The organism is Sulfurovum zhangzhouensis, from assembly GCF_030347965.1.
Lineage (GTDB): Bacteria > Campylobacterota > Campylobacteria > Campylobacterales > Sulfurovaceae > Sulfurovum > Sulfurovum zhangzhouensis.
This window is the reverse complement of record NZ_JAQIBD010000003.1, coordinates 230,687-277,734: the sequence shown is the minus strand read 5'-3', so window position 1 is coordinate 277,734 and position 47,048 is coordinate 230,687. Positions and strand designations below refer to the sequence as shown.

General features: G+C 37.8%; 54 protein-coding genes (1 of these 54 cut by a window edge). 36 read left to right on the top strand and 18 right to left on the bottom strand.

Annotated features, from left to right (window positions below):
* Nucleotides 1-290: 290 nt before the first annotated feature.
* Both PGH07_RS09680 and PGH07_RS09675 read left to right on the top strand, forming a co-directional pair.
* Nucleotides 291-1,838 (top strand): DUF3373 family protein, encoded by a 1,548-nt coding sequence (locus PGH07_RS09680; protein WP_289414261.1) that lies wholly within the window; start codon nucleotides 291-293, stop codon nucleotides 1,836-1,838.
* Between the two features lie 159 nt (nucleotides 1,839-1,997).
* Complete coding sequence (locus PGH07_RS09675; protein WP_289414259.1) at nucleotides 1,998-2,936, top strand: DUF302 domain-containing protein; 939 nt, start codon at nucleotides 1,998-2,000, stop codon at nucleotides 2,934-2,936.
* 82 nt (nucleotides 2,937-3,018) lie between these two features.
* Here PGH07_RS09675 and PGH07_RS09670 read toward each other — a convergent pair whose 3' ends face one another.
* A complete protein-coding gene (locus PGH07_RS09670; protein WP_289414258.1) occupies nucleotides 3,019-3,465 on the bottom strand; it encodes an MOSC domain-containing protein in 447 nt (148 codons plus the stop codon).
* 336 nt (nucleotides 3,466-3,801) lie between these two features.
* Here PGH07_RS09670 and soxC point away from each other — a divergent pair, with 336 nt between their 5' ends.
* The 4 genes from soxC to soxZ all read left to right on the top strand — a co-directional run bounded on the left by soxC (nucleotide 3,802) and on the right by soxZ (nucleotide 7,139).
* Nucleotides 3,802-5,121 carry a sulfite dehydrogenase gene (gene soxC, locus PGH07_RS09665; protein WP_289414257.1) on the top strand — a complete coding sequence of 440 codons (1,320 nt, stop codon included), beginning with the start codon at nucleotides 3,802-3,804 and terminating at the stop codon, nucleotides 5,119-5,121.
* Nucleotides 5,102-6,235, top strand: a complete 1,134-nt coding sequence (locus tag PGH07_RS09660; RefSeq protein WP_289414256.1) for a c-type cytochrome — start codon at nucleotides 5,102-5,104, stop codon at nucleotides 6,233-6,235. Before soxC ends, PGH07_RS09660 begins: the two co-directional genes overlap by 20 nt.
* 92 nt (nucleotides 6,236-6,327) lie before the next feature.
* Nucleotides 6,328-6,768, top strand: a complete 441-nt coding sequence (locus PGH07_RS09655; protein WP_289414254.1) for a thiosulfate oxidation carrier protein SoxY — start codon at nucleotides 6,328-6,330, stop codon at nucleotides 6,766-6,768.
* 53 nt (nucleotides 6,769-6,821) lie between these two features.
* Complete coding sequence (soxZ, locus tag PGH07_RS09650) at nucleotides 6,822-7,139, top strand: thiosulfate oxidation carrier complex protein SoxZ (protein ID WP_289414253.1); 318 nt, start codon at nucleotides 6,822-6,824, stop codon at nucleotides 7,137-7,139.
* A gap of 76 nt (nucleotides 7,140-7,215) precedes the next feature.
* On the opposite strand, the gene PGH07_RS09645 is transcribed toward soxZ, so the two are convergent.
* From PGH07_RS09645 to rpsT, 3 genes are all read right to left on the bottom strand, one after another.
* Nucleotides 7,216-7,680, bottom strand: coding sequence for a hypothetical protein (locus PGH07_RS09645; protein ID WP_289414252.1), 465 nt, complete (start codon nucleotides 7,678-7,680; stop codon nucleotides 7,216-7,218).
* 80 nt (nucleotides 7,681-7,760) lie between these two features.
* Complete coding sequence (prfA, locus tag PGH07_RS09640) at nucleotides 7,761-8,828, bottom strand: peptide chain release factor 1 (RefSeq protein WP_289414251.1); 1,068 nt, start codon at nucleotides 8,826-8,828, stop codon at nucleotides 7,761-7,763.
* A 75-nt stretch (nucleotides 8,829-8,903) separates the two neighbouring features.
* Nucleotides 8,904-9,170 carry a 30S ribosomal protein S20 gene (gene rpsT, locus PGH07_RS09635; RefSeq protein WP_289414249.1) on the bottom strand — a complete coding sequence of 89 codons (267 nt, stop codon included), beginning with the start codon at nucleotides 9,168-9,170 and terminating at the stop codon, nucleotides 8,904-8,906.
* A 138-nt stretch (nucleotides 9,171-9,308) separates the two neighbouring features.
* Here rpsT and glmM point away from each other — a divergent pair, with 138 nt between their 5' ends.
* The 3 genes from glmM to PGH07_RS09620 are packed head-to-tail and all read left to right on the top strand — an operon-like array spanning nucleotide 9,309 to nucleotide 12,030.
* Nucleotides 9,309-10,646 carry a phosphoglucosamine mutase gene (glmM, locus tag PGH07_RS09630; RefSeq protein WP_289414248.1) on the top strand — a complete coding sequence of 446 codons (1,338 nt, stop codon included), beginning with the start codon at nucleotides 9,309-9,311 and terminating at the stop codon, nucleotides 10,644-10,646.
* Nucleotides 10,646-11,095 (top strand): signal peptidase II, encoded by a 450-nt coding sequence (lspA, locus tag PGH07_RS09625; protein WP_289414247.1) that lies wholly within the window; start codon nucleotides 10,646-10,648, stop codon nucleotides 11,093-11,095. The genes glmM and lspA overlap by 1 nt, the downstream gene beginning before the upstream one ends.
* Nucleotides 11,092-12,030, top strand: coding sequence for an esterase-like activity of phytase family protein (locus PGH07_RS09620; RefSeq protein WP_289414246.1), 939 nt, complete (start codon nucleotides 11,092-11,094; stop codon nucleotides 12,028-12,030). Before lspA ends, PGH07_RS09620 begins: the two co-directional genes overlap by 4 nt.
* Before the next feature lies 1 nt (nucleotide 12,031).
* Here PGH07_RS09620 and PGH07_RS09615 read toward each other — a convergent pair whose 3' ends face one another.
* Entirely contained in the window at nucleotides 12,032-12,808 is a 777-nt protein-coding gene (locus PGH07_RS09615; RefSeq protein ID WP_289414245.1) for an inositol monophosphatase family protein, read from the bottom strand.
* Between the two features lie 44 nt (nucleotides 12,809-12,852).
* On the opposite strand from PGH07_RS09615, the gene PGH07_RS09610 reads away from it, so the two are divergent.
* On the top strand, nucleotides 12,853-13,650 hold the full coding sequence (locus PGH07_RS09610) for a paraquat-inducible protein A (RefSeq protein WP_289414244.1): 798 nt from the start codon (nucleotides 12,853-12,855) through the stop codon (nucleotides 13,648-13,650).
* A gap of 23 nt (nucleotides 13,651-13,673) precedes the next feature.
* On the opposite strand, the gene PGH07_RS09605 is transcribed toward PGH07_RS09610, so the two are convergent.
* Nucleotides 13,674-13,943, bottom strand: coding sequence for an HP0495 family protein (locus tag PGH07_RS09605; RefSeq protein ID WP_289414243.1), 270 nt, complete (start codon nucleotides 13,941-13,943; stop codon nucleotides 13,674-13,676).
* Nucleotides 13,944-14,024: 81 nt separating this feature from the next.
* On the bottom strand, nucleotides 14,025-14,495 hold the full coding sequence (gene moaC / locus PGH07_RS09600) for a cyclic pyranopterin monophosphate synthase MoaC (protein ID WP_289414242.1): 471 nt from the start codon (nucleotides 14,493-14,495) through the stop codon (nucleotides 14,025-14,027).
* A gap of 169 nt (nucleotides 14,496-14,664) precedes the next feature.
* Between moaC and PGH07_RS09595 the strand changes: the two genes are divergently transcribed.
* The 11 genes from PGH07_RS09595 (at nucleotide 14,665) to PGH07_RS09545 (ending at nucleotide 22,018) form a co-directional block, all read left to right on the top strand.
* Nucleotides 14,665-15,333, top strand: coding sequence for a recombinase family protein (locus PGH07_RS09595; protein WP_289414241.1), 669 nt, complete (start codon nucleotides 14,665-14,667; stop codon nucleotides 15,331-15,333).
* Nucleotides 15,334-16,776 carry a cytochrome c oxidase accessory protein CcoG gene (gene ccoG, locus PGH07_RS09590; protein ID WP_289414240.1) on the top strand — a complete coding sequence of 481 codons (1,443 nt, stop codon included), beginning with the start codon at nucleotides 15,334-15,336 and terminating at the stop codon, nucleotides 16,774-16,776. It begins immediately after the preceding gene.
* Between the two features lie 10 nt (nucleotides 16,777-16,786).
* Nucleotides 16,787-16,981 carry a hypothetical protein gene (locus PGH07_RS09585; RefSeq protein WP_289414239.1) on the top strand — a complete coding sequence of 65 codons (195 nt, stop codon included), beginning with the start codon at nucleotides 16,787-16,789 and terminating at the stop codon, nucleotides 16,979-16,981.
* 25 nt (nucleotides 16,982-17,006) lie between these two features.
* Nucleotides 17,007-18,188, top strand: a complete 1,182-nt coding sequence (locus PGH07_RS09580) for an NAD(P)/FAD-dependent oxidoreductase (protein WP_289414238.1) — start codon at nucleotides 17,007-17,009, stop codon at nucleotides 18,186-18,188.
* Nucleotides 18,189-18,349: 161 nt separating this feature from the next.
* Nucleotides 18,350-18,742: a DUF6858 family protein gene (locus tag PGH07_RS09575; RefSeq protein WP_289414236.1), complete on the top strand. Its 393-nt coding sequence runs from the start codon at nucleotides 18,350-18,352 to the stop codon at nucleotides 18,740-18,742.
* Entirely contained in the window at nucleotides 18,729-19,145 is a 417-nt protein-coding gene (locus tag PGH07_RS09570) for a hypothetical protein (protein WP_289414234.1), read from the top strand. The genes PGH07_RS09575 and PGH07_RS09570 overlap by 14 nt, the downstream gene beginning before the upstream one ends.
* A gap of 83 nt (nucleotides 19,146-19,228) precedes the next feature.
* On the top strand, nucleotides 19,229-19,744 hold the full coding sequence (gene tpx, locus PGH07_RS09565; RefSeq protein ID WP_289414233.1) for a thiol peroxidase: 516 nt from the start codon (nucleotides 19,229-19,231) through the stop codon (nucleotides 19,742-19,744).
* 128 nt (nucleotides 19,745-19,872) lie between these two features.
* The gene (locus PGH07_RS09560) at nucleotides 19,873-20,445 is read left to right on the top strand and encodes a L,D-transpeptidase family protein (protein ID WP_289414232.1); all 573 of its coding nucleotides are present in this window, start codon (nucleotides 19,873-19,875) and stop codon (nucleotides 20,443-20,445) included.
* A gap of 100 nt (nucleotides 20,446-20,545) precedes the next feature.
* Nucleotides 20,546-20,842, top strand: a complete 297-nt coding sequence (locus PGH07_RS09555; RefSeq protein WP_289414231.1) for a hypothetical protein — start codon at nucleotides 20,546-20,548, stop codon at nucleotides 20,840-20,842.
* Between the two features lie 3 nt (nucleotides 20,843-20,845).
* A complete protein-coding gene (locus PGH07_RS09550) occupies nucleotides 20,846-21,442 on the top strand; it encodes a L,D-transpeptidase family protein (RefSeq protein WP_289414230.1) in 597 nt (198 codons plus the stop codon).
* Nucleotides 21,443-21,514: 72 nt separating this feature from the next.
* The gene (locus PGH07_RS09545; RefSeq protein WP_289414229.1) at nucleotides 21,515-22,018 is read left to right on the top strand and encodes an Lcl C-terminal domain-containing protein; all 504 of its coding nucleotides are present in this window, start codon (nucleotides 21,515-21,517) and stop codon (nucleotides 22,016-22,018) included.
* Here PGH07_RS09545 and PGH07_RS09540 read toward each other — a convergent pair.
* Both PGH07_RS09540 and PGH07_RS09535 read right to left on the bottom strand, forming a co-directional pair.
* Nucleotides 22,015-22,791: a UDP-N-acetylmuramate dehydrogenase gene (locus tag PGH07_RS09540; protein ID WP_289414228.1), complete on the bottom strand. Its 777-nt coding sequence runs from the start codon at nucleotides 22,789-22,791 to the stop codon at nucleotides 22,015-22,017. The two genes, PGH07_RS09545 and PGH07_RS09540, sit on opposite strands and share 4 nt — an antisense overlap.
* Nucleotides 22,792-23,655 (bottom strand): menaquinone biosynthesis family protein, encoded by an 864-nt coding sequence (locus PGH07_RS09535; RefSeq protein ID WP_289414226.1) that lies wholly within the window; start codon nucleotides 23,653-23,655, stop codon nucleotides 22,792-22,794. It abuts the gene before it with no gap.
* 222 nt (nucleotides 23,656-23,877) lie between these two features.
* On the opposite strand from PGH07_RS09535, the gene recA reads away from it, so the two are divergent.
* The 3 genes from recA (at nucleotide 23,878) to PGH07_RS09520 (ending at nucleotide 27,095) form a co-directional block, all read left to right on the top strand.
* Nucleotides 23,878-24,912, top strand: a complete 1,035-nt coding sequence (gene recA / locus PGH07_RS09530; RefSeq protein ID WP_289414265.1) for a recombinase RecA — start codon at nucleotides 23,878-23,880, stop codon at nucleotides 24,910-24,912.
* A 165-nt stretch (nucleotides 24,913-25,077) separates the two neighbouring features.
* Entirely contained in the window at nucleotides 25,078-25,932 is an 855-nt protein-coding gene (locus tag PGH07_RS09525; protein WP_434481307.1) for a biotin synthase, read from the top strand.
* Nucleotides 25,933-25,949: 17 nt separating this feature from the next.
* Nucleotides 25,950-27,095, top strand: coding sequence for a cation:proton antiporter (locus tag PGH07_RS09520; protein WP_289414224.1), 1,146 nt, complete (start codon nucleotides 25,950-25,952; stop codon nucleotides 27,093-27,095).
* 36 nt (nucleotides 27,096-27,131) lie between these two features.
* On the opposite strand, the gene PGH07_RS09515 is transcribed toward PGH07_RS09520, so the two are convergent.
* The 9 genes from PGH07_RS09515 to PGH07_RS09475 form a co-directional block, all read right to left on the bottom strand.
* Nucleotides 27,132-27,959 carry a hypothetical protein gene (locus PGH07_RS09515; RefSeq protein ID WP_289414223.1) on the bottom strand — a complete coding sequence of 276 codons (828 nt, stop codon included), beginning with the start codon at nucleotides 27,957-27,959 and terminating at the stop codon, nucleotides 27,132-27,134.
* 14 nt (nucleotides 27,960-27,973) lie between these two features.
* Nucleotides 27,974-28,243, bottom strand: coding sequence for a hypothetical protein (locus PGH07_RS09510; protein ID WP_289414222.1), 270 nt, complete (start codon nucleotides 28,241-28,243; stop codon nucleotides 27,974-27,976).
* A complete protein-coding gene (eno, locus tag PGH07_RS09505) occupies nucleotides 28,233-29,507 on the bottom strand; it encodes a phosphopyruvate hydratase (protein WP_289414220.1) in 1,275 nt (424 codons plus the stop codon). Before eno ends, PGH07_RS09510 begins: the two co-directional genes overlap by 11 nt.
* 166 nt (nucleotides 29,508-29,673) lie before the next feature.
* Nucleotides 29,674-31,605 carry a transglutaminase TgpA family protein gene (locus PGH07_RS09500; RefSeq protein ID WP_289414219.1) on the bottom strand — a complete coding sequence of 644 codons (1,932 nt, stop codon included), beginning with the start codon at nucleotides 31,603-31,605 and terminating at the stop codon, nucleotides 29,674-29,676.
* On the bottom strand, nucleotides 31,574-32,443 hold the full coding sequence (locus PGH07_RS09495) for a DUF58 domain-containing protein (RefSeq protein ID WP_289414218.1): 870 nt from the start codon (nucleotides 32,441-32,443) through the stop codon (nucleotides 31,574-31,576). The genes PGH07_RS09500 and PGH07_RS09495 overlap by 32 nt, the downstream gene beginning before the upstream one ends.
* The gene (locus PGH07_RS09490; RefSeq protein WP_289414217.1) at nucleotides 32,409-33,326 is read right to left on the bottom strand and encodes an AAA family ATPase; all 918 of its coding nucleotides are present in this window, start codon (nucleotides 33,324-33,326) and stop codon (nucleotides 32,409-32,411) included. Before PGH07_RS09490 ends, PGH07_RS09495 begins: the two co-directional genes overlap by 35 nt.
* Nucleotides 33,326-35,533: a type I DNA topoisomerase gene (topA, locus tag PGH07_RS09485; protein ID WP_289414215.1), complete on the bottom strand. Its 2,208-nt coding sequence runs from the start codon at nucleotides 35,531-35,533 to the stop codon at nucleotides 33,326-33,328. Before topA ends, PGH07_RS09490 begins: the two co-directional genes overlap by 1 nt.
* Nucleotides 35,534-35,670: 137 nt before the next feature.
* On the bottom strand, nucleotides 35,671-36,237 hold the full coding sequence (dcd, locus tag PGH07_RS09480) for a dCTP deaminase (protein WP_289414214.1): 567 nt from the start codon (nucleotides 36,235-36,237) through the stop codon (nucleotides 35,671-35,673).
* 8 nt (nucleotides 36,238-36,245) lie between these two features.
* Nucleotides 36,246-37,058, bottom strand: a complete 813-nt coding sequence (locus PGH07_RS09475; protein WP_289414213.1) for a peptidylprolyl isomerase — start codon at nucleotides 37,056-37,058, stop codon at nucleotides 36,246-36,248.
* Between the two features lie 131 nt (nucleotides 37,059-37,189).
* Between PGH07_RS09475 and PGH07_RS09470 the strand changes: the two genes are divergently transcribed.
* The 12 genes in view from PGH07_RS09470 to PGH07_RS09415 are tightly spaced (at most 30 nt apart) and all read left to right on the top strand, a layout consistent with a single transcriptional unit that may run on beyond the window.
* Nucleotides 37,190-37,531, top strand: a complete 342-nt coding sequence (locus PGH07_RS09470; protein ID WP_289414212.1) for a MarR family EPS-associated transcriptional regulator — start codon at nucleotides 37,190-37,192, stop codon at nucleotides 37,529-37,531.
* 3 nt (nucleotides 37,532-37,534) lie between these two features.
* Nucleotides 37,535-38,854: a flippase gene (locus tag PGH07_RS09465; RefSeq protein ID WP_289414211.1), complete on the top strand. Its 1,320-nt coding sequence runs from the start codon at nucleotides 37,535-37,537 to the stop codon at nucleotides 38,852-38,854.
* Nucleotides 38,844-39,749: a glycosyltransferase family 8 protein gene (locus PGH07_RS09460; RefSeq protein WP_289414209.1), complete on the top strand. Its 906-nt coding sequence runs from the start codon at nucleotides 38,844-38,846 to the stop codon at nucleotides 39,747-39,749. The genes PGH07_RS09465 and PGH07_RS09460 overlap by 11 nt, the downstream gene beginning before the upstream one ends.
* A 26-nt stretch (nucleotides 39,750-39,775) precedes the next feature.
* Nucleotides 39,776-40,651: a glucose-1-phosphate thymidylyltransferase RfbA gene (rfbA, locus tag PGH07_RS09455; RefSeq protein WP_289414208.1), complete on the top strand. Its 876-nt coding sequence runs from the start codon at nucleotides 39,776-39,778 to the stop codon at nucleotides 40,649-40,651.
* Nucleotides 40,644-41,672: a dTDP-glucose 4,6-dehydratase gene (rfbB, locus tag PGH07_RS09450; RefSeq protein WP_289414207.1), complete on the top strand. Its 1,029-nt coding sequence runs from the start codon at nucleotides 40,644-40,646 to the stop codon at nucleotides 41,670-41,672. The genes rfbA and rfbB overlap by 8 nt, the downstream gene beginning before the upstream one ends.
* 10 nt (nucleotides 41,673-41,682) lie before the next feature.
* Nucleotides 41,683-42,390: a Rossmann-fold NAD(P)-binding domain-containing protein gene (locus PGH07_RS09445; RefSeq protein WP_289414206.1), complete on the top strand. Its 708-nt coding sequence runs from the start codon at nucleotides 41,683-41,685 to the stop codon at nucleotides 42,388-42,390.
* 30 nt (nucleotides 42,391-42,420) lie between these two features.
* Nucleotides 42,421-43,071 (top strand): hypothetical protein, encoded by a 651-nt coding sequence (locus PGH07_RS09440; protein WP_289414205.1) that lies wholly within the window; start codon nucleotides 42,421-42,423, stop codon nucleotides 43,069-43,071.
* Nucleotides 43,072-43,986: a glycosyltransferase gene (locus tag PGH07_RS09435; RefSeq protein ID WP_289414204.1), complete on the top strand. Its 915-nt coding sequence runs from the start codon at nucleotides 43,072-43,074 to the stop codon at nucleotides 43,984-43,986.
* An 8-nt stretch (nucleotides 43,987-43,994) separates the two neighbouring features.
* Nucleotides 43,995-44,651 (top strand): CatB-related O-acetyltransferase, encoded by a 657-nt coding sequence (locus tag PGH07_RS09430; RefSeq protein WP_289414203.1) that lies wholly within the window; start codon nucleotides 43,995-43,997, stop codon nucleotides 44,649-44,651.
* 17 nt (nucleotides 44,652-44,668) lie between these two features.
* Entirely contained in the window at nucleotides 44,669-45,619 is a 951-nt protein-coding gene (locus PGH07_RS09425) for a glycosyltransferase family 2 protein (RefSeq protein ID WP_289414202.1), read from the top strand.
* On the top strand, nucleotides 45,616-46,440 hold the full coding sequence (locus PGH07_RS09420; RefSeq protein ID WP_289414201.1) for a glycosyltransferase family A protein: 825 nt from the start codon (nucleotides 45,616-45,618) through the stop codon (nucleotides 46,438-46,440). Before PGH07_RS09425 ends, PGH07_RS09420 begins: the two co-directional genes overlap by 4 nt.
* Nucleotides 46,433-47,048 carry the 5' portion of a glycosyltransferase family 2 protein gene (locus PGH07_RS09415; protein WP_289414200.1) on the top strand. Its footprint extends 137 nt past the window's final position, so 616 of the gene's 753 nt are visible here — the first part of the coding sequence; the start codon lies at nucleotides 46,433-46,435; its stop codon lies beyond the right edge, outside the window. Before PGH07_RS09420 ends, PGH07_RS09415 begins: the two co-directional genes overlap by 8 nt.

The following is a 47,048-nucleotide window of genomic DNA, read 5'->3' as shown; positions in this document are numbered from 1 at the left end:
TCCCCTTTTTCCTTGTACCCCGGGCTCTTCGTTTACTTTATGATGAACATATAATTAGGTGTATGGTTAAGTAACATATTTCTAGTTATGTTTCTTCTTATAGAAATAGCGTTATTAGGTAGTTAAGAGCCTATTTTGCCTACTAATTTTAGTTATAAAATATAATATTTATAACCTGATATTAATTTATATAATTTTTCAAAAAAAGTTTATTTTTTTAAGTCTATCCTTAGTCAGTCTGTCATAAGATATGGGCACATGTTTTGGACAAATATAACTAAGGAGTAAACATGAAAAAAATTTTAACGGCTTCTCTTGTTACTGCAATGGCATTGACAAGCGTTAACGCTAGTTCAATCAATGACAAAATCAATGATCTTGAGACTGAATTGGCAAAACTAAAAAAAGATCTTAAAAAACAAAATAAAAAGATCAATGAAGTAAAAGCTCACGATGCTGGCGATAACATCAAATGGGGAGTTGATGTAAGAACTTCAATCGATAATATCAACTATGACATGGCTGATGGAAGAGAAGAAGGTAAAAATGACCTTATGGCTTTGAGACTTTGGCTAAATATGGAGTATGCTGCAGATAGCAAGAATATCTTCAAAGGTCAACTTTCTATGAATAAAGCATTTGGTGCTGACATGGGTGCAACTGGTAATCCTTTAACTTCTCCATTTGGTATGCGTGGTACAGGTATGGATACATTTGACTGGGTTACAAATGAAGCATTGAGCAACGGTACATTGAAAGTAAGACAAGCATACTGGCTTTACCTTGGTGATGATGCATTTGGTACAGGTATGCCATGGACTTTCTCGGTAGGTAGAAGACCATCAACAAATGGTTTCCTAGCTAACCTAAGTCAAGATGATCCAGCTCTTTCACCACTTGGACACGTAATTAACGTTGAATTTGATGGTCTAAGTTCAAAACTTGACCTTTCAGGAGTAACTGGTGTACCAGGTATGAGCTTCAAGCTATGTATGGGACAAGGTTCTACAAATGCAGCTCCATTGTTCAGTAGAATGGATGGTGCAGCATATGCTAATGATGATGCTGCTCTTGATGATGTAGCATTGGCAGGATTCATTTTTGAACCATATAATGATGGTCAATACATCGTTAAAACTACAGCATATAAAGCATTTGATGTACCAGGTTTTGCAGCAGGTACAATGGTATGGAACCCAACTTATATGACGTATATGCCAGATCCATCATCAATGAGCTTTGTAAACACAGGTGATATGCTAGGTGCGGCTATTTCTGGTCTAATTGATGGTATTACTGATGATGGTTATTTCTCAGGTGTAAAAGTATTCGGTTCATTTGCTTGGTCTAAATCTGAGCCAGGTGTTGGAAATGACAGATACTTTGATGGTGGTCCATATGATGGTATGACTATCCCAGTTGAGAGCATGTTAGGTAGTATGGATAAAGAAAGTGGTACATCTTACTGGTTCGGTACATATCTACCGGTTCTTGATGGTAAACTTGGTCTAGAGTATAACCACGGAAGTAAATACTGGAAGCCATTTACACAAGGTGAAGATACTATGATCGGTTCTAAACTTGCTGCACGTGGTGATGCATATGAAGTTAACTATACATACCAATTGACTGAAGCACTAAGTGCACAACTTAGATATGTTGCAATTGATTATGATTATACAGGAAGCGCAGGATTCTACGGTGATGGTGGATATTCTATGAAAATCGATGATCTAAAAGCAGCTGCAGCAATGGGTGATCCAACAGCGCAAGCAATGGTTCCTGGTATTGTTGACAAAGCACAAGACATTAGATTCTACATCAGATATAGATACTAATTTTTATCAAACAAAGGGAGTCTCTTCCCTTTGTTATACCTAACTCGACTCTTTTTTTCACAATTCTTCTACATTTATCTTTTATATTTATATTTATAGAAAATTGTTCTATGTATTAAAAAAATTGAGTTATAATTAGCAAAAATGAAAAGGAACACAATGAAACTAATGGCAAAATTTTTTGCTGTCGTAATGCTATTGACAGCAGGTTTGATGGCTGCAGATGCAGCAAAACATGATGTGAGAGTTTTTGTATCAGATAATGCTGACAAGAAGATCACTCCAGCAACAATTGAAGAAGCGTTTAAAGGAGCAGGATTTATTATCGCTGCAAACAACAATATGAATGCACCATTTATGAGAGACTTTAACGAGACTTCATTTGATGTATATAACCTAGCAGTTGTCTATAGAAAAGATACAGCATTGGCGTTGGCAGAGCAGTATCCTGAAATCGGACTCTTTACTCCAATGAGTATGTCTATCTATACAAAAAAAGGTGATAACACTATCTCAGTATCTTCTATCGCTCCACATGCAATGGCAAGAATTATGGGTGTTCCTGAAGACAATGAACACATTATCGCTTATGGTAAAAAAGTAGAAGAAGCACTTAAAGCGGCTATGCCAAACGGTAAGTTTATCACACTTCCTTATGAAATGAAAAATGAAAAACATGATTTCATTACACGTGTAGCATTCGAACAAGACGGTGATGACTGGGAAGAGTCAAAAGATAACTATCAAATGGGATTTGAAGGTGAGCTAGCACCACACGGATTCGTTATGGCTGGATTTACTGACCTTAACTATGATTTTGAAGAGAATGACAAAGAGTGGTTCTACTTCTATGATGTTTACTCAATCTGTAAGATTGCCGTGATCTACGAAGTAGCAAAACTTCATCCAGAGGCTGGTGCATTTGCTCCATGTTCAGCATATATGTATCAAAAGAGAGGGGAGAAAACAATCCATGTTGCATTCCCAAATGTTCATAAGTGGATTGATGCATTGAATATCACTGACAAACCATCAATTGATGTATTGCTTGATGCTCAATCAAGATTCGAAAAGATCTTAGCTACTATCAAGAAATAATTCTATTTCGTTGGCCCGGGTTAATCCGGGCCAGTCTTAACACTCTCTATTCCTTCTTTATTATCAGAAAAAATAACGTTACTTAAGATCCCAAAAGAAAGATCTCATCTTTCTCTTTTATCCATCCCTGCTTTACTACTTTAACAAAAATCCCTCTATCGTTTTTCAGAAGTTTTGGTACTCTTGGATCAATAGCTGAGAGGTGACCACACATCGTGCAGTCCTGACTAATCTCAACAATAGCACTACCTATTTGTAATTGTGAACCTACCGGAAGTTTGTATGGATTGTAATTAATGAGTAGATTCTCCCCCAATGCACTATATTCAATTTCTATACCCTCTCGTTCGACTAGCATGTAGCTATCCAATGACGTCACTAATATAGAACGATCAATATCTTTGTCATAATGTTTATCAAGTAAAATACCTTTTTCATCTACTTGAAGTTCATTTCTTGCTATAGGTTCTTTACTATCAAATGTTGATATAAATAACGCGATCACTTTTCCTACTTTGGTTGATTGCATGATTATCCTAATTATTGAAAAGTATTGTAAATGTATTTTAACATAATTGATGAATTTAATTGTGACAATTATTAATAAATTATAAGTAATCATAAAGTAAAATATCACGCGTTAACATAATAGTGATATATTATAATGATTAAAACGGTGTATTTTATTGATTAAAAATTATAATTGTCAAGAATTTGTAGAAAATTGTGTGATATATGTGTATATAGGTAATTCTTTATAAAATTTCTTGACATTTTAATTTAATTTCTAATACAATCGGTGGCAATAGTGATTCTATTATATAAACTAAAAAACGAGTACTGTTAACTACTATAAGGAGGTTATATGACTAAGATAAGTAATGCTTCTCAAACTGAAATCCAGTCAGAGAGAAGAGACTTTTTTAGGAAGACTGCGGCGTATTCTGTAAGTGCACTTGCAGCGGCAAGTGTCATGGCGCCGGTAAAAATTAACGCATCTAATACAAAAGATGATCCAGCGATCGTCGAAGAGAAACCATGGGGTACAACATTTGGTTATCCTGTAACTCACAACCTGTATGGACAACCATCTCCATATGAGCATAATGTTACAAGAAGAAATACAGAGCTTCTTTCATCAGGAAACTGGTATGCATCAATCGCAATGTGTCCGATTCATGAGCTCAATGGTATTATCACACCAAACGGACTATTCTTTAGCCGTAGCCATGGTGGTACAGCAGAGATCGATCCAAACGAACACCGTTTGATGATCCATGGACTTGTTGATAAGCCACTAGTACTTACTATGAACGAACTAAAAAGATACCCAAGTGTAAGTAGAATTCACTTTATTGAGTGTCCGGCAAACGGTGGTCCAGAGTGGAGAAATCCACAGTTCCCATCGACTCAATTTGCAAAAGGTATGATGAGTTGTGCTGAATGGACTGGTGTATACATCAAAGATATTCTTAAAGATCTTGGATTGAAGCCAAATGCAAGATGGATGTTGGCTGAAGGTGCAGACAACTCTCACATGGGTAGAACTGTACCAATTGATAAAGTACTTGATGATGCTATGGTTGTTTGGGCTCAGAATGGTGAAGCACTACGTCCTGAGCAAGGTTATCCAATCAGACTACTTGTTCCAGGTTGGGAAGGTAACCTTTGTGTAAAATGGCTATGCAGACTTGAGTTTGCTGATGAGCCGTTCTATGCTAAAGAAGAGACAGCAAAATATACAGCATTGAAACCAAGTGGAAAAGCTATCCAACATTTCTATGCTAATGAAGTTAACTCTATCATCACTTCTCCATGTCCAGAATATGATTGGAAAGATCTTAAAAAAGGTGATCTAGTTGAAATTCAAGGTCTAGCATGGAGTGGTCACGGTACTGTCGAAGGTGTAGATATCACATTTGATGGTGGTAAGAACTGGGTAGAAGCAAGTCTTAAAGGTCTTGTATTGCCAAAAGCATGGACAAGATTCAGTTTTATGTATAAATATGAAGGTAAACCATTACTTCTTGGAAGCCGTGCAAGAGATGATGCTGGTCATATTCAACCAAGCGTTAAGCAGGAAAGAGCAGTTATGGGAATTGAGTCTGTGTATCATAGAAATGCTACACATATCTGGGAAGTTACAGCGAAAGGAGAGGTGAACAATGTTCAAGTCTTATCATAAATTATTACTATCAGCAGCACTAGTTGTATCTGCAGCTACTTCTGCTGCAGTAGCGGGAGATAAAACAACTTCTCGCACATATGCAAACGGTAAGAAAGTAATTGACGGTGGTGCTACTTATCCTGTAGTAAACGGGAAAACTTCTTCTTACTATGTAAATGAGAAAGCAGGTAAAGGCGGATTTGCATTCGGTAGAAAACCTACTGAGAATGAAATCAAAGCATGGAATATCGATGTAATGCCTGATGGAACAGGCCTTCCTGAAGGTAGCGGTTCTGTAGAAGATGGTGATGCATTGTATGAAGAGAAATGTGCATCATGTCACTTTGACTTTGGTGCAGGTGGTGCAGGATATCCGGCACTTGCAAAAGGGAACGCATACGAAGGTGTAAAATCTCTCAAGAATCAAAGAACAAGCGCTGCAGTAGATGCACCTAACCGTGTATTCGGATCTTACTGGCCAAAAGCAAGTACACTATGGTGGTATGTAAAAACAGGTATGCCTCACCCAGCACCGATGAGTTTGACTAATGATGAAGTATATGCGATTGTTGCGTATATCATCTCTATCAATGAGTTGACAATCGACGGTGAAGAGCTTGATGATGAGTATGTACTTGACAGAGAGAAGTTCTTGAAGCTTAAAATGCCAAACGAAGATGGGTTTGAGCCTAAGATCGACGGTAAAGACGGACTAGAGAATGTAAGAGCTTACTTCAATGATTTCAGTAACTACGGTAACGGCACAAGATGTATGAAAAACTGTTTTGACGGTGAACCGGTAATTGCTAGAATTCAAGGTGCAGGAATCAGTGCTTATTCTCCAGAACTTTCTACTGAAAGATCTATGCCTGCTAAAAAAGAAGGTGAAGCAGAAATGCCTGGTAAAAAAGAGTATGAAGCAAGCTGTGCAGTTTGTCATGCTACAGATGCAATGGGTGCGCCAATGGTAGGTGATAAGAAAGCTTGGGAGGCTGTTACAAGCAAAGGTATGGATAAAGTATACCACAATGCACTCAACGGTCTTAATGCAATGCCTCCAAGAGGTGGTACATCATTACCAGATGATAAGATCAAAGAGATCGTAGACTATATGGTAAGTCAAGGAAAGTAATAGTGCTTTACACTATTACTTCACGATTAAATAGTAATATTATCTAAGATGCTAGCCCATTTTGGCTTGCAGAATGAATGAAAGGAATTCAAATGGAAAGAAGAAAATTTTTAGGTTTAGGTTTGACAGCTGCAGCTGTACTACCAGTGGCACTTAGTGCAAAAGATTTTAGACAAGAGAAGCCAGATGTATGGACTGCACACAAAGTGGAGCCTGCAATTGAAGCACTTTACGGTAAAATCACACCAATAGAAGAGGGTATCAAAATTCAACTACCAAAAGTTGCATCAAACGGTGGTGCAGTGCCAGTAAAATTCAAGTCTGATATCCCAGCAAAAACTGTAGCATTGTTCCAGGATGCGAACCCTGAATCTGCAGTAGCGGTATTTGATGAGCCTTCAGTTATTGATTTTTACATAAATATCAAGATGAAAGCTAGTGGTACTATCACTGTAGTTGTAGAGGGTAAAGATGGTAAGTTCTACATTGGTAAACAGTCACTAGAAGTTGCACTTGGTGGATGTGAAGGTTAATCTTCATCCAATAGTATAGATAGTTAGAGCAGAAATAGAATAAAGGATAACCTATGGCAAATATGAAAATTAAAGCAGCAGCAAAAGGTAGTGTTGTAAAATCAAAAGTAATGATTAAACACGATATGCTTACATACGATCAAGCAAAAGCAAAAGGTAAAGAAGCAAACTTCATTACACACATTACTGCAAAAGCAGGTGGTAAAGTAGTACTTGATATGTCTTCAAGTCAGTTTCTTTCAAAGAACCCACTGATCCAATTCGCATTCAGTGCTGAAGGATTGAAGGCTGGTGACAAGCTTGAGATGACTTGGACTGATCTTTCTGGACAAACTGTTACTGAAGATAAAGAGATCAAAGGTCTTAAGTAATTTTATTCTCACTGACCATTTTGGTCAGGAGAGATTATAGATATGACAGAATTACAATACTGTAGTTGTTTTATGTCTATATAATCTGAGTAATATCAAACCAGTGTATTACTTCTCTTTTTAAAGTGCTTTCTCTTCGCTTTTGAAAGTGATCTTCGATATCGAACCCTTCCTTGCCGTAACCTTCTTTATATTCATCAATAAGGGTAGCATAAACGCTTTCTTTCATGGCACTAATCTCATAAGTGATCTTTTCGTATGTCTTATTATCATGAATCACTTTTTCTCTATGGCGTTCATTTACATTAATACTACCGTATCTTTGATTTTCCGGTAGTGCCATATTCATTTCGCCATAGGCACGCATGGAGGCAAAGGTGTGTTCAAACTGGGTAAGAGGAATGTCCCGGAGATCATTGACAACAGTAGCTTCTTCTAGGGTGTATCCCCATCCCCCTGAGATAGGAAAATCCATATCAAAGGCAGACTTTATGATCTCTTTGAGGTTATGTTCATGTGTGAGTTTTTCAAAATTTTTCATAGCATTACTTTCGTATTAATTTATGATATTATAGAAAGAAATGGTTTAAAGGATAAAGAAAGAAAGAAAAAGAGGTGGACTTACAGTCCTGCCTCTTTGATAGCCTCGACTTGAGCATGTGCGATCAGTGGATCGATAATGAGATTAAGTTTACCGTTATTCATTACATCATCAAGTGCATAAATCGTAAGACCGATACGGTGGTCTGTGATTCTGTTTTGTGGATAGTTATATGTTCTGATCTTTTCAGAACGATCACCAGATCCGACCTGTAGTTTACGCTGAGAAGATGTTTCATCAAGCTGTTTTTGAAGTTCCGCTTCATAAACTCTTGCTTTGAGGATCTTCATTGCTTTGTCTCTATTTTTATGCTGAGATTTCTCATCCTGGATTGCAACAACAATACCGGTAGGAATATGCGTAAGACGTACAGCAGAGTCCGTAGTGTTGACTGACTGTCCACCACATCCGCTAGATCGGTAAACATCCATTTTGATCTCATTCGGTTTGATATCAACTTCGACATCATCAACCTCAGGAATTACTGCTACGGTAATAGCAGATGTATGAACACGTCCTTGTGTTTCTGTATCCGGAACACGTTGTACACGGTGTGTACCTGCTTCATACTTTAGTTTGGAGTATACACCGTCACCTTTGATCATTGCGATCAATTCTTTGTATCCTCCGGCAGTACCGTCACTAGAACTTACAATTTCTACTTTCCAGCCTACAATTTCAGCGTAGCGTGTGTACATTCTAAATACATCTGCAACAAAAAGGGCACTCTCATCCCCACCTGCTCCTGCGCGGAGTTCTAGATAGATATTCTTATCGTCGTTCTTGTCTCTTGGGATCATAAGAACCTTGATCTCTTCTTCTAGCCTAGGAAGCATTGGCTCAAGCTCTGAAAGTTCTTCTTTTGCAAGATCTCCAAGTTCAGGATCGTAAATAAGTTCTTTGTTCTCTTCGATTGAGTCAGCAGTCTGTATATAGAGTTTGGCTTTCTCGACTAGTTCATTTAGCCCGGCCTGCTCTTTACTTAGCTCAGTCATTCTGTTGATATCACTTGCGATGTCAGGTGAGCTTAACTGTTGAGATATCTCTTTATGTCTGTCAATAAATGGTTGAAGTTTTTCTTTGAACATTGGGTGTTCTTTGTGTTGGAATTGTCAGATTTCCCAGAGGGAAAATCTGATATAATAGAAAGAGTGAAGCGTAAATTATGCTTCGATAGCGTTTACCATCTTGTGAAGACGGCTTACTTTTCTTGCAGCAGTAGTTTTCTTGATGAAACCTTTGCTTACCATTGAGTGGATTTGCTTGTTTGCAATTTTAAGTGCATCTGTTGCAGCTGCTTTGTCTGAAGCATCTACAGCGCTTTCCACTGCTTTAGTGATGTTTTTAATTCTTGTTCTATAGTATCTGTTTCTTTCTGCTCTTTTTGCAGTTTGAATGATACGTTTTTGTGCTGATTTATGGTGTGCCATAACTATCCTTCTTATAAATATTGTGCGAATATTATCATGTTAAACTTAAAATAATATTAAAGTGAACAATTGTTCATTACTTAATTGTTTATGCTATTTGGGTAAAATATGTCAAAATTTCTCTAGGAAGGATAAACCTTGACACTATTTGGTACTGATGGGGTTCGCGGAAAAGCAGGAAAAAAAGTAACGGCTGAGGCATCTATGCGCCTGGCAATGGCTACGGGAATATATTTTAAACAATTTGCTAAAACTAACAAAATATTGGTTGGTAAAGATACAAGACGTAGTGGTTATATGATTGAAAATGCTATCGTATCCGGTCTCACTGCAGTTGGTTTTGATGTGATTCAGATAGGGCCTATGCCTACTCCGGCTATTGCATTCTTGACTGAGAACATGCGTTGTGATGCGGGGATCATGATTTCTGCTAGTCATAACCCGTACTATGATAACGGTATCAAATTCTTTGATTGTGACGGTAATAAGCTAAACCGTGATAAAGAAGAACAGATTGAAAAGATCTATGAAGATAGTGCATTGATCGCTGCATCTCAGGCTACAGAAAAGATGATCGGAAAGTCAAAACGTATTGATGATGTAATCGGTCGTTATATCGTACATATCAAGAACTCTTTTCCTAATCATCTCACTCTGGCCGGTAAGCGTATCGTTATTGACTGTGCAAATGGTGCAGGTTATGTGGTTGGACCAACGATACTGCAGGAACTGGGAGCAGATGTAGTAGTGATCGGGGATAAACCAAACGGCTTCAATATCAATGAAAGCTGTGGCGCAATGCATCCGGAGGTACTGGCAAAAGCAGTACTGGAGTACCGTGCAGATATAGGTATTGCACTGGATGGTGATGCCGATAGGTTGGTCGTAGTGGATGAAAAAGGTGATATTGTTGATGGTGATAAACTTATGGCAGTACTTGCTACACACCTAAATAGACAAGGAGAGCTAAGAGGTGGCGGTATGGTAGCAACAGTGATGAGCAATAAGGGATTGGATGAATATCTTCAGTCACAAGATCTCACTCTTTACCGTTCAGCAGTAGGGGATAAACATGTCGTAGAAATGATGATGGAAAAGGGTATGAACTTCGGAGGAGAACAGAGCGGGCATATTATCTTCTCTGATTATGCGAAAACAGGCGATGGGCTTTCCAGCGCACTGCAGGCTTTGGCATATTTGGTGAGTGAAAACAAAAAGGCCAGTGAGGCATTCAATCCGTATGAATCTTATCCTCAAATGTTAGTAAACCTGCTAGTGGATGAAAAGAGAGACTTTAATGAGATTGAGGGGTTAGCAGAACTTCAAGAGAAAGTAGAGAAATTAGGTATGCGTCATCTCTTTAGATATTCAGGTACTGAAAACAAAATACGTCTATTGCTTGAAGGAAAAGATGAAAAAGTGCTTGAAGAGATGATGGAAGGGTGTGTAGCCTTTTTCAAAAGGGCACTAGCATAATGCGTGGTATTTTTATATTTTTATTGGCTGCAATAGGTACATTTCTCATCGATCAGAGTATCAAATCAATCTTTATAGAGGGGTATTACCGTGAAGGTTCCTGTATCGATCTGGCATTGCACTATAACAAGGGTGTAGCATTTTCATTATTTGCCTTTCTTGGTCCTTATCTTAAGTGGATACAAGTAGTATTGATTATGGGGATAATTGCTTTTGTGATTAAAGAAGGATACATGAAGCGCTATGCTTTTCCTGTCGGTCTAGTCATTGGCGGTGCGATAGGAAACCTATATGACCGTTTTGTACATGATGGTGTGGTAGATTATGTTGCCTGGCACTGCGGATTTGAGTTTGCTGTGTTTAACTATGCAGATGTAGCTATCGATATAGGTATCGTCTGGATGCTGGTGATGATCTATTTCTTCCCTAAAAAATCAAGAATTAAATGAAACTGATTTTAATTTTATTTGCCTTTTTCTCTGTTCTTTATGCAGAGATACGTTCTGTTGACATTACCCCCCGTTTTAAAAGCGATCAATATTCGGGAATAAAGATACTTGATCAAAAGTATCTTTCCTATAAGCAGATTGGGGGATATGGATTTTCTGAACTCTCAGATCTTACCTATGATCCAAAAGAGAAAAAACTTTTTATGATCAGTGATGAGGGAAGACTCTTTACTTTTCATGCAATGTTTTCTGATAAGATCGATGTTTTAAAGCCAATCAGTGCAACACTTATCACCAAAGAGAATGGAAAGAAGTTTAAAAAATGGAGAAGAGACAGTGAGGGTATTTGTTTGGGGGCAAAGGGAGGACTGTTGATCTCTTTTGAAGGGAAACCAAGACTTGGACTTTTTAGGGAGGATGGTCAACGCATTAAGACATATACCCTGCCAAAACCACTGAGAAATGCTGAAAACTATAGAAGTCAAAACAAATCACTTGAAGCATTGGCCCGTCATCCTTGGTATGGGGCATTAATGGTTGCAGAGTGGCCATTAAAAAAAGATCACAAGAAGTACCAGACAATCTATTCCCTTAGCGGAAAACAATGGCACTTTACTGCAGAACCGGAAGCTCGCAGTTCAACCACTGCTATAGAGGTGATGGATGATGGAAATATACTGGTACTGGAACGGTCGTTTACGGATTATCTAGATCCGTTTGTTATAACACTGAAAAAGGTTTATTTGGAGGGGTGTACGCAAAATAGCATGTGTAAAAGCAAGGTACTTGTCAAAATGAACTCCCATAAAGGATGGGATGTTGATAATTTTGAAGGGCTTGCACATGTAGGCAATAACCGTTTTGTGATGATAAGTGATGACAATGACAACTTTTTTCAGCGTACGCTTTTAATCTACTTTGAGGTAACAGAGTAGTTTATATTTTTTCAAGCTTTGCTAAAAGTTGTGTATGTACTTTCCCATTGCTTGCAACAATGCTTTTGTCATCAAAATCATATGTTTTATTATCTACATTACTGATCTGTCCACCTGCTTCCTGTACGATCAGGATACCGGCTGCTACATCCCATGGTTTTAGATCGATCTCATAGAAGGCTTCTACTTTTCCCTGAGCAAGATAGCAAAGATCAATCGCTGCTGCACCAAGTCTACGTATATCCTGGATATGCGGCAGCAGGTTGGTCATACAGTTGATCACCCAGTGGTACTCTACGCCTGCATTGACCTTGGCATAAGGGAATCCTGTAGCAACCAGTGCATTTTGAAGTGTATCTTGTGTGCTCACTTCAAGCCGTTGACCGTTACAGAAGGCACCTTCTCCTTTTACTGCCCAGAAAAGTTCGTCCAAAATGGGGTTATGGACCACAGCCAGTGTCGGTTCTCCATTTTCCCAGACGCCTAGTGAAATAGCAAGGTGTGGAATTCCATGAATGAAATTGGTTGTACCGTCAATAGGATCAATGTAGATCACTTTGTCATAATGGTAACTTCCATGGTGACTTTCCTCTCCTACAAGGGTATGGTCGGGGAATGCTTTTTTGAGCCGATTTATAATAAATGTTTCGGTTTTGACGTCAAATTCCGTGACAAGATCGACGATTCCTTTATGAGAAACTTCTTTATGGGAATAATATCCCTCTTTGACGATCTTACCTGCATCCAGTGCTATCTGTTTTAATGTATCTATATTCATAGTATCGATTATAGTATAATCTCTCTATGAAGAAAAAGATAATAATGCTGATATTGTCCCTAATGGTCATAATCATGGGATATTTTGGATTACAGGCTTACTCACAGGCAAAAAAGTATGAACAAAGTACGCAAAAGCTAATCATGGACAAAGATGTTTCAAAACAAGCTGAGTACCAGGCAAAAGAATGGGTGGAGAAGTTCAGTCTGGGATATTATGCAAATGAGAAACGTCTTGTACGGGAAGAGATCATTAAAGCGCAAAAAGTACACTGTTCGGAGGCAAAGCGCTATACCCTGTATGCAATGTGTATACTTATAGTAATCATGATGAGCTTTTTTGTGATAGGATTGAGGCTTTTCACTTTTTTCGGCGGTTTGTCAGCATTGGTCGTACTGTATTTTGGTCTTTTTACCCCTCTCCTGACGGTTACGATTCATAAAGAGCTCGAGTATATCGGTGATGTAGTGCTCTCTTTTGAGTCCAAAAGTCTTTTGGGCTCTGTCGTGAAGCTATGGGAGGGGGGAGATATTATTGTTGCTCTGGTGATCCTGCTCTTTTCAGTCCTCATACCACTGATCAAGACCCTCTCTTTAATGTTTGTGGCCGTGGTAATGGAGAGCAGGTTTGCACACGGTATCGTGAAGTTTTTTAAACTGATCGGTAAGTGGTCCATGCTTGATGTATTTGTGGTGGCCGTTTTGTTGGTTTATCTTACGGGTAACGGTTCGGATGTCAGTCATGCTGAGGTGCAGGTAGGACTTTATTTCTTTTTAGCCTATGTGATTGTCTCTATGCTGGTAAGTTTGAGTGCAGATAAGATGCTAGAAAAAGTAAATTAGTTTGTAAAAGAGAGATGGTGATCTTAGATCACCATCTGTACATCTTTATGTTCTTGAAAATACTTAAAGATTCGGTCACGCTCCTCTTGGCTATCAACAATACATGAAGCGTTGTATGTCGTGAATTTACCTGTTTTTGAGGTATTGCCCAATGAGCAGAGATGTTCTTTCTCTCCCATTACCTCTTTGATACAGGCCAATAATGCTTCTTTATCGCGTCCAATGATCTTAAACCCCCATTGGGTTGGGTATTCGATCTGTGGTTTTTCTTTGGTATTACCGTCTAAAATCACTGTCTATCCTTTTCTTCTAGATGAAGAGCAAAGCCCTTCACTAATTCATCTCACTAAAGCTTTGCCTTTGGCAAAAAAGAGTTAGCGATGGAAGTCGCCACTCTTGCCTCCTGATTTTTCTTCAAGCTGTATATTCCTGATCACCATGCCCTTATCAATCGCTTTGAGCATATCATAGATTGTTAGCAATCCTATACTGACCCCCGTCAGGGCTTCCATCTCCACTCCGGTCTGGCCTTTGAGCTTAGCTGCCACTGTGAGTTTGAATCCTGGCAGTTCAGGTAACTCCTCGATATCAGTTTTTACTGATGTAAGCATCAAAGGATGACACATAGGGATAAGATTGCTGGTCTGCTTTGCTCCCTGTATTGCAGCAATTACTGCAGTTTGTAAGACAGGCCCTTTTTTTGCTGTATTGGCAATGACGGCATCATACGCTTGCGGCGTTACTTCAATGATACCTGAAGCTACGGCGATACGTGTGGTATCCTCTTTGTCTGAGACATCTACCATTTTAGGTTTGTTTTGTTCATCTAAGTGTGTAAGATTCACGCTGTTCCTTTGAAATGTTTCCAAATGATTATCAAGATATTTTAACATAATTTTACAGGTAAGAAAAAATAACTGACGAAAAAAAGACATAATTGACGCTTTTTATATAAATACTATTGACTTTATACATCAAAAAGAGTAAGATGGTAAAAATGAGAAAGGAAATAGAATGGTATACGGCTATATAAGACAGCTTCATGGATTAAGCAGCCTGTCAGAGCAGCAGCGTGATATTCTCTCTTTTTCATTGGCTAATGATATTAAAATCGACAAAGAGGTAGTAGAGTATTCAAACAGACCGCTGAGAATAGAGGAGAGAAAAGAGTTTGAGGAGTTTTTACGCTCTTTAAGCAAAGGAGACAGTATTGTGGTCTCAACGCTTTCTGCATTCAGTCAGCGTGCTGAAGAGTTGATCAAATTGATTAACTGTTCACTTAGCAAAGAAGTTACATTGTATGTTGCTTCTCCAAAGAGGGTTATCACTAAAAGAACACAAATTCTTGATATATTTCCTCTGCTAAATGATATTAGAGAAGCTGAAGCATCCAAGAGTACCCAGCTAGGGCGCCCGAAAGGAAGCAGATCTTCTTCAAAGTTTGATAAATTTAAAGCACAGATCCTTGATCTCCTCAAAGAGGGGATGAGCGTAAGTGCAATCTCACGAGAGCTTGGGCTAAGTCGGAGTTCTCTTAAAGATTATATCGAGTCAAGAAATCTGAAAGAGTTGGTCGAAGGGTCTTGGTTGGAGGTCAATCTTCCAGGTGAGATAAAAGAGAGTGAGGATAGGGTTCTGATCTGTCCTTTTGAAAAAGATAAAATAACAAAAGAGGTAATGTAGATGGAAGCAACAGCTGAAAATACACCAGAAAAGGTGAATAAGAAAGATTATTTGAAGGGATGGGTGTCCTATAGAATAAAACGATATTGGTTTTATCTGGGGGCTACAATTATATCGATCATTACACCATGGATCACAATAAATGGCAATCATATCTTTTTGCTGAGCTTTGACCACAAGAAGCTTCACTTAGCAGGTGTTGTATTTGATATGCAAGAACTTTACTTGATGCCGTTTTTATTGATGTTATTGTTCCTTGGAATTTTTGCTGTGACTGCTGTCGGTGGTAGAGCATGGTGTGGGTGGGCATGTCCGCAAACAATCTTTAGGGTTATTTATAGAGATTTTATAGAGACTAAACTGCTAGGACTCCGTAAGCGTATCAGCAACAAACAAAAAGAGCCTGATATGAGTAAATTTGAGAACAAGATCAAAAAAGTAGTAGCTATACTGTTATGGTCTGCACTTGCATTGTTGGCTGCGGCAGACTTCATGTGGTACTTTGTTCCTCCGGAAGATTTCTTTGCTTATCTGGAAAACCCTATGGAACACATGGTATTAGTTAGCTTTGTGCTCGGTGTGGCTGCTTTCTTGGTCGTGGATGTTGTTTTCCTTAAAGAGGATTTCTGTGTATATATTTGTCCATACAGCCGTGTACAGTCGGTGCTTTATGATGATGATACGATCATGGCTGTGTATGATCCTAAGCGTGGTGGAGAGATCTATCAAGGACACGGTAATGATCGAAATAAAATGTATACAAAACAAAAAGACCTTCTTGCTGTGGAACCAGGAGCAGAGTGTACAACCTGTGAGAGCTGTGTAACAGTATGTCCTACACATATCGATATTCGTAAAGGACTTCAGCTTGAGTGTATTAACTGTCTAGAGTGTGTGGATGCGTGTACTGAAGTTATGGCTGCATTCAACAGACCATCGCTTGTACGTTGGTCAAGTGAAAAAGAGGCAGTAAAATATGAAGGTAAGACCAAGTACTTTAGAGGAAAAGTGATCGCATACTTTACTGTTCTGACTATAGTACTTATCGCACTATTTGCAATGGGAAGTAAAAAAGAACATATGCTTCTTAATATCAACAAAAGTACAAGACTTTATAAAACTATGCCTGGCGGAGTAGTGCAGAATGACTATCTTTTCTTGTTCCAGAATACAGATAGCAAACCGCATACATATACTTTTGAAGTGACAAATAATGATAAGATCGAGATCGTTCGTCCGAAAGATCCTATCAAAATAGGTCCTGGATTTAAATCAAAAGAGGTTGTAATCCTTGAAACAAAAGAGCCTTTGGCGCAAAGTCATGATAAGGATATTTCTATTCCTGTGAAGATCAAGGCCTATGCAATTGATGATAAAGAGAAAATTGTGATCGAAAGAAATCTGATCTTTACTTATCCTAGACTTGAAGCACTAAAAAAGTAAGAGGGTTCTTATGCAGTTTGAACCCTCGCTGGAGAGTTTGGAAGATTATAGAGGGAAAGAACGGATAGAAAAAAGATTAACAGTCTGGTTGGTTATCCTCTCCGGTCTGTTGTTAGGTGCTATTTACAGCATTATTACGCTTAACAATGTTTCACCTGGAGAGACAGTAGAGAAACATGATACAAGCGGTATATCAAAGTATTAACATTAGAGCAAGAAGGAAGTAAGAGATGTCAACTACAAAGAGAGTTTTAGTTCTAGGCGGGGGATTTGCCGGTGTAGAGGCAGCAATCTTTCTTAGAAGAAACGAAATGGAAGTAACTTTAGTAAGTGACAGAGACTATTTCTATATCTATCCGACATCGATCTGGATTCCTACCGGAGAGGTGACCAGAGAAGATGTTTCTATCCCCCTTGATAAGTTGGCCGTAGTACATGGCTTTCAACTCATCATTGACCCTGTGAGTAAGATAGAAGCCACACAAAAAAGAGTCACACTTGAGAGTGGTCGTGTGATGGAGGGATATGACTATCTTGTTGTTGCAATAGGTCAAAGCAAGATCGCTATACCAGGTATGGGAGAACATTCGCTATCTATTTGCGGTGCGCCTGAAGAAGCAACTGCATTGTATGGGAAACTAGACAAGTTGATCGTTCAGGGTAAAGGCAAGATCGCAATGGGCTTTGGTGGAAATCCTAAGGACAGTTCTGCTGTACGCGGTGGTCCTGCATTTGAAGTACTTTTTAATGTAGATACTTATCTAAAGCGTAAAGGTATACGTGATAACTTCGAACTGACATTCTTCGCACCTATGGAGAAACCGGGCCAAAAGATGGGACCAAAAGCATTGGATATGATGGACAAGATGTTCACAATGACCCATATCAAAAAGAAAATAGGCTCCAAGATTGTTTGTTTTGAAGCAGATGGTATTAGATTTGAAGATGGTACAAAGCTTGAGTCGGATCTAACGATGTTTATCTCAGCGGGTAAAGGGCATCCTATTATTGAGGCTTCTGATCTTCCTTTAAGCGAATCAGGTTTTGTTTTGACAAACGAATATAATGAAGTAGAAGGATTTGAGGGTGTTTATGCCATTGGAGATTCAGCAAACCTGATGGGTCCTGAGTGGAGAGCAAAGCAGGGACATGTGGCAGAAGTAATGGCGAGGAATACTGCTTATAACATTTTTCAACACTCTCAACAAATTGACTCCAGAGAGAGTTATATAGAGCATCTCAATATCCTTTGTGTAATGGATACCGGTAACGGTGCAGCCTTTGTCTACAGATGTGAGAAGGGAAGTAAAATGATCCCGATGCCAATTGTCGGTCACTGGATGAAAAAAGGATGGGGTTGGTACTGTAAAATGTCCAAACTAGGCAAAATTCCAAGAATCCCTGGAATGTAAGTCACGTAAAAAATCGTGAATAGTTTCACGATTTTAGTGACGAAACCGTAGCGGTGGAGCGAAGCGACCCGCGAAGGCAAGACCCACTTATGCATCTAAAGTATTTCAACCTCAATAGACCACTACAGATACAATAAAAAATAATAAAATCGAGGAATTCAATGAAACAGATCACTGTCATGGGAAAATACCCCGTATATACAATCAAAATAGAGAAGAGTGAAACAAGCTATCAAAGTGTAGATGAGGTTTTTACATATCTTAAAAAACAGGTCGATGCACATCCAATTGCTACCTATATCGGTCAATTTGATCATTATGGGCATACTGCTTCTCTTCAAGCAGGGGAGATCTCCGAAGATATCAAAGATGCGAAAAATTTTATCTGTTGTTTTGGCAAAGTATTGCCAAAGCCTGAAGTCTTGGCGGTAAGACCTCGTTCTATCGGTGTAGCAGAGATGAAAGATTCTTTTGTGGTTAGCTTTCTTGAAGCACCTAACCCAGATGCAAATGCGACAATGGAACAATGGGTGAAGGGTATTGCAAATCTATAAACCATTCATTTCATTACTTTTTGTTACTTTTTTACTCACAGGATGTGAAGAGCGTTCTACTGTTTATACAAGTTTTTGTGATCATGGAAAGGCTTTTTCTCTCTCATGTCTACGTTATCCAATGGTAGATTCTCAAGATAAAACAGTCCTGGAAAAAGCTCTTGGACTTAAAGAAGATCCCGCCTGTCCTTATTCTCTGAAACTCACAAAATATAAAATAAGTCAATGTAATAACCCAGTGGTAAAGAGTACAGGAAGCGATTTTGAAGGGTATGTACGCTTGGAGATAATAAAAGGGTTCACATGCTATTATAAGGTACAAAGTGATTATAAATTAGATAGGGATAGGGCGTTCAAAAGAGTGTTGAAACAGGCCAAAATAGACTTAATAGAAAAAAAATAAAAAAATTATTTTTTAATTAAGACTATTTTTATCCCATTTAAGGAATAATGCTTCTACAAAACAAATTAAAAAAGGAATAATTAATGGCAACAGTAACTTTTAAAAATGATATCGTATGTAACCTTGGTGGTACAGAAGTAAACGTAGGTGATACAGCACCGGTAGTAACAGTAACAAACTGTAACCCAATGCTTCAAGATGAAACAGTAGGTGGAGAAGGAAAAGTTCAACTAGTAATCGCTGTACCTTCACTTGACACTGGTGTATGTGATGCTGAAACTAGAAGATTTAACCAAGAGGCTGCTGGTCTTGAGGGTGTAGAAGTAATCACTGTATCTATGGACCTTCCATTTGCAGCAGCTAGATGGTGTGGTGCAGCTGGAATCGAAAACATTAAAGTATGTTCAGACTTCAGAAACAAAGATTTCGGTAACGCTTATGGTGTTCTTCTTGCAGACGGTCCTCTTGCAGGTGTACTTGCAAGAGTTATCTTTGTAGTTGGTAAAGATGGAAAAGTAGCTTATAAACAAGTAGTTCCAGAAATTACTCAAGAGCCAAACTACGAAGAAGCACTTGCAGCAGCTAAGGCAGCTCTATAATCTTTACAGATAACCCTCTTCGAAGGGTTATCTACCTCTTATCTCTCTCCTATTTATTATCAAGTTAGTCTACTTTGTGCTAAAATACTGAAAATTCTAAGTAATATTCTATGAAGGATAGAATCTCAGTGCAATATTTTTTATATTTAATGCTTTTGCCCCTATCACTGTTTGTTTTCACAGGATGTGCCGATCCAGATCTTAAAAAAGATGAGTATAACCTGCAGGAGTGCAGAGAAGAGTTGTTAGAGGCAACAGACTTTAAAAATGAAGGAAGTATAGACCATATCATTGTAGAAAAAGCACAAAGAAAAATGTATCTTTATAAAGGCAAAGAGGTCAAGGGTGTACTTCCTGTATCATTAGGGAAAAATCCTGTAGGGCAGAAGCAGAGGCAAGGAGACAACCGTACGCCTGAAGGTGAATTCTTTATACATAGAAAGCTTTGTTCTCCTAAGTATTATCGTTCACTCTGTATCTCTTATCCAAGACCTGAAGATATTGCAAGTGCTAGGAAAAGAGGTGTAAATCCCGGTGGAGATATTACCATCCATGCACAACCTAAATGGAATGCAGATGGAAAACAAGATGCTTATACCTTGAGTCAGAACTGGACACAGGGCTGTGTTGCTGTTACAAACAGTGAGATGAAAGAACTATGGTATGCCGTGCGTGAAGGCGTGCCGGTAACTATACGGTAGGAGGTCAGAGATCGCACGGTATACACAAAAACAGATTGACAAATACCAGAGACAAAAATATATCGGTGAGTTGGAAAAAATTGCTAAGAATCTTTTTCGTATGTTTAGAGATGAAAGCAGTACCGCACAATCCTTTATATCCAAGTTTCAAGTATTAAAAGAAAAATTGGATGAAAGAGAGCACACTCATCTTGATTCTGAATATCACAGAGAACTAAAAGCCTATATCAACAGACTATTTCAACAAACCTGTCAAAATGAGAGTTTTGGAGATAAAGAATTTGTTGATATTCGCGAGGCAGAGATGAGTAATCTTAACCGTTTACAAAAAATGAAAAATAGTGTGTCTTATAAAAAAGACAAACATAAATCAAAACATCATGAAGATTGGGAGTAAATAATGCAGATCAAATTAAAAGTTTTGCTTTTCGCATCAATATCATTGCTATGGATCAATGGGTGTAACAAAGAACCTGTAGCTTATGGAAAGGTAGATAAAACACCATATGAAACAAAAGAGTGCTTGCGTGAGCTCTCTTGTGGTGAAGAGATAGATAAGTCTTTATTGGCAGATAAGATCGTGGTGTATAAAAATAAACATCTCATGCATCTTTATCGTAATGGAAAGTTAGTTGAGGAGTTCCGTATTTCACTGGGGAAAAACGGTACAAAAGGGGATAAGATTGAGAAGGGGGACTACCGAACCCCAATTGGCAACTACACCATTGTAAGAAAAAAATGTGACAATAGGCTTTATAAATCATTGATGATATCCTATCCGAATGCAAAGGATATGGCGGAAGCCAAAAAAAGAGGAGTTGAGCCTGGCGGCTACATTACGATTCATGGCCAGCCAAAGTGGAATGCCGATGGAAGAGGTGATGAATATACTTTAGCATATGATTGGACAGAAGGGTGTATCGCAGTTACGAACAGGGCGATGGATATCTTATGGAAATCGATCCAAAACGGAGCAAAGATAGAGATTTATTCATAATAGGATAATTTTAGCTTAAATTGAGTAATGATATATTATGATATTGAATAATATTGGTAGAAAGGAGAAAATATGAGAAGGATTTTTATATCATCAGCTTTGCTTTCAGCTGCTTTACTTATGGCAGGAGGAAAAATTACACCAGAGGATATTCCTGAACTAGTACCTGCAGTAGAAGCTCCAACAAGTGATTGTTCTAAAAATACTGTTTATACAGATACAGAAACTCATTTGATGTGGCAGGATGAAGCTTATACAGATGCAGAAGACGGTGCATTTAAGAATAATGGAATTATAGGAAAAGCAGGAAATTTTCAACATGCAGCCGGTTACTGTGATGGCCTTTTTTATGCAGGGCACTCAGATTGGAGACTACCAACTTCAGATGAGCTGATGGAATTACATAGAAAGCCAGGACAAGTATTTACCAACTTCAGAGGTGAAGACTTCTGGACATCGACACCTGCAGAAATGGGAAAATATTATGTTGTGTATCCTGCAGATGCATATCGTTATGAGAAAAAAGCTAATGAAAGCAACTATATTAGATGTGTACGTTGTATAAAGGAAAATTAAAGAATTTTCACCTCTTCTATTAAGGTGATACCAAATACTTTTTTTACTTCTTCTTTTGCAAGCCTGATAAGGTAAATGGCATCTTCGAAGGTGCCGTTGCCTAGATTAACCAGAAAGTTTGCATGCATGGAGCTCCATTGCATATTCCCTTTTTTCATCCCTTTTAATCCGACAGCTTCAATAAGTCGGCCAGCATAATCACCATCGGGATTTTTAAATACAGAACCGGCGCTTGGTTGGGGAGGCTGGTTGGTTCGTAAGGAAAGAAGGGTATCTAAAAGTATTTGACTAAATCCTTCTTTGATCTCAAACCTCGCTTCTGTAGCAATACCGTTAAGTTTTGCATAGCGGTATCCATGTTCGATATCTTTGGCATCGATCCAATTTCCGTTTATTTTGACTGAGTGAAGTATATTAAATATTTCATACTCTTTGACTCCGGCATTCATCGCCAGCATCCCACCAAGTGTCCCAGGCAGTTTTGCACAGAACTCAAAGCCGGCAATATTATGTTTTCTGGCATAGGAAACAATACGTCCTGTAGGGGTAGCTGCCCCGATAGTTAGTAAATTATCCTCTTGTGTGATGGTGGCAAAATCCTTGCTAAGCATCATTAGAGGAGGAGGAGTCGGTGAGACAAGAAGGTTATTTGCCCCACCGATGAGATATCGGTCATGAGGAATCTTATCGCCTTTTTCCAATACCAGAACATCTGTTGGTTGTCCTACTTTGATACTGGAGTATTTTGAAAAATCTATAACCTTGGTGTACACTTAACTATTCCGAAGTGTTTCGTATTCTCTTGGGATGAGATAGTCTTCTGTTTTGATCGGGAACTCCCATAGCCCATGTTTGTAGCCGATTTCAAAAAGCTTATCAAGTGCTTTGATTTGTAATTTACTTAGCTCAATCGATTCATCAGAAGCATACATATCGAGGTATTTTTCAAGCATTTTATCTGAGATTCGTACCAGGGCATCTTTTTCAAGCCTGGCACAAAGCTCCTTTTTGCGCAAATTGGCTACTTTAACTCCATCAATGAGAATATTTTCTATCTCTATTGCCCGGTTAAGCGGGAGGCTTCTGCGTATTGCCATACCTCCAAGGGGCAAAGGTAACCCCTCGCCTGCAAGTTCTCCCCAAATATCCCACACTTCCTTTTCTACTTCCAGGCTCTCATCAAAATCAAGGATTGACTCGTGGATCAAAACACCTGCATCGACCGTACCGTTGACGACGGCCTCTTCGATCTCGAGAAAGTTCATGTAAACTGGACGTGCTTGTGGATAGTAGATACGAAAGAGCATAGCATTCGTCGTATATTTTCCAGATAGGGCGACCTTAAAATTACGTTTGAGTTTTTTATCTTTACGACGTATCAATTTAGGCCCATACCCCTCTCCAAAACTTACTGCAGTACGAAGCAAGGCATAGTCATCTTTGATCAGAGGGTACATACCAAAACTGATCGCACTGACATCATAAGTACCTCTCAATGCTTCTTCATTAAGTGTTTCAATATCCAATCCGATATTTTCAAATTGATAATCTTTGGTATCCACCCAGCCAAAATTGATTGCATAGTACATAAAGATATCATCGGCATCAGGTGAATGGGCTAGTTGGATAGGATTCATCAGGTTAAACTCGCTTAAATTAGTAATGATGTCATTTTATCATAAGCGTCCCTAAAAGAAAAACCTTTTACTCAAAGTGCAGGACGTATATGACTGATAGGTGAGAGGCATAATCACAAGTCTAATATGAAAATATGACAATATGACATATTTTTTTCTAAGATATCATAAACCTATTAAAATGGTGATAGAATTTCACATTAAAAGGTAAGGATCATGACTATGGCAATGGATGCAAACAAACAAAAAGCATTGGAAATGGCGATCAAGCAGATCGATAAAGCTTTTGGTAAAGGTACCTTGATGAGGCTTGGAGATAAAGAGATCGAGCCTATCGCGGCGATAAGTACAGGCTCATTGGGTCTTGATATGGCTTTAGGGATTGGTGGTATTCCTGTAGGTAGGATCATTGAGATCTATGGTCCTGAGTCATCAGGGAAAACAACGCTTTCCCTCCAGACAATTGCTTCTGCTCAAAAAGAGGGAAAGATCTGTGCCTTTATTGATGCGGAACATGCACTTGATGTTATCTATGCTAAGAATCTTGGCGTAGATACAGATAACCTGTTGGTCTCTCAGCCGGATTTCGGAGAGCAAGCATTAGATGTACTGGAAACACTTGCACGTTCAGCTGCAGTAGATCTGATCGTTGTAGACTCAGTAGCCGCTTTGACACCAAAAACAGAGATCGAAGGAGAGATGGGAGATCAGCATGTAGGACTTCAGGCACGTTTGATGTCTCAAGCCCTTCGTAAACTGACAGCGATCCTTCATAAAACTAACACAACGGTGATCTTTATTAACCAGATCCGTATGAAAATTGGAACGATGGGGTATGGAAGCCCTGAAACAACAACTGGTGGTAATGCACTGAAGTTTTACTGTTCGGTACGTATCGATGTGAGACGTATTGCAACGCTTAAGCAAGGTGAATCACAGATAGGAAACCGGGTAAAAGCAAAAGTAGTCAAAAACAAAGTAGCACCTCCATTTAGACAAGCAGAGTTTGACATTATGTTTGGAGAAGGGATTTCTGCAGAAGGAGAATTGATCGACTATGGTGTAAAACTTGACATTATCGATAAGTCAGGGGCATGGTTCAGTTATGATACTGAAAAACTCGGTCAAGGTAAAGAGAATGCGAAACTGACACTTAAAGATAATGCTGAACTACGTGCTGAGATCGAAGGTAAGATCAAAGAAGCACTAGGATTCAGTACAATCCTTTCTTCTGATGAAGGTGAGGTGGCGGAGTAAACTCCGTTATCTTAAGAAAATTCAAAATTCTCATCTATTTTCCTCCACTTTGACTAGTAATACTAGTAATAAATGAGCCCGTTTGGGAACTGAATACAATGATTTAACAGATCATATAATTCGCTTTATTGATATCTGAAAGGATTTAGGTATAATCCCAACATGATGAAACAAAAACAAATATTTTTATGTGCAATTAACAATATTCTTTCAGGAACATGTAAAGAGGATTGTAAGTTCTGTACACAGAGCGTACGATATCATGCTGATATAGAACGTTATACCTACAAAGATATAGCTAAAATCGTTGAAGAAGCAAAAATTGCCAAGTCACATGGGGCACTGGGCTACTGTCTTGTGACAGCAGGTAAAGGACTAGACGATAAAAAAGTTGATTTTGTTGCAAGAGCAGCACAAGCGATTAAAAAAGAAGTAGATGGATTAAACCTGATCGCTTGTAATGGTACAGCGTCTATTGAACAGCTTAGATATTTAAAAGAGCATGGTCTTGATAGTTATAACCATAATCTTGAAACTTCAGAGAGATATTATCCAGAGATTTGCCAGACCCATGGTTGGGAAGAACGTTATAATACGTGTGAAAATGTAAAGTCGGTAGGACTGGCTCTTTGTAGCGGGGGAATCTTCGGAATGGGTGAAAGTGAGCAAGATCGTAATGATCTTCTTGATGCTATAGCTTCACTTCATCCGGAATCTTCACCGTTGAATTTTTATCACCCTAATCCTGCTTTACCTATCAAGGCACGGAATATAGAGTTAGATGAAGCGGTAGAAGTGATCCGAAAGGCACGTAAGCTTTTAGGAGAGGAGAAGCTTTTGATGGTTGCCGGGGGAAGGGAACTTCTCTTTAACGGTAAAGAACATCTGATGTTTGAAGCAGGTGCCAATGCTATGGTCATAGGTAATTACCTGACAACCACTGGAAGTGAACCATTTAAAGATAAGAACATGCTTCAAACACTAGGGTATGAAATAGCAACAAGTTGTGAAAAAAGCTAAGTGAAGCGGACAAAAGTATGCAAGAGAATATTCTGCTTATTTTAACATTGTCTCTACTTATATGGGGCAGTCCCTTTGTGGCGAAGATACTTCGTGTCCCAACCCCTCCTATTGAAATTATTTTGGGATCGGCTTTCGCTTATTTAGGGTTTATTGTAGAGAGCGAATATTTTGCTCTGATCGCTAAAGTAGGATTTCTTTATCTGATGTTCCTGGCAGGGATGGAAGTTGATCTAAAACAGATTACGCGAAGTTCCAGAAAAGTCATCAACACCTCAATCCTCTTTCTTTTGTTTATGGTCTTTTTTACCACTGTTACAGGATTTCTCTTTCATTTAGATACGGTAATTATTATTTCTATGTCTTTGATCTCTATAGGACTGTTGGCATCACTATCTAAAGCTTATGGTAAAGGGCAGGCGTGGATACGTATGGCTTTCATTGCCGGGGTACTGGGAGAGATTGCGAGTATTGCCGTCTTGACCATTTTTGATGCTGCGAGCAAGACAGGATTTAATATCACACTATTAGTCCATTTGGGTTATCTAATACTTTTTATGGTCATTATCTACTTTCTTTATCGTCTTTTGAACCTTCTCTTTTGGTGGTATCCGGAGCTTAAAAATATATTGGTACCAAAGTTTGATACATCAGACCAGGATATACGTCTGTCGATAGCACTCTTTTTTATTCTTATCGCAGTAATGCTTTCACTGGAACTCGAGTTGGCACTGGGTGCATTTATTGCAGGAGTTGCAATCTCTGCTTTTTTCCATCATGAAAAGAAATTAGAAGAGAAAATGTCTAGTTTGGGATTTGGTTTTTTAGTGCCTTTGTTCTTTATACATGTAGGTGCATCATTTGATATTCAAGCTCTTGTAGTACCGGGAGTTGTCTCAGGAGCCCTGCTGATCACATTTTTAATGATCTCCTCTAGAATCTTGGCCGGTGCAGTATTTCAAGGTATAAATAGAAAGAAGGATGCACTATTGGTAGCACTTTCTTTATCAATGCCTTTAACGCTTCTTATTGCCGTGGCAACGATAGGGTATGAAGCCCATTTGCTGGAAAAATTACATTATTATCAATTGATTCTAGCAAGTATTTTTGAGATCTTGATCTCAATGATAGCCATTAAGTTTATCAATAGTAAAAAAATATAGGTATGAGGTAAAGAGAGGAGAAAGAAGGATGAGAGATTACTCTGCATCTACTTCTTTGATCGCTTCAAGATAAAGTTTATCTGCACTTTCTTTTGCTTCTTTTTGTTCTTGCGTGAGGTTGATATCATCTAAAACAGACTTTTGTTCAGGCTTCTCTTGCATTACAGCCATAGCTTGTTCCGCTTTCGGTTGTTCTACCTCTTTTTTTGCCTCTTCCATGGCTTTTTCTACGACAACAGCTTGCTGTTCTTGTACTTCTTGAGTTTTAGCAGTTTCTTTATGAGCTACTTGTAGCTCTTTTGATTCAGTTTGAGGTTTTACTGCCTCTTTAGCCTGTTTTTTTCTTAGACGTTCTGCCTCATATTTCTGAACTGCAATACGTTCTTCTTCCAATGCTTTTAAGCGTTTTTGCTCAGCTTGTGCCTGCTCTTCTTTAAGGGCTTTTACTCGTTCTTCTTCTCTTGCTTCTCTTTGTGCCGGAGTTAGCTCATTAAAATCATTGAAAACAGGCTGTTGAGTAGGCTGAGTTTCCTCTTCTGCCTCTACAGTCTTTACAGTCTCTTCTGTCTTTACAGCTTCTTTGGTGGAAGATTTCTCATCTAAAACTTCCTCTTTTATCTCTTGTGATGGTGAAGCGTTTTGATCTGTTGACTGTACTTCATCAGTTGCATTGTCTTCTTCTATAGTATCAAGATCCTCATCAAGCCCAAGGTCTTCTTCGGTACTAGACTTTCTCAGTTCTGAGATTAAAGAACTCTGTTCATCATCCAAATTTTTAAGATTTGTTTTTAGATCAAACGGGTTATCAGATGCTTCTAACCCCATGCATAGTAGTGCAACTCCTATAAATAAATACCGCTTCATATTTTACTCCTCTTTCAGTTCTCACTGGGTTCAAGCTGCTTAAGCTCAAAGTACTCTTTTTGAAGTCTTCTGTTTTCAGCCTTTAAGGCTGTTTTTTTATAAATTAATGCCTCTTTTTTTGCTTTTAGATGATCTAAAACCGTGAGTGAATTTTCCCCATAGATTAGAATACCAAGATAGATGCCAAAAAGCAACAACACAAGCAGACCTATCAAAAAAGTTTTGATTGATAAACCTGCGATTTCCCCTGCTCTTTGTATCCCTTCCATCTGGTTATTTTGCAAACGGCTCCGCACCTAGGTATTCAAACTGTCCCAACTCAGCTTCAATCTCAAGCAGTCTGTTGTACTTAGCAATTCTATCACTTCTTGCTGTAGAACCTGTTTTGATCTGACCTGTATTTAGTGCCACGGCAAAATCTGCGATGAATGTATCTTCACTCTCTCCAGAACGGTGCGACATTACACAATTATACCCACTTCTTTGGGCAAGTCTGATTGTCTGCATTGTTTCTGATACTGAACCGATTTGATTTGGTTTGATCAAGATAGCGTTAGCAATACCTTTATCAATCCCTTCAGCAAGGATAGATACATTCGTTACAAAAAGATCATCACCGACAAGTTGTACTTTGCTTCCGAGCACATCAGTAAGCTCTTTCCATCCGTCCCAGTCATCTTCACTCAGACCATCTTCGATTGATACGATAGGGTATTTTGCGCAAAGGTCGGCATAGTATGCTACCATTTCGGAACTTGTAAGTTCTCTGTTCTCTGATTTAAGTACATATTTGCCGGCATCATTGATCAGCTCACTTGCAGCAACATCTAGTGCTATTGCAATTTGCTCTCCAGGTTTGTATCCAGCTTTTTCAATTGCTTCCATGATAACCTGGATTGGCTCTTCGTTTGACTTTAGGTTTGGAGCGAATCCACCCTCATCACCAACTGCCGTACTCTCACCCATCCCGTCAATGATCTTTTTGAGGTTGTGGTAGACTTCAGCAGCAGCTCTAAGTCCTTCAGAGAATCTGTCAAATCCTACAGGCATTACCATATATTCTTGAAAATCTACAGAGTTGTTTGCATGTTCTCCACCATTGATGATGTTAAGCATCGGTACAGGCATAGTTACACCGTTCGCCCCGCCAAGATATCTGTAGAGAGGCATCTTCATACTTGCAGCTGCTGCACGTGCTACTGCCATAGAGACACCAAGAACTGCATTTGCCCCAAGATTGCCGTAGTTATGCGTACCGTCAAGTTCTTTCATAGTAAGATCAACTTCTGCTTGATTGTACGGGCTCATTCCTACAAGTGCATCATAGATCGGTCCGTTTACATTTTCACATGCTTTTTGAACACCTTTGCCCATATATCTGTCGCCGCCGTCACGAAGCTCCAGTGCCTCACGTTTACCGGTACTTGCACCACTTGGTACGATTGCGCTCGCTACAGTTCCATCACTTAGGCTTACTCTAGCCCTTACGGTAGGATTTCCCCTACTATCCATTACCTCGTCTGCTACGATGTCATCGATAAAAACCATCTTTTTCCTTTATGTCTGCAATATACTATTTTAAATGCTAATATTTTATCGAATTTTTGCTGATAGGTGATTAGTATTAAATAATCTTATACAAATAACATGCATTAAGTAGACGTAAGAATTATTAATCATTGCCATTTTAGAAGTGAAATAACATTTAGGTGTATTATTTTAAACTTTTTTTCACTTTTTTGATTTCTTGTTTAAATTGTTCATGAGCGTCATTCTGTATCGTTTTTTGATATCTAAGTTGATGATAGAGCGTATTGAGAGCGGATAAAGGGATATACTCTGTTTGTTCTATCCTGATGAAATATCGGTTAAGACTCTCTCCGGGAAGTTTTGCGAAGCCTAATTTTTCAAGTTTTTGAAGAAGAGGATCGAGTGTACACTGAAGCGTATCTCTACAACGTGATTGATTGAGCAGGTAAAGGATCAAGATCAGCAGGGCAATCAGCAGTAAGAAACTGGAAATGAATTTGACTAAAAAAACAGTGTCTGTTTTCAGGTAGGAAAAGAGCTTTTTTTGGCTTAGAGAACTATATTCCAAGATCCATGTATCTATTTGATATTTAATATAATGCAGGTATAAATTGATCTTCTCCCAATTACCTTTTTTGTTTTGAAATGATTCCAGGTTATTTTCTTGGTTTGTATTATCTTTGATGTGGCTTGCAAATGACGTTGTCTCTATTCTACGCCAGTAACCGTCTAAGTAGACTTCGACCCAGGCATGTGCATCACTTTCTCTGATGATGAGGTAATTCTCAATGCTGTCTGACCAATCCGGTTTGTACCCGGTTACGATACGGGTGGGAATGCCAACCATCCTGGAGAGTGTTGTGAAGGCTGCAGCAAAGTGTACACAATATCCCTCTTTTGTATCAAACAGAAAGCTATCTGTTGAGTTGTTCAAATCAAACGGTTTTGGTTTAATGGTATAGGTGAGTTGCTGGGCTTTAAAGAAGGATTGGACCTCTTTAAGCCTTAGATGCGGATCATTAAACTTTGTTTTAATGGTCTGTGCAAGCATTTGCGTTTTTGGATCACTCTTAAGGTCATAATTTAAAGCAATTTCCTTCAGACTCTCAGGTAATGTACCTTTGTAGCTAGATTGCAATACAGAACCTGCATTATAAAGAAATGTCTCTTGTATGGGTTTGGGCATTGTGCTTTCAAGATGAAAGTCCAGCTTGGCGTTTTTTGGGAGTAATATCGGAGTGTCAAGCAGGTAGAGCCACCGTTTGTTTGTAGGATAAAGGGTTACTTTATAGGTGGTTATTTTCCCTGTGGGAAGATCAGGTTTAAAAGGTATTTGTGGAGTGGTTAAAGGTCTCCATATATTGTTGATTTTATTATAAAGTACGCTTCCTCTAAAATAGAGATTTTCAGGGGAGGGTATCTTATCTTTGAAGCCTACCTCCATAACAATACGCTGCGATGGGACTAGCAAAGCATTCTCATCCAGATACATGAGTCCATCATGCCCGCTTCTATGTGTCAAATCCCCTTTAAATCCATATTTGGCATGTTCAAAAGAGATACGTGGGAAAAAGATAAAAAAGAGTATGACGATAGGGAGTGAAACGATATAAAGCATAGAAGAGATTCTCAGTGACGTATAGACATTCGTTTGCATAATCTGCCAGAGCAGCATAGTCGTCAGTATAAAGACTTCGAAAACAACATAGATGAGCATCGGTATAGAGTGAAAGAAAAAGAGGCTCATCGCCAGCAGCAAGAGAGGAGAAATTTTGAGATAAAAGTTTATCTCTTTAGTAAGCCTTTGTAGTGAAATAGCTACTAAGAGTACATAAACGAGTAGTTCAACAAAAAGTTTAAGCCGTGAAAGCCCTGCAAAATTAAAGCTGCCATAAAGTGAGAAAAAAATTGCAACGGCTCCTACGATAGCTACAACAATAAGGGTGAATGCTGTAGGCTTCTTGTCTATAAGAAGAAGTATCAAGACAAGCAGCAAGAAAAACATTATAGGAAGCTTGATAAAAAAAACCAATGGCAGTAAGGTAATGATATAGGCGATATCAAGCACCTTTATTGGTGTAGGTCTAGTAGAGAGCCAGTTTTTCAAGTATCTCATCTATAGACATCCTTTTTGAGTTCAAGTTTTCTTGAGGCATTTGTACTTGGAACTCAAGATTTTGTGCTTCACACTCCAGAATCCAGAGAGTAAGCTGTGAAAGTCTGGATTCATCATTTTCTCCTGCTGCAAAAAAGTCAAAGTTCAGTTGTTCCAGCGGTATCTCATAGGCAAATTTTTTAAGGGCACTTTCTCCTTTTGCCACGGAGGGCCAATGTATTTTACTTAAGGGAGCGTTACTTGTATAAGGCGTAATCCCCTCAAAATCGCTCTCTTGTCCATATCGTCCCTTTTGACGGCTTAAAAATGCCTCCAAGCTTGTACCTTTTGGGCGGGGGTAGACGACTTTAGAGACAGCCAGCTTTAAAGGAAGAAGAAAACGAATGGTGGCCAAGGGAAATAAGCTTTGAAGCAGACAATTACCGATATTCAATTTCCCTCGCTTATCAGGAGAAAGGGATAGTGTGAATACCTCTTTGCTATGTGCTTTCAGTGAGGGGATAAGAAGGCCTTGATCCATACACTTAAGCTTTAGTGCAAAGCTTTCAGCACTTTTGTTATTGGTCAGGGCCAAGTAGATATTGGATGTTTCCTTGGCAAAAAGCCTATCAGAACTCTGAAAGGTAAGTGTGAGGCCAGACATATTGTATATTCCAAAAGGTGAAGCGACAAATGCCAAAGCAAAGACAAAAAAAAGGACGATATAGACTAAGTTGAAGTTGTGCATATAGGCCTCAAGAAAAAGGCCAAAAAGCATTAATACGACTATCAGTGAGCCAAGTGTAGCTTTTTGCTTCAGGCGTTTACGCGTCTGGTTGAGTGTTCGAAGTGATAACATCTTTGATGCGCTCTATCGTAGTTTTGCCTTCTTTGAAATGCAGCCTATGCAGACAGACATAAGGTGCCACTGCAGTAACATCATCGGGAATGGCATACTCTCTTCCATGAAGATAAGCCCATGACCGTGTCATTTGAGCCAGTGCTAGTGCCCCTCTTGTAGAAAGACCGTGTGTAAAGTAAACACCATTTCTGCTCAACGCGATAATCTCTTGCATATAGTCCAGCAAAGCCTCACTCATGTATACTTTGCTCACTGCCTCTTGTATCTCCTTGATCTGGGCAAGTGAAATGGTGGTGTCTTGTGAGATGGTTTTTGGTTTATTGTGAGCAAGGATATCTCTTTCCGCCTCACGTGCAGGATAACCGATACTCATCGCACAGATAAATCTATCCAATTGAGAATCCGGCAGTTTAAAAGTACCGACTTCTTCATAAGGGTTTTGTGTCCCCATCACAAAAAAAGGTTGTTGCAGCTCATAATGCTCACCATCGATAGTGATACTTGATTCCTCCATAGCTTCAAGCAGGGCTGATTGGGTTTTCGGCATGGAACGGTTGATCTCATCGGCAAGCAAAAACTGGGTGAAGATCGGGCCCTTTTTGAAAACAAACTCAGATTGTTTCTGGTTGAAGTAATTGACCCCGAGGATATCAGACGGCAACAGATCAGAAGTAAATTGGATTCGATTGAACTCAAGTCCGAGCAATGAAGCAAGTGCTTTGGCAAGGGTTGTTTTCCCTACTCCGGGAATATCTTCAACCAGTAGATGTCCTTTGGCAAAGAAAGCGGCAAGAGCAAGGGTAATGCTTTCCTCTTTACCATATAGCACAGATGCTACTGTCTTAACCATGGGAGCAAATTTCGCATCCAGTTCATTCATCATTTCTCCTTGGATACATCCTCACGATGTTTACACTTAAAACACTCGTAAACGTCTTTACCGCGGAGTGTCTTTATTCCCATTGTATAGTTACATTCCGGGCATTTTTTGTTTACCGGTTCGAAGTTGGCGATAAATTTACATTTTGGATAGTTCGTACATCCAAAGAATTTTCCTCGTTTCCCTTCTCTTTCTTGTAGTTTTCCTCCACACTCAGGGCAAGGAACATCCAGCTCTCTTGGAGGGTTTAGAGGTTTGGCATTTTTACATTTCGGGTAGGCAGAACATGCCAAAAATTTTCCGCGGCGGGAATCTTTTATGACCATCGGCGCTCCACATTTGTCACATTTCACATCTGTCTCTTCAGGTTGTTCAGGTTCAGTGCCGTCGGTGTTCTTTGTGTACTTGCATTTAGGGAAATTACTACATGCAACAAACTCGCCGTAACGTCCTTTTCTAAGAAGTAGTTCAGCACCACACTTTGGACACATTTCACCGGTAGGTGTTGCCACTTTAAGGCTTTTGATGCTTTTTTTGCCCTCTTCTATCTTTTGGACGAATGGGGTATAAAACTCTTTAAGTACCTTCTGCCACTCTTTCTGACCTTCCCCGATCTGATCAAGCACCTCTTCCATGTTAGAGGTAAAGTCACTGTCAACGATCTCAGGAAAATTATTTTCAAGCATTTCCGTGACAGTAAATGCAACATCTGTAGGATGGATACGCTTTTTATCAATGTCAATATATTTTCGTTGCTGCAGGATCGTCACGGTCGGTGCGTAGGTACTTGGACGTCCGATACCCAGAGATTCAAGCTTCTTGATAAGACTTGCTTCGTTATAGCGTGCCGGCGGCTCGGTAAAGTGTTGTTCTTGTTTGATATCATCAAGGCTGACACTTTCCCCCTGAGTCAGTTCAGGCAAGAGTTTGTCTTTTTCTGTATAACCGGTAACCTTGTAGAATCCATCGAAAAGGAGTTTTCTTCCACTTGCTTTGAATATAGTTTTATCACCTTTAAAAAGGATCGTTTGTGATTCAAGCTGTGCCTCGGTCATTTGACAAGCAAGGAAACGGTTATAGATCAAAAGGTAGAGCTTCAATTCGTCACCGGAGAGGTATTCCGGTGCTGTTTTTGCATCAAAATGTACATTTGTAGGACGGATGGCTTCATGGGCTTCCTGGGCACCCTTTGATTTTGTTACATAGCTTTTTGCTTTGGATGGAAGATACTTTTCTCCAAAGTTGTTTTTGATATAGTCCCTTGCATTCTCTACAGCTTCTTTAGCCAGGTTCATACTGTCCGTTCTCATATACGTGATGACACCGGTAATACCTTGGTCAGTTTTAACCCCTTCATAGAGTTTCTGGGCAACCATCATCGTTTTTTTCGGAGAGAATCCAAGTTGTGTTGATGCAGCTTGTTGTAGAGTTGAGGTCATGAAAGGTGGAGGTGTCTTTGTCTTTCTTGTTGTCGTTTCTATTGAAAGTACGGTAAAACTTTCAGATTTTGCCGTAGTCGTTATCTTTGTTGCATCGGCTTCATTTTTGATCGAAAGCTTTTCGATTTTGAGTCCATCAAACTCATAGATGGAAGCATCGATATCTTTTTGAAATTTTGCATCAATGCTCCAGTACTCTTCAGGTATGAATGCTTTGATCTCACGTTCTCTATCCACAATAAGCTTGAGTGTAGAGCTTTGTACTCTTCCGGCACTCAGACCTTTTTGGATCTTGCTAGCAAGCAGAGGCGAAAGTTTATATCCCACGATACGGTCAAGCATACGTCTGGTCTGTTGTGCATCCACTGAGTCCATATCTACACGGCGCGGGTTTTCTAAAGCATGTATGATCGCACTTTTAGTAATCTCATGAAAAACAATACGAGGAAGATCCGTAGGGTTTTTCCCTATAGCCATAGCGATATGGTATCCGATAGCTTCTCCTTCGCGGTCCTCATCAGTTGCGATATAGACGGTTTCAGCATCTTTGGCTAGTTTTTTAAGTTCTTTGACTGTTGCATTGGCATCACGGGGGATAGAATATTTAGGTATAAGATCGCCTGTCTCATCATCAATTGTAATACCAAAAGTGCTCTTAGGAAGGTCGCGGATATGCCCTTTGGAGGCAATTACCTTGTACTCTTTACTTAGAAAATTGGTAATAGTTCTTGCTTTTGCTGGTGACTCAACGATAATTAAATTTTTCATAGATACTTACTTTATATAGTGGTATGATTTTTTGGCATTGTAACACAAAAGAGTAAAAAAGCTTAATAAGTAAGAGGTTTAGAAGGTGATTAGATCTTTTTTTACGCATGACGTGAGGTTACGTCATACGTAAAGTATTAGGAGTTTTTAAGAATTCTTGGCAGTGTAATCCCTGTTTGGCTCTGATATTTCCCTTTGCGGTCAGAGTAAGTTGTTTCACATTGCTCATCTCCCTCTAAAAAGAGTACCTGTGCGATACCTTCATTTGCATAGATCTTTGCAGGAAGCGGTGTAGTATTGGATATCTCTATAGTTATATGTCCTTCAAAACCCGGTTCGAAAGGAGTAACGTTGACGATGATCCCGCATCTAGCATAGGTGCTTTTCCCAAGACAGATAGCCAAGGTGTCTCTAGGCATTTTGAAATACTCCACGGTTCTAGCCAAGGCAAAAGAGTTTGGCGGAACGATACAGACATCACCTTTGTGGTCTACGACATTGTTCTCATTGAAATCTTTTGGATCTACAACTTCAGCATTGATGTTGGTAAATATTTTAAACTCATCAGCTACTCTGATATCATACCCGTACGAACTAAGTCCGTAACTGACTACACCTTCGCCTACCAATCCCTCACAAAAAGGAGTGATCATTTCTTCGTTCAGTGATTTTTCACGTATCCATTTGTCGGATTTTAGTCCCATAATCTTCCTTATTTTCTTATAAATTCAATGATTGCACCGGTTCGCATTTTCTTGAAGTAGTCCTTCAGTGCTTTTTCTCTTTGTTCCTGCATCCATTTACCCGCTAGCAACGATTTGACCTGGTCAAATGCAACTGTAGATTGACCGTTCTTGGATTGGACCCTGTACACTACGTATCTGTCCCCGGCATTAAGTGGTTGTGTGAACCCTCCGTTTGGTGTCTGCATCATCATTTGCAGCAGGGTCGGGTTGAGTGTAGCCGTATCTTTGCTTAGTGGGGTACCCTCAAGTCCTTGTTGCGTTTTCATAAATGTTTCCATGGCTTGTTTTGTAGGCGCACTATACTCGATCACATCAATGCTTGTAGGCATAATGAATTCATTTTGGTGCTCTTGATAATAGGCCATAAGTTTTTCATCTGTTACTTCGGGCATCTCCTTAGCAACTTTTTGAACAAAGAACTTTTCTTTTTTCATTGACTTTCTAATGTTCGAACGATATTGTGTCCATGAAGTGCCTTGCTCTTTAAGTATCTTTTGCATTTTAGGAACACTGATATTGTTCTGTTGAGCGATCATCGCAATCTTTTTGTCAACATCACTTTCTGGTATTTCAATATCCTTGACCGCAATCTGCTGAAGTCGATCCTGGATCAAAATATCGATTGCTTCTTTTTTGGAGATATTCATCTGTTCTCTTACTGCCTTGATCTCGGCAGTTGTGATCGCTTCACCATCTACAGTGACTGCAACGGCATCTAGTACTTTTGCTTCTGAAACAGCAAAAAGCAGGCTTAGTAAAAGTATGATTTTTTTAAACATTTAGTGATCAGTCCCGGTTAAATTTTAAAAATTATAGCATAAAGGGGTAAAATTATATGGATAGTGAATTTGATATTTAAATCATTTGACATAAGAAATGAAAAAGTATACAATAAACATTCAATCATTGAATGAATACAATACGAAGAGTTTCTAGGCAAGTCACACAAGAAGAGATTGATCACCTGCAGGTAATGCAACATATCGAAACGTGCAACTCTCAACAAGAGTTAGCTCATACGGTAGGTTTTAGCGTAGGAAAAGTGAACTATGTCATTAAGGCCCTGCTGGAGAAAGGGTATGTGAAAATGAATAAGTTCGTAAAAGCCAAGAATAAAAGAGCATACAGCTACCTTCTTACAAAAGAAGGATTGAAAAAGAAAATCCGTCTCACCGAAGCCTTTATAGAGATCAAGAAACATGAGTATGAAACACTGCAAGAGACACTCAAACAAGACAAAGAACGTATATAATTTATGATAAAAAAGTTTAAATCTCTAAAAAGTCATCAAGGTTTTGTGAAGTATGCAAAGAATACCTCCTGGCTTTTTTTTGAGAGAATATTACGTATGTTGGTAGGGCTTTTTGTAGGTGTATGGGTTGCAAGGTATCTAGGGCCTGAACAATATGGGCTTTTTAATTACGTAGTTTCGTTTGTCGGGCTTTTTACAATAATAGCAACATTTGGACTAGATAGTATCATTATTAGGGAACTTGTTAAAAATAGTAGCAGAAGAGATGAGCTGATAGGTACAGCTTTTTGGTTAAAATTTTTTGGTGCATTTATAGTTCTGTTAATTTTAGCTATTGCAATCAACTTTACATCCAATGATACGTATACCAATACTTTAGTTTTTATCATTGCTTCTGCAACTATTTTTCAAAGTTTTAATGCAATAGATCTCTTTTTTCAGAGCAAAGTATTAAGTAAATATGTTGTTTACGTAAATGTAATAGGTCTTTTTATTACCAGTGTCATTAAAATTATATTAATACTGAATGAAGCACCTTTGATAGCATTTGCATGGGTGATTCTTGTTGATAAAGTTATTTTGGCCATAGGATTTATTTATTTCTATATCAAAAAAGAGTCAATATATGCAATCAAGGGATTAAAGTTTAACAAAAACACGGCAATGAACCTATTAAAACAATCATGGCCTTTAATATTGAGTAGTTTACTTATTTCAATCTATACAAAAATAGATCAAGTTATGTTAAAAGAGATAGTAAGTAATGAAGCTGTAGGGTTGTATGCTGTTGCTGTTCGTCTGAGTGAAATATGGTATTTTATACCTATTATCATATCTTCTTCTCTTTTCCCTGCTATTATCAATGCAAAAAAACAAGGTGAACAGTTTTATTATGCAAGACTTCAAAAGCTATATGATTTGATGATTTGGACAGCAATCATTCTTGCTGTTTTCTTTACATTTATTAGTAATACACTAGTTGAGCATTTATACGGTTTACAGTATAAGCAGGCTGGCAATGTTTTAATTATATACGCTTGGGCAGGTATATTTGTTTTTTTTGGTAATGCATGGGGGAAATGGATGATAAATGAAAATTTACAAAAAACAGTTATGAAAATGCAAGCATTGTCATTAATAGCTAACATTATATTAAATTTGATATTGATACCGACTTATGGTATTATGGGTGCAGCGATAGCAACCTTAGTATCCTATGGAATAGGGCATACGGTATTTGCACTATTTTTTAAAAACCAAAAAATTGCAGTAGTAATGTTTTGGAAAAGCTTTAATCCTAAAAGGATTATAAATGACTTATAACATTGTTTTCACAATAGATAAAAACTATGTACAGCATTTAGCAGTGACGCTTATATCATTATTAGAAAATAATCAAGATGTGCAATTTACTTTTTTTGTGATACATAAAAATTTACCTGACAATGAATTTAAAACGCTTGAAACTATTACACAAAAATATGGATGCAACTTAAAGAGTATTGTAATAGATAATAAAATATTTAAAGATTTGGTCATAACTTACCATTTTAATGAAGTTGTGTATTATCGCCTTCTTATACCAGAACTATTAGATCTTGAGATTGATAAAGTATTGTATTTGGATGTTGATATTGTAGTTAATGGAGACATAAGAGATTTATTTTCATATGATTTAGGAACTTATCCATTGGCATCTGTGGAAGCTGTTGGATTTAATAGACACATTGAGTTAAAAATGTCTCATACTTCGAAATATTTTTGTTCAGGTGTGATGTTGTTGAATTTAAATATTTGGAGAGAGAGGAAACTGAGCTATAAAGTGGTGAGGTTTATAGAAGAAAACCCAGGCATAATTAAGATGATGGATCAGGATGGCATGAATGCAGTATTTGATGGCTATTGGTTGCCATTACATCCAAAATATGGACAACAAACTTCATTTTATCAGAATGAGAAAAAAGAAGTACTTAAACATTTTGAAGAAGAGGATTTTTTAGAAGCTATCAAGAAGCCTGCAATAATACATTATACAGGGTCATCTAAGCCATGGCATTTTAGAAATACTCATCCCTATAAATACCTATATTGGAAATATTTAAAAATGACCCCTTATAAAAGGTATTTTGCTGAAGATTTTACTTTGTTGAATCTCCTAAAATGGATGATACCAATAAGCATAAAAAAGTTTATAAAAAGTAGAATAACTTTGGTGTAAGACAAATATATAAAAGGTTGATGCATATGAAAGGGATAATTTTAGCTGGGGGTAGTGGGACGAGACTTTATCCTACAACAAAATCAATTTCAAAACAGTTGCTTCCGGTTTATGATAAACCTATGATCTATTATCCTTTGTCTGTATTGATGTTAGCTGGCATAAAGGAAGTTTTAATTATTTCAACACCGCAAGATATCGGCAGTTTTGAAAAGCTTTTGGGAGATGGAAGTGATTGGGGCATAAAGTTGACCTATAAAGTACAGCCATCACCAGACGGAATCGCCCAGGCATTTATTATCGGTGAAGAGTTTATCGGAGGGGATAGTGTGTGTTTGATTTTGGGTGATAATATCTTTTATGGGCAAGGGTTTACTCCGATGCTTAAATCAGCAGCTTTGCTTCAGGATGGTGCGGTTGTCTTTGGCTACCAGGTAAGAGATCCGGAAAGATTTGGCGTAGTGGAATTTGATAAAAATAAAAAGGCTATCAGTATAGAGGAAAAACCCAAAAATCCTAAATCAAATTATGCAGTAACCGGACTCTATTTCTATGATAATGATGTTATAGAGATTGCAAAGAGCGTAATGCCATCAGAGAGAGAGGAATTGGAAATCACTTCTGTAAATCAGGCATATTTACAAAGAGGAAAGCTGAAAGTTGAACTTCTCGGTCGTGGTTTTGCCTGGCTTGATACAGGTACACATGATAGTCTTATTGATGCGGGACAATTTGTTCAAACTATTGAACACAGACAACGATATAAGATAGCGTGTCTTGAGGAGATTGCTTATAGAAATGGATGGATTACAAAAGAAAAAATACTTGAAATTGCAGAACCATTGGCTAAAAATGGATATGGAGAGTACCTTTATAGTCTGATAAAGGAAGTGGATGTTTAGCAAGCAAAATAAGACAATCCTCATCACAGGCGGCGCTGGATTTATCGGAAGTAATTTTATCCCATACTTTTTAGAAAAATATCCATCATATAACATCGTAAACCTAGATGTATTGACCTATGCAGGTGATCTTTCAAATTTAGGTGAAATAGAAGGTTTAACGAGATATAAATTTATTAAAGGAGATATCTGCAATAGAGAATTAGTGGAATTCATTTTTTCTGAATATGATATACGAGGTGTGATTCATTTTGCAGCAGAATCGCATGTAGATAACTCTATTAAAAATCCGGGTGTATTTATAGAAACGAATGTCAACGGGACATTTACATTGCTTGATGCTGCATATAAATATTGGATGGAAAAACCATTTTATGTTAAAACGGGATATCAAGGATGCCGGTTTCATCATATATCAACTGATGAGGTATATGGGACATTAGGACAAACAGGGCTTTTTCGTGAGGATACACCATATGCTCCAAATTCTCCCTATTCGGCGAGTAAAGCATCCAGTGATATGATAGTAAGAAGTTATCATGAGACATACGGAATGGATACGGTCATCACAAATTGCTCAAATAATTATGGACCAAAGCAACATGATGAAAAGTTGATCCCGACTATTATCCGAAATGCATTAAATGGTACTGCAATTCCAATCTATGGGGATGGTCAGAATATTAGAGATTGGTTATATGTCTTAGACCACTGTAATGGAATTGACTTGGCCTATCATAACGGAAGAAGCGGAGAAAGTTATAACATAGGCGGGAGAAACGAAAGAACCAATCTGCAGATAGTTGATAAAGTGTGCTCCTTATTGGATCAAAAAGTACCACGAGAGAAAAGATATAAAGATCTACTGATGATGGTAGAGGATAGAGCAGGGCATGACAGAAGATATGCCATCGATGCATCTAAGATTGAAAAAGAGCTGGGATGGAAAGCGGATGAAAACTTTGAGAGCGGCATAGAAAAGACAGTTGAATGGTATTTAGAAAAATACATTGTAAGATAAAGGTAAGTATATGATAGTTGGAAATGGTTTGCTGGCAAATGAGTTTCATAAATACAAAGAGAAATATGAAGATTATTGTATTTTTGCCAGTGGAGTTTCTTATAGCACTTGTATATCAGAAGTTGAGTTCGATCGAGAACTTAATTTATTAAAAGAACAAGTTTCTTGTGCAAAAAAACTAGTTTATTTTAGTTCTGAAAATGTATTAAGTAATAGTGATTCAGAGTATTCACAACATAAATTAAACATGGAAAACTTTATTAAAAACAATTTTCATGATTATTTGATTATCAGACTACCAAATGTGATAGGAAGAGGTGGTCATAAAAAAACTCTATTCAATGTATTGTATGAAAAATTGCTTTCGAAAGACAAAATAACACTTTATGAAAATGCCCTTAGATTTATAATTGATGTAAGTGATGTAGAGTTTTTTACAAAGATAATACTTGAAAAAAATAATGTCAAGATATGTAATATGACTTTTGATAAACCGGTCAAAGTAGTGAAGATATTCAATACATTTGAAAAAGTTTTTAATATCAAATTTAATAAAAGCATCGGTACTGAAGCTAGGCGATTACATAGAATAAATAACAACTATTTTCAAAATCTTCTATCTGAAGTTGGTTATGATTATGATGAAGATATATACTTGGAAAAAGTGATAACGAAATATTATTTGGATCAAGATTTTAGGGGACAGGTCAATCAATAATGTTATTAAATATATTTATTAGGGATAGTAATGTTACAAAAAATTAAAAAAATAGTAAAAGTTTTAACTAACTTTAAATTATTAAAGCAATTAATTAATTTAAATGAATCAGGGTATTTGTATGAAATTGGTTGGATCAACTCATTTAAGCATGAAATGCCTATAGACAAAGATGGTAATCCATTGCCGTGGGTTACGTACAGTTTTATAGATTTTATTACTGATAGATTAAATAGCACTATGAATATTTTTGAATATGGCTCTGGGAATTCAACATTATGGTATGCCAAAAAAGTAAATGATGTAACATCTGTTGAACACGATAAACTTTGGTATGAAAAGATAAAAAAACTAATGCCAAAGAATGTTTCTATGAATTATCAGTCATTAAAATATGATGATGAGTATTGTCGTTTTGCAAATACGATTGATAGAAAATTCGATATTGTAATTGTAGATGGCCGGGATAGAGTCAATTGTATTAAAAATTCTTTATTTTCTCTCAAGGAAAGTGGTGTAATTGTTTTAGATGATTCTGAAAGACCTTATTATCAAGAAGGTATAAATCATTTATTAAGTAATGGTTTCAAAAAAATAGATTTTTGGGGAATAAGTCCTGGGTTGTTCTATAAAAAGAGTACAACATTATTTTATAAACAAAATAACTGTTTAGGTATTTAAATGAACTTGGCCCCAATAGTACTTTTTGTATATAACCGTCCATGGCATACACAACAGACAGTTGAGGCATTGCAAAAAAATGAATTAGCCAAAGATAGCGAACTTTTTATTTACAGTGATGAGGCAAAAAATGAAAATGCCCGGGAAAATGTAGATAAAGTTCGCAAGTATATAGATAAAATTGAAGGTTTTAAAAAAGTCACTATTATAAAAAGAGAAAAAAACTGGGGACTTGCAGACTCGATTATCGATGGTGTTACGAAAATCATTAATAAGTATGGAAAGGTAATTGTGCTTGAAGATGACTTGGTGACAAGCCCTTATTTTTTGAAGTTTATGAATGAAGGGTTGGAAGTTTTTCAAAAGAGAGAAGATATATTTTCTATCACAGGTTTTAGCTTTTCATCTTCGTTTATGAAGTTTCCTAAAGGTTATGAAGAAGATATTTATTTAAATATCCGTCCAATGTCTTGGTCGTGGGGGACCTGGAAGGATAGATGGCAGGATATAGACTGGGAAATAAAAGGCTTTAACGACTTTGCCAATAACAAAAATGCGATAAATGAATTTAATAAAGGCGGGACCGATTTATTTGGTATGTTAAAATTACAAATGGAGAATAAACTTGATTCCTGGTATATTAGATGGACATATAATGCATATTTAAAGAAACAATATACCGTTTATCCCAAAATATCTTTTGTGAATAATGTAGGTCATGATAACAGCGGAGTACATTGCAGCGTAGATACAAAGAATATTTATTCTCATACAGAATTGAATAATAATTCAAACTTTGTACTGAATAATGATATTACGTTAAATAAGAAAATAATAGATAGTTTTAACAAAGGATTTAATGTAAAATTTAAATCTAAAATAAAAAAATACATAAAAAGGTTATTTAAGATTTGAAATGGCTAATGAAAAATCCTTTAACCACTTGGTTGGCAAGGCTTGTTAAATCAAAAGTACTGGAATATAAAAATAAAGATAAAAATCTTAAAATCGGATATATGTCTAGTGTGATGAATTGTAAGTTTGGTCAATATAATACTATCTATGACAATGTATTTCTAAAAGAAGTTTCACTCGGTGATTTTACATATGTTGCGAATGGTACTAATATAGTAAATACCGATATCGGTAAGTTCAGTTCTATTGGACCTGATTGTAAAATCGGACTTGGAAAACATCCAACAGAAACTTTTGTATCAACACACCCTATATTTTTTTCAACTTTAAAGCAAACACAAATAACTTTTGCTGATAAAAACTATTTTAATGAGTTTGAGCATATTTCTATTGGAAATGATGTGTGGATAGGTGCGAATGTAATAGTCTTGGATGGCGTGACTATCGCAGATGGTGCCATTATCGCGGCAGGCTCAGTAGTGACCAAAGACATCCCCCCTTATGCAATTGCCGGAGGTGTTCCCGCAAAAATCATTAAGACCCGATTTAAAGAAGAAGATATTTCCAAATTAGCAGAATTTAAATGGTGGGATATGGATGTAGGATATTTAAAAAAGAATTTTAAATTGTTCCACAATATAGAAGATCTTTTAAATGCGGAATGATTTAGGATACAAATAGTATGAATGATTTTATAAATATCGATACGGTTTATAGTACAACAAGGCTTTTAACAAAAGAACAACCTCTCTTAAAAAGTAATTCAGATGATAAGTTTGAAACGATTTTATTTTTGCCGGAGGGTAACGATAGAAAAGATGAAGGCGGGTTAAGAACCAAGGGAATATATAAATCCTCATATGAAAAAAAACCATTAGTTACGATTATTACTGTTGTGTTCAATATGCATGAACATATCGCAACAACCATACAAAGTGTTCTTGATCAAACGTATGACAACATGGAGTACCTTATCATAGACGGGGGATCTACGGATGGTACTATTGATATCATCAAAGCTTACGACGATCAGATAGACTATTGGGTGAGTGAAAAAGATCTTGGGATTTATGATGCGATGAACAAGGGGCTTAGATTGGCAACGGGTGAGATTATCGGTATTCTCAATGCAGATGATGCCTATATCAATGATGCAGTAGAAAAGAGTGTACAGGCATTGCACGGTTCCGGTGCTGACTATAGTATAGGAAAGATAAAAAAAATTCCTTCTCAAAGGATATATAGCCCTACCTATCCGCTTGAACAGGGGAAGGTATATCAAGGCATGATGTATCCGCATATCGGTGCATTTATAAAAAGAGATGTTTATAAGCAGGTAGGTCTATTTGATACGAAGTATAAGATTTCTGCAGATTTTGATGTAGCTATGCGGATATATAAGAAGGGGTTTACTGAGGTACTGGTCCCGTCCATCATCGGTGAAGTACTGGAAGATGGCGTCAGTGCAGGGATGAGAACAAAAAAAGAAAATATGAAGATTGCAATTTCTCATGGGAAAAATCCTCTATTTGCATATAATTATTATTTGGTCCAGATGGCAAAAAGTTATATCATCCGCTTTTTGCCAGATAGTATAGTTGATAAAATCCATTCGAGAAAAAACTTTTCATGAAGTTAAATATCTTAATATCAACCATTGATAATAGAATTTTAAATTTAAAAAATATACTACAAACATATGATGCAAACATCACGTATATCATTAGTCATCAGGTCACTCAAGATTTAAATCATGAATTAGAAACCTATATAGATGTATTATCACATAGAGATGATGTGGTCTATGGTAGATTGCCCAATAAGGGTGTTGCCAAAAACAGGAATAATACGCTGAGATATTTACAGCCTTCTACCGTTTCTTTGATCGTGGATGATGATGTTATATTATGCGAAAATGCTTTTTATAATGTACTTCAGGCTTTTCTTGAAAATCCTTCTGCTGACTTTATCTCATTTAAAATTTTGGACTTGGAAGATAAAGACTTCAAGTCATACCCTAAAGTAAAACAGTGGCATAGCTTACGTACGCTTACAGGGATAGGAACGACAGAGGTTGCTTTTAAAAGTGACTTTGTCCTCAGTAACCAAATACGATTTGATGAAAGGTTTGGTCCCGGTTCAGATATTTATCCTTCCGGTGAGGACTTTATCTTTGCGATGGATTTATATAAAAGAAAAGCAAAAATGCTGTATATCCCGATACCTATTGTAAAGCATCCGCATGACAGTACAGGCAATGATTGGAATTCAAACATAGTGTTTGCCAAAGGCGCAGTATTTGCAAGGGTCTTTGGATATCTATCTGTTATTGTAGATGTGTATTTCAGTTTAAAACATCGCAAAGAGTATAAAGAGCAGTTTACATTCTACAGGTATCTTAAACGGATGTTATCTGGTAGTTATGACTATTTAAGTAGGAAATGTGATGCGTGAATTAGTTTCTATTATTACCCCTTCCTATAACAGTGAAAAGTACATTGCCCAAACCATAGAGTCTGTTTTGAACCAGACCTATACAGAGTGGGAGATGATCATTGTCGATGATAGAAGCACGGATAATTCTGACGCACTCATTGAAAGATATGCGCAAAAAGAAGAGCGTATCAAATATATTGTGCTTGAAGAGAACAGTGGCCCTGCCGTTGCAAGAAATAGGGCAATCAAGGAAGCACAAGGCAGATACATCGCTTTCTTGGATGCAGATGACCTGTGGGCACCTCAGAAACTTGAAAAACAGATAGCCTTTATGCAAAAAGAAAATATAGCATTGAGTTATACCGGGTATTACCGTTTTGAAACATCTATAGAGCAGATCATAGATGAGATCACTGTGCCTTTGAAGGTTGATTATCATGAACTTTTAAAGCAAAATATCATCGGATGCTTAACAGCGGTTTATGATACGAAAATATTGGGAAAAGTGTATATGCCGCTTATCCGTAAGAGACAGGATTTCGGTCTATGGCTGAAGATTTTAAAAGAGGTCCCTTATGCTTACGGGATGAATGAGCCTTTGGCGTATTACAGGATACACGATGATT

Excerpts from the sequence above, each read along its gene's own strand:
- PGH07_RS09680 (WP_289414261.1), top strand. The coding sequence starts at position 291 with ATGAAAAAAATTTTAACGGCTTCTCTTGTTACTGCAATGGCATTGACA.
- PGH07_RS09675 (WP_289414259.1), top strand. The coding sequence starts at position 1,998 with ATGAAACTAATGGCAAAATTTTTTGCTGTCGTAATGCTATTGACAGCA.
- PGH07_RS09670 (WP_289414258.1), bottom strand. The coding sequence starts at position 3,465 with ATGCAATCAACCAAAGTAGGAAAAGTGATCGCGTTATTTATATCAACA.
- soxC (WP_289414257.1), top strand. The coding sequence starts at position 3,802 with ATGACTAAGATAAGTAATGCTTCTCAAACTGAAATCCAGTCAGAGAGA.
- PGH07_RS09660 (WP_289414256.1), top strand. The coding sequence starts at position 5,102 with ATGTTCAAGTCTTATCATAAATTATTACTATCAGCAGCACTAGTTGTA.
- PGH07_RS09655 (WP_289414254.1), top strand. The coding sequence starts at position 6,328 with ATGGAAAGAAGAAAATTTTTAGGTTTAGGTTTGACAGCTGCAGCTGTA.
- soxZ (WP_289414253.1), top strand. The coding sequence starts at position 6,822 with ATGGCAAATATGAAAATTAAAGCAGCAGCAAAAGGTAGTGTTGTAAAA.
- PGH07_RS09645 (WP_289414252.1), bottom strand. The coding sequence starts at position 7,680 with ATGAAAAATTTTGAAAAACTCACACATGAACATAACCTCAAAGAGATC.
- prfA (WP_289414251.1), bottom strand. The coding sequence starts at position 8,828 with ATGTTCAAAGAAAAACTTCAACCATTTATTGACAGACATAAAGAGATA.
- rpsT (WP_289414249.1), bottom strand. The coding sequence starts at position 9,170 with ATGGCACACCATAAATCAGCACAAAAACGTATCATTCAAACTGCAAAA.
- lspA (WP_289414247.1), top strand. The coding sequence starts at position 10,646 with ATGCGTGGTATTTTTATATTTTTATTGGCTGCAATAGGTACATTTCTC.
- PGH07_RS09620 (WP_289414246.1), top strand. The coding sequence starts at position 11,092 with ATGAAACTGATTTTAATTTTATTTGCCTTTTTCTCTGTTCTTTATGCA.
- PGH07_RS09615 (WP_289414245.1), bottom strand. The coding sequence starts at position 12,808 with ATGAATATAGATACATTAAAACAGATAGCACTGGATGCAGGTAAGATC.
- PGH07_RS09610 (WP_289414244.1), top strand. The coding sequence starts at position 12,853 with ATGCTGATATTGTCCCTAATGGTCATAATCATGGGATATTTTGGATTA.
- PGH07_RS09595 (WP_289414241.1), top strand. The coding sequence starts at position 14,665 with ATGGTATACGGCTATATAAGACAGCTTCATGGATTAAGCAGCCTGTCA.
- ccoG (WP_289414240.1), top strand. The coding sequence starts at position 15,334 with ATGGAAGCAACAGCTGAAAATACACCAGAAAAGGTGAATAAGAAAGAT.
- PGH07_RS09585 (WP_289414239.1), top strand. The coding sequence starts at position 16,787 with ATGCAGTTTGAACCCTCGCTGGAGAGTTTGGAAGATTATAGAGGGAAA.
- PGH07_RS09580 (WP_289414238.1), top strand. The coding sequence starts at position 17,007 with ATGTCAACTACAAAGAGAGTTTTAGTTCTAGGCGGGGGATTTGCCGGT.
- PGH07_RS09575 (WP_289414236.1), top strand. The coding sequence starts at position 18,350 with ATGAAACAGATCACTGTCATGGGAAAATACCCCGTATATACAATCAAA.
- tpx (WP_289414233.1), top strand. The coding sequence starts at position 19,229 with ATGGCAACAGTAACTTTTAAAAATGATATCGTATGTAACCTTGGTGGT.
- PGH07_RS09555 (WP_289414231.1), top strand. The coding sequence starts at position 20,546 with ATGTTTAGAGATGAAAGCAGTACCGCACAATCCTTTATATCCAAGTTT.
- PGH07_RS09550 (WP_289414230.1), top strand. The coding sequence starts at position 20,846 with ATGCAGATCAAATTAAAAGTTTTGCTTTTCGCATCAATATCATTGCTA.
- PGH07_RS09545 (WP_289414229.1), top strand. The coding sequence starts at position 21,515 with ATGAGAAGGATTTTTATATCATCAGCTTTGCTTTCAGCTGCTTTACTT.
- PGH07_RS09535 (WP_289414226.1), bottom strand. The coding sequence starts at position 23,655 with ATGAATCCTATCCAACTAGCCCATTCACCTGATGCCGATGATATCTTT.
- recA (WP_289414265.1), top strand. The coding sequence starts at position 23,878 with ATGGCAATGGATGCAAACAAACAAAAAGCATTGGAAATGGCGATCAAG.
- PGH07_RS09525 (WP_434481307.1), top strand. The coding sequence starts at position 25,078 with ATGAAACAAAAACAAATATTTTTATGTGCAATTAACAATATTCTTTCA.
- PGH07_RS09520 (WP_289414224.1), top strand. The coding sequence starts at position 25,950 with ATGCAAGAGAATATTCTGCTTATTTTAACATTGTCTCTACTTATATGG.
- PGH07_RS09515 (WP_289414223.1), bottom strand. The coding sequence starts at position 27,959 with ATGAAGCGGTATTTATTTATAGGAGTTGCACTACTATGCATGGGGTTA.
- eno (WP_289414220.1), bottom strand. The coding sequence starts at position 29,507 with ATGGTTTTTATCGATGACATCGTAGCAGACGAGGTAATGGATAGTAGG.
- PGH07_RS09500 (WP_289414219.1), bottom strand. The coding sequence starts at position 31,605 with ATGAGATACTTGAAAAACTGGCTCTCTACTAGACCTACACCAATAAAG.
- PGH07_RS09495 (WP_289414218.1), bottom strand. The coding sequence starts at position 32,443 with ATGTTATCACTTCGAACACTCAACCAGACGCGTAAACGCCTGAAGCAA.
- PGH07_RS09490 (WP_289414217.1), bottom strand. The coding sequence starts at position 33,326 with ATGAATGAACTGGATGCGAAATTTGCTCCCATGGTTAAGACAGTAGCA.
- topA (WP_289414215.1), bottom strand. The coding sequence starts at position 35,533 with ATGAAAAATTTAATTATCGTTGAGTCACCAGCAAAAGCAAGAACTATT.
- dcd (WP_289414214.1), bottom strand. The coding sequence starts at position 36,237 with ATGGGACTAAAATCCGACAAATGGATACGTGAAAAATCACTGAACGAA.
- PGH07_RS09475 (WP_289414213.1), bottom strand. The coding sequence starts at position 37,058 with ATGTTTAAAAAAATCATACTTTTACTAAGCCTGCTTTTTGCTGTTTCA.
- PGH07_RS09470 (WP_289414212.1), top strand. The coding sequence starts at position 37,190 with ATGAATACAATACGAAGAGTTTCTAGGCAAGTCACACAAGAAGAGATT.
- PGH07_RS09465 (WP_289414211.1), top strand. The coding sequence starts at position 37,535 with ATGATAAAAAAGTTTAAATCTCTAAAAAGTCATCAAGGTTTTGTGAAG.
- PGH07_RS09460 (WP_289414209.1), top strand. The coding sequence starts at position 38,844 with ATGACTTATAACATTGTTTTCACAATAGATAAAAACTATGTACAGCAT.
- rfbA (WP_289414208.1), top strand. The coding sequence starts at position 39,776 with ATGAAAGGGATAATTTTAGCTGGGGGTAGTGGGACGAGACTTTATCCT.
- rfbB (WP_289414207.1), top strand. The coding sequence starts at position 40,644 with ATGTTTAGCAAGCAAAATAAGACAATCCTCATCACAGGCGGCGCTGGA.
- PGH07_RS09445 (WP_289414206.1), top strand. The coding sequence starts at position 41,683 with ATGATAGTTGGAAATGGTTTGCTGGCAAATGAGTTTCATAAATACAAA.
- PGH07_RS09440 (WP_289414205.1), top strand. The coding sequence starts at position 42,421 with ATGTTACAAAAAATTAAAAAAATAGTAAAAGTTTTAACTAACTTTAAA.
- PGH07_RS09435 (WP_289414204.1), top strand. The coding sequence starts at position 43,072 with ATGAACTTGGCCCCAATAGTACTTTTTGTATATAACCGTCCATGGCAT.
- PGH07_RS09430 (WP_289414203.1), top strand. The coding sequence starts at position 43,995 with ATGAAAAATCCTTTAACCACTTGGTTGGCAAGGCTTGTTAAATCAAAA.
- PGH07_RS09425 (WP_289414202.1), top strand. The coding sequence starts at position 44,669 with ATGAATGATTTTATAAATATCGATACGGTTTATAGTACAACAAGGCTT.
- PGH07_RS09420 (WP_289414201.1), top strand. The coding sequence starts at position 45,616 with ATGAAGTTAAATATCTTAATATCAACCATTGATAATAGAATTTTAAAT.